Origin of the sequence: Streptomyces sp. NPDC051133 (assembly GCF_040682635.1) — a bacterium.
Classification (GTDB): Bacteria; Actinomycetota; Actinomycetes; order Streptomycetales; family Streptomycetaceae; genus Streptomyces.
In genome coordinates, this window is sequence record NZ_JBFBBK010000028.1 from 1 (window position 1) to 55778 (window position 55778).

Below are 55778 nucleotides of genomic sequence, written 5' to 3' on the forward strand. Positions count from 1 at the left end.
ACCTCGTCGGCGAACGCCGAGAGCGTGTCGACCATGGTGTTGATGACGTCAGCGAGGGCGGCGACCTCGCCCTTGGCCTCGACGGTGAAAGACACCTGCCTGGCTCGCCAGGTTCAGGAAGTACTGCGGCGCCACGCCGAGCACCACCGTCACCGCCACGCCCATGCCGATGGCGATCATGGTCATCGGCGACGGCACGGCCACGGTCGGTCCGTCGGGCCTCGGCTCGCTGAAGAACATGAGCACGATCACGCGGATGTAGAAGAACGCGGCGATCGCCGAGGAGATCACACCGATGACCACCAGCGGGACCGCGCCGCCGTCCGCCGCCGCCTTGAACACGGCGAACTTCCCGGCGAAGCCGGAGGTCAGCGGGATACCGGCGAAGGCCAGCAGGAACACCGCGAACACGGCCGCCACCAGCGGGGAGCGGCGGCCGAGCCCGGCCCACTTGGACAGGTGGGTCGCCTCGCCGCCCGCGTCGCGCACCAGCGTGACCACCGCGAAGGCGCCGATCGTCACGAACGAGTACCCGGCCAGGTAGAAGAGGACCGAGGAGACCCCGTCCTTCGAGGTGGCGATGACACCCGCGAGGATGAATCCGGCGTGCGCGATGGACGAGTACGCCAGCAGCCGCTTGATGTCGGTCTGCGTGATCGCGACGATCGCACCACCCAGCATCGTGATGATCGCCACCGCCCACATCACCGGCCGCCAGTCCCAGCGCATGCCCGGCAGGACGACGTACAGCAGCCGCAGCAGCGCTCCGAACGCCGCCACCTTCGTCGCCGCCGCCATGAAGCCGGTCACCGGGGTCGGTGCGCCCTGGTAGACGTCTGGCGTCCACATGTGGAACGGCACCGCGGCGACCTTGAACAGCAGGCCCATCACGATCATCGCGGCGCCGATCAGCAGCAGCGCGTCGTTGCCCATGGTGTTCGCCAGCGCCGGGTCGACGTTGGTGACCGTGCCGTCGACGACCTGCGCGATGCGCGCGTACGACACCGAGCCCGCGTAGCCGTACAGCAGGGCGATGCCGAACAGCGTGAACGCGGAGGCGAACGCGCCGAGCAGGAAGTACTTGACCGCGGCTTCCTGCGACATCAGCCGCTTGCGGCGGGCCAGCGCGCACAGCAGGTACAGCGGGAGGGAGAAGACCTCCAGGGCCACGAAGAGCGTCAGCAGATCGTTGGCCGAGGGGAACACCAGCATGCCGGCGACGGCGAAGAGGAGGAGCGGGAAGACCTCCGTGGTCGTGAACCCGGCCTTCACCGCCGCCTGCTCGCTGTCGCTGCCCGGCACGGAGGCGGCCTGCGCGGCGAAGGAGTCGACGCGGTTGCCGTGCGTCGCCGGGTCCAGGCGCCGTTCGGCGAACGTGAACAGACCGACCAGGCCGGCCAGCACGATCGTGCCCTGCAGGAAGAGGGCCGGGCCGTCGACCGCGATCGCGCCCATGGCCGCGATGTGCGCCTTCGTGGTGCCGTACCCGTCGGCCGCGAGGGCGACGACCGCGGCGAACGCGGCGCACAGGGCCACTGCGGAAACGAACACCTGCGCGTAGTAACGGGACTTGCGCGGGGCGAACGCCTCGATGAGCACCCCGACCAGCGCGGCACCGACGACGATCAGCGTCGGCGACAATTGTCCGTATTCGATCTTCGGTGCCGGGATCTTCGAGATCGGGTCGGCCGCGGTTGTCCACAGGCTGTGGACGGCTGTTGTGCTCACTTGGCCGCCTCCACCGAGGGCTTGGGGTCGGTCTTGTGTACGTCGGACATGGTCTGCTTGACCGCCGGATTGACGATGTCCGTGACGGGCTTGGGATAGACGCCCAGGAAGATCAGCAGCACGATCAGCGGGGCGACGACCACCAGCTCACGCACGCGCAGGTCGGGCATCGCCGACAGCTCGGGCTTCACCGGGCCCGTCATCGTGCGCTGGTACAGGACGAGGACGTACAGCGCGGCGAGGACGATGCCGAAGGTGGCGATGATGCCGATCGCCGGGTAGCGCGTGAACGTGCCGACCAGGACCAGGAACTCGCTCACGAACGGCGCCAGGCCGGGCAGCGAGAGGGTGGCGAGCCCGCCGATCAGGAAGGTGCCGGCGAGCACCGGGGCGACCTTCTGCACACCGCCGTAGTCGGCGATGAGCCGCGAGCCGCGCCGGGAGATCAGGAAGCCGGCGACCAGCATCAGCGCGGCCGTGGAGATGCCGTGGTTGACCATGTAGAGCGTCGCGCCGGACTGGCCCTGGCTGGTCATCGCGAAGATGCCCATGATGATGAAGCCGAAGTGCGAGATCGAGGCGTACGCCACCAGGCGTTTGATGTCCCGCTGGCCGACGGCGAGCAGTGCACCGTAGACGATGCTGATCAGCGCCAGGACGAGGATGACGGGTGTCGCCCACTTGCTGGCCTCCGGGAACAGCTGGAGGCAGAAGCGGAGCATCGCGAAGGTGCCCACCTTGTCGACGACCGCGGTGATGAGGACGGCGACCGGAGCGGTGGACTCCTGCATGGCGTTGGGCAGCCAGGTGTGCAGCGGCCACAGCGGCGCCTTCACCGCGAAGGCGAAGAAGAAGCCGAGGAACAGCCAGCGTTCGGTGCTCGTCGCCATGTGCAGCGAACCGTTCGCGCGGGCCTGGGCGATCTCCTGGAGGCTGAAGTTCCCGGCGACCACGTAGAGGCCGATCACCGCGGCCAGCATGAGCAGACCGCCGACCAGGTTGTACAGCAGGAACTTCACCGCCGCGTACGACCGCTGCGTCGAGGCCGCCTCCTCGCCCTGTGCGTGGGCGTGGTCCCCGAAGCCGCCGATGAGGAAGTACATCGGGATGAGCATGGCTTCGAAGAAGATGTAGAAGACGAAGACGTCGGTGGCCTCGAAGGAGATGACCACCATCGCCTCGACCGCGAGGATCAGGGCGAAGAAGCCCTGGGTGGGACGCCAGCGGCGGCTCCCTGTCTCCAGCGGGTCGGCGTCGTGCCAGCCGGCGAGGATGATGAACGGGATCAGCAGGGCGGTCAGCGCGATCAGCGCCACCGCGATGCCGTCGACGCCCAGTTCGTAGCGCACCCCGAAGTCCGCGATCCAGGCGCGGGACTCGGTGAGCTGGTAGCGGGCACCGTCCGGGTCGAAGCGGACCAGCACGATGATCGCCAGGGCGAGCGTGGCGAGGGAGACGACGAGCGCCAGCCATTTGGCGGCGGTGCGCCGCGCGGCCGGTACGGCGGCCGTGGCGACGGCCCCTACGGCCGGGAGCGCCGCCGTCGCTGTCAGCAGAGGAAAGGACATCGGTATCAGACCGCCCTCATCAGCAGGGTCGCGGCGACCAGGAGGGCCGCACCGCCGAACATCGAGACCGCGTAGGAGCGGGCGAAGCCGTTCTGCAGCCGGCGCAGCCGACCGGACAGGCCGCCGAAACCGGCCGCCGTGCCGTTGACGACACCATCGACCAGGGTGTGGTCGACGTAGACCAGGGAGCGTGTGAGGTGCTCGCCGCCGCGTACCAGGACGATGTGGTTGAAGTCGTCCTGGAGCAGGTCGCGGCGGGCCGCGCGGGTGAGCAGCGAGCCGCGCGGGGCGACGGCCGGGACGGGCTTGCGGCCGTACTGCGCCCAGGCGATGCCGACGCCGACGACCAGGCACACCATGGTCGCGCCCGTGACCACTCCGGCACTGATCGGCGAGTTGCCCTCGCTGTGTCCGGTGACCGGCTCCAGCCAGTGCAGGAAGCGATCGCCGAGGTTGAAGAAGAAGCCGCCGAAGACCGAGCCGACGGCCAGCACGATCATCGGAATCGTCATGACCTTCGGGGACTCGTGCGGGTGGGGCTCGGCGTGCTCGCCACGGTGCTCCGCTGCCGGCTCCGCGCTCGGCGCCTGAGGGGAGCGAGTGGGTTGGTTCTTCCAACGCTCCTCTCCGAAGAAGGTCATCAGCATCACGCGCGTCATGTAGAAGGCGGTGATGGCCGCGCCCAGCAGGGCCGCGCCGCCGAGGATCCAGCCCTCGGTGCCGCCCTTCGCGAACGCCGCCTCGATGATCTTGTCCTTGGAGAAGAAGCCGGACAGGCCCGGGAAGCCGATGATGGCGAGGTAGCCGAGGCCGAAGGTGATGAAGGTGACCGGCATGTACTTGCGCAGGCCGCCGTATCGGCGCATGTCCACCTCGTCGTTCATGCCGTGCATGACCGAGCCGGCGCCGAGGAACAGGCCGGCCTTGAAGAAGCCGTGCGTCACCAGGTGCATGATCGCGAAGACGTAGCCGATCGGGCCGAGGCCCGCCGCCAGAACCATGTAGCCGATCTGCGACATGGTCGAGCCGGCCAGCGCCTTCTTGATGTCGTCCTTCGCGCAACCGACGATCGCACCGAAGAGGAGCGTGACCGCGCCGACCACGGTGACGGCGAGCTGGGCGTCCGGGGCCGCGTTGAAGATGGTCGCGGAGCGGACGATGAGGTACACGCCCGCGGTCACCATCGTCGCCGCGTGGATGAGGGCCGAGACCGGGGTCGGGCCCTCCATGGCGTCGCCGAGCCAGGACTGCAGCGGCACCTGGGCGGACTTGCCGCAGGCGGCGAGCAGCAGCATCAGGCCGATCGCGGTGAGCTTGCCCTCGGAGGCGTCACCGGCGTGGCTGAGGACCGGTCCGAAGGCGAAGCTGCCGAAGGTGGTGAACATCAGCATGATCGCGATCGACAGGCCCATGTCGCCGACGCGGTTGACCAGGAAGGCCTTCTTCGCGGCCGTGGCGGCGCTGGGCTTGTGCTGCCAGAAGCCGATCAGGAGGTACGAGGCGAGGCCGACGCCCTCCCAGCCGACGTACAGCAGCAGGTAGTTGTCGGCGAGGACGAGGAGCAGCATCGCCGCGAGGAACAGGTTCAGGTAGCCGAAGAAGCGGCGCCGCCGCTCGTCGTGCTCCATGTACCCGATCGAGTACAGGTGGATCAGTGAGCCGACGCCCGTGATCAGCAGGACGAAGGTCATCGACAGCTGGTCGAGGCGGAAGGTGACGTCCGCGTGGAAGCTGCCGACCGAGATCCATGTCCACAGGTGCTGGGTCAGTGTGCGGTGTTCGGCGTTCCTGCCGAGCAGGTCGGCGAAGAGGATCACACCGAACACGAAGGAGGCGGTCGACAGCAGCGTGCCGATCCAGTGGCCGACGGCGTCGAGCCGTCGGCCGCCGACCAGGAGGACGGCCGCTCCGAGCAGGGGCGCCGCGATGAGCAGCGCGATCAGGTTCTCCACGATTCTTCCGACCCCTTACAGCTTCATCAGGCTGGCGTCGTCGACCGAGGCCGAGTGGCGGGTACGGAACAGCGACACGATGATCGCGAGGCCCACCACGACCTCCGCGGCGGCGACGACCATCGTGAAGAAGGCGATGATCTGGCCGTCGAGGTTGCCGTGCATCCGGGAGAAGGTGACGAACGCGAGGTTGCAGGCGTTCAGCATCAGCTCGATGCACATGAAGACCACGATGGCGTTGCGGCGGATCAGGACACCGGTCGCGCCGATCGTGAACAGCAGGGCGGCGAGGTAGAGGTAGTTGACCGGGTTCACTTCGACGCCTCCTCGGGCCGCTTGAACGTGGCCGGTTCGATCGCCGTACGCTCCAGGCGCTCCTCCGCACGCTGCTCCAGCGCCCGCAGGTCGTTGAGCGCCTCCGCGGACACGTCGCGGATCTGGCCGCGCTCGCGCAGCGTCTTGCTGACGGTCAGCTCGGACGGGGTGCCGTCGGGCAGCAGGCCCGCGATGTCGACGGCGTTGTGCCGGGCGTAGACACCGGGGGCGGGCAGCGGCGGGATGTGGGCGCCCTCGCGGATGCGCTGTTCGGACAGCTCGCGCTGGGTCCTGGCGCGCTCGGTGCGCTCGCGGTGAGTGAGCACCATGGCGCCGACGGCGGCCGTGATGAGCAGGGCGCCGGTGATTTCGAAGGCGAAGACGTACTTGGTGAAGATGAGGGAGGCGAGGCCCTCCACGTTGCCGTTCGCGTTCGCCTGGCCGGTGCCGGCGAACTGCTTCAGGGAGGCGTTGCCGATGCCGGCGAACAGCAGGACGCCGAAGCCGACTCCGCAGAGAAGGGCCAGCCAGCGCTGGCCCTTGATGGTCTCCTTCAGCGAGTCCGCGGCCGTCACGCCGACGAGCATCACCACGAACAGGAACAGCATCATGATCGCGCCCGTGTAGACGACGATCTGCACGATTCCCAGGAAGTAGGCGCCGTTGGCGAGGTAGAAGATCGCCAGAATGATCATGGTGCCGGCGAGGCAGAGCGCGCTGTGCACGGCCTTCTTCATGAAGACGGTGCACAGGGCGCCGATCACCGCGATCGTGCCCAGGACCCAGAACTGGAAGGCCTCACCCGTGGAGGTGGTGTAGGCGGCGAGGTGCTGCGCGGTCATCGGCCGATCACCTTCTCCGAGGCCGGCTCGTCCTCGCCGGAGGTGGAGGCGGCCTCCTGCGGGACCTCGCCCTTGGAGACGGCGACCTGGCGGACCGTGCCGGGGGCGGCCTGGGTCACCAGGCCCCGGTAGTAGTCCTGTTCGTCCGTCCCGGGGAAGATCGAGTGAGGCGTGTCGACCATGCCCTCTTCGAGGCCGGCGAGGAGCTGTTCCTTCGTGTAGATGAGGTTGGCCCGGCTGGAGTCGGCCAGCTCGAACTCGTTCGTCATCGTCAGCGCGCGCGTGGGGCACGCCTCGATGCACAGCCCGCACAGGATGCAGCGGGCGTAGTTGATCTGGTAGACGCGGCCGTAGCGCTCGCCCGGCGAGTAGCGCTCCTCGTCGGTGTTGTCGGCGCCTTCCACGTAGATGGCGTCGGCGGGGCAGGCCCAGGCGCACAGCTCGCAGCCGACGCACTTCTCCAGGCCGTCCGGATGGCGGTTGAGCTGGTGCCGTCCGTGGAACCGCGGAGCCGTGGTCTTCTTCTGCTCCGGGTACTGCTCGGTCAGCCGCTTCTTGAACATGGCCTTGAAGGTCACGCCGAAGCCGGCGACGGGGTTCTGGAAACCGGGCTTGGTGTCCTTGGGTTCCTCAGCCATCGGACGCCTCCTTTCCATCCGTAGGTCCGTCACTGACAGTGTCCGGCCCGCCACTGACAATCAGCTCCCGCTCGTGGTGCGAGCGGCGCCTCGGCACCGGCGGCAGCTCCTGGCCCGGCAGCGGCGGTACGGGGAATCCACCGGCCATCGGGTCGAATCCGGGCTGCTCGGCGGCGGGCTGTTCCGCCGTCTTCGCCTTCTCGCGGAACATGTCGACGAGGAAGGAGATCAGCAGCAGGGCGAGGACTCCGCCGCCGACGTAGAGGGCGATGTCGGCGAAGTCGTAGTGCTCGTTGCGCAGGGCCCGCACGGTCGCGACCAGCATCAGCCAGGTCACCGAAACCGGGATGAGGACCTTCCAGCCGAGCTTCATCAGCTGGTCGTAGCGGACGCGGGGCAGTGTGCCGCGCAGCCAGATGAAGAAGAACAGCAGCAACTGAACCTTGATCACGAACCAGAGCAGGGGCCACCAGCCGTGGTTCGCGCCCTCCCAGAAGGAGCTGATCGGCCAGGGGGCGCGCCAGCCGCCGAGGAACAGGGTGGTGGACACGGCCGAGACCGTCACCATGTTCACGTACTCGGCGAGCATGAACATCGCGAACTTGATGGACGAGTACTCGGTGTTGAAGCCGCCGACCAGGTCGCCCTCGGACTCCGGCATGTCGAAGGGGGCGCGGTTGGTCTCGCCGACCATCGTGACGATGTAGAGGATGAAGGAGACCGGCAGCAGCAGGATGTACCAGCGGTCGTGCTGCTGCTCGACGATCGTCGACGTCGACATCGACCCCGAGTAGAGGAACACCGAGGCGAACGCGGCGCCCATGGCGATCTCGTAGGAGATCATCTGCGCGCAGGAGCGCAGGCCTCCTAGGAGCGGGTAGGTGGATCCGGAACTCCAACCCGCGAGGACGATGCCGTAGATGCCGACGGAGGCGACCGCGAGGATGTAGAGCATCGCGATCGGCAGGTCGGTCAGCTGCATCGTGGTGCGCGTGCCGAAGATCGAGATCTCGTTGTCGGCCGGCCCGAAGGGGATCACCGCGATCGCCATGAAGGCCGGGATGGCCGCGACGATCGGCGCGAGGACGTACACCACCTTGTCCGCGCGGCGGACGATGAGGTCCTCCTTGAGCATCAGCTTCACGCCGTCGGCCAGCGACTGGAGCATGCCCCAGGGGCCGTGCCGGTTGGGGCCGATGCGCAGCTGCATCCAGGCGACGACCTTGCGCTCCCAGACGATGGAGAACAGCACGGTCACCATCAGGAAGGCGAAGCAGAAGACGGCCTTGACGACGACCAGCCACCAGGGGTCGCGGCCGAACATCGAGAGGTCTTCAGCGGCGAGGTACGGGCTCATGCCTCCACCTCCTTGGGGGCCTGTTCGGCGAGCGCCGCCGGGCCGATGCGGACGAGGGAGCCGGGGTGCGCCCCGGTGTCGGAGGCGACTCCGGCGCCCACGGAGTTCAGCGGGAGCCAGACCACCCGGTCGGGCATCTCGGTGATCTTCAGGGGCAGTTCGACGGAGCCGGCGGAACCGGTGACGGCGAGGAGGCCGCCGTCCTGCACGCCGGCCTCGGCGGCCGTCGCGGCGGACACGCGCGCGTGTGCGGCGTGCCGGGTGCCGGCGAGGGCTTCGTCGCCGTCCTGCAGGACGCCCTGGTCGAGCAGCAGCCGGTGCCCGGCCAGTACGGCCTCGCCGGCGGCCGGGCGGGGCAGCGCGCCCGCCGTCTCCAGCGGTTCGGTGGCACGCGGACCGTCCCAGGAGCCGAGCCGGTCGATCTCCGCGCGCGTGGTGCGCAGGTCCGGCAGGCCCAGGTGGACGTCCATGGCGTCGGCCAGCATCTGCAGCACCCGCGTGTCGGTCGGTGCGAGGCGGCGGGTCATCTGGTCGGGCTTGAGCGCGGTCTCGAAGAGGCGTACCCTGCCCTCCCAGTTGAGGAAGGTGCCTGCCTTCTCGGCGACCGCGGCGACCGGCAGGACGACGTCGGCGCGCTCGGTGACCTCGCTGGGCCGCAGCTCCAGCGACACCAGGAAGCCGACGCTGTCGAGCGCCTCACGCGCGCGTGCCGGGTCGGGCAGGTCGGCGACCTCCACGCCCGCGACCACCAGCGCCGACAGTTCACCCCGGGCTGCGGCCTCGACGATCTGGTGGGTGTCGCGGCCGTAGCGCAGCGGGAGTTCGGCGAGTCCCCAGGCGGCGGCGACCTCCTCCCGCGCGCGCGGGTCGGTCGCCGGGCGGCCGCCCGGCAGCAGCGAGGGCAGCGCGCCCGCCTCGATCGCCCCGCGCTCACCGGCCCGGCGCGGGATCCACACCAGGTGGGCGCCGGTCGCCGCGGCGGCGCGTACGGCGGCGGTGAGACCACCGGCGACCGCGGCGAGCCGCTCACCGGCGACGATGACCGCGCCCTCGGCACGCAGTGCCTCGGCGGCGAGCGTGCCGGGCTCCTCCAGGCCGACGCCGCTCGCGAGGGCGTCCAGCCACTCGGTCTCGGTGCCGGGGGCGGCCGGCAGCAGCGTGCCGCCCGCCTTCTCCAGGCCCCGGGTGGCGTGCGTGGACAGCGCGAACACCCGCTGCTTGTGCTTGCGCCAGGCCTTGCGCAGCCGCAGGAAGACGCCGGGCGCCTCCTCCTCCGACTCGAAGCCGACCAGCAGGACCGCGGGGGCCTTCTCCAGGGAGGTGTACGTGACGCCCGTACCGTCGAGGTCACGGCCACGGCCGGCGATCCGCGACGCCAGGAAGTCGGCCTCCTCGCCGCTGTGCACGCGCGCGCGGAAGTCGATGTCGTTGGTGTCGAGGGCCACGCGCGCGAACTTGCTGTAGGCGTAGGCGTCCTCGACGGTCAGCCGGCCGCCGGTGAGGACGCCGGCCCGGGAGCGGGCGGCGCTCAGGCCGCGCGCGGCGGCCTCCAGTGCCTCCGGCCAGGATGTGGGCTCCAGGACGCCGTCCGCGTTGCGTACGAGCGGGGTGTCGAGGCGGTCCTTCCCTTGCGCGTACCGGAACGCGAAGCGTCCCTTGTCGCAGATCCACTCCTCGTTGACCTCGGGGTCGTCGGCGGCGAGCCGCCGCATGACCTTGCCGCGCCGGTGGTCGGTGCGGGTGGCGCAGCCGCCGGAGCAGTGTTCGCAGACCGACGGAGAGGAGATGAGGTCGAAGGGGCGGGAGCGGAAACGATAGGCCGCCGAGGTGAGCGCGCCGACCGGGCAGATCTGGATCGTGTTGCCGGAGAAGTACGACTCGAACGGGTCGCCCTCGCCGGTGCCGACCTGCTGCAGCGCGCCCCGCTCCACCAGTTCGATCATCGGGTCGCCGGCGACCTGGTTGGAGAAGCGGGTGCAGCGGGCGCACAGTACGCACCGCTCGCGGTCGAGCAGCACCTGCGTGGAGATGGGGACGGGCTTCTCGTAGGTCCGCTTGCGGCCCTCGAAGCGGGACTCGGCGTTGCCGTGCGACATGGCCTGGTTCTGCAGCGGGCACTCGCCGCCCTTGTCGCAGACCGGGCAGTCGAGCGGGTGGTTGATGAGCAGCAGCTCCATCACGCCGTGCTGGGCCTTCTCGGCGACCGGCGAGGTGAGGTGCGTCTTGACGACCATGCCGTCGGTGCAGGTGATGGTGCAGGACGCCATCGGCTTGCGCTGGCCCTCGACCTCGACGATGCACTGCCGGCAGGCACCGGCCGGGTCCAGGAGGGGGTGGTCGCAGAACCGCGGGATCTCGATGCCGAGCTGCTCGGCGGCCCGGATGACGAGCGTGCCCTTGGGCACGCTGATCTCGACGCCGTCGATCGTCAGCGTGACGAGGTCTTCCGGCGGGACCGCCGCCTCTCCGCCACCCGCGGGAGCACTGGTGGTCACGGTCATGCGTTCACCTCCGGGCGGTCCGCCCAGGCCGTCGACTTGGCCGGGTCGAAGGGGCAGCCCCGGCCCGTGATGTGCTGCTCGTACTCCTCGCGGAAGTACTTCAGCGAGGAGAAGATCGGGGATGCCGCGCCGTCACCGAGGGCGCAGAAGGACTTGCCGTTGATGTTGTCGGCGATGTCGTTCAGTTTGTCGAGGTCGGACATGACGCCCTTGCCGGCCTCGATGTCGCGCAGCAACTGCACCAGCCAGTACGTCCCTTCACGGCATGGGGTGCACTTGCCGCAGGACTCGTGGGCGTAGAACTCGGTCCAGCGGGTCACCGCCCGCACCACGCAGGTCGTCTCGTCGAAGCACTGCAGCGCCTTGGTGCCGAGCATGGAGCCGGCGGCGCCGACCCCCTCGTAGTCGAGGGGGACGTCGAGGTGCTCGTCGGTGAACATCGGCGTCGAGGAGCCGCCCGGCGTCCAGAACTTCAGGCGGTGGCCGGTCCGCATGCCGCCGCTCATGTCGAGGAGCTGGCGGAGGGTGATGCCGAGCGGCGCCTCGTACTGGCCGGGGCTGGCGACGTGGCCGCTGAGGGAGTAGAGCGTGAAGCCCGGGGACTTCTCGCTGCCCATCGACCTGAACCAGTCTTTCCCGTTTTTCAGGATGGCGGGAACCGACGCGATCGACTCGACGTTGTTCACAACAGTCGGACAGGCGTAGAGGCCTTCCACCGCAGGGAAGGGGGGACGGAGCCGCGGTTGACCACGGCGGCCTTCGAGCGAGTCGAGCAGTGCGGTCTCCTCACCGCAGATGTACGCGCCGGCGCCCGCGTGCACGGTGAGTTCGAGGTCGAGTCCGCTGCCCAGGATGTTCTCGCCGAGGTAGCCCGCCGCGTAGGCCTCGCGCACGGCCTCGTGCAACCGCCGCAGAACGGGGACGACTTCACCACGCAGATAGATGAAGGCATGCGACGACCTGATGGCGTAACACGCGATCACAATGCCCTCGATGAGGCTGTGCGGGTTCGCGAAGAGGAGCGGGATGTCCTTGCAGGTGCCCGGCTCCGACTCGTCGGCGTTGACAACTAGATAGTGCGGTTTTCCATCACCCTGAGGAATGAACTGCCACTTCATTCCGGTCGGGAATCCCGCGCCGCCGCGCCCGCGCAGTCCGGACTCCTTGACGTACGCGATCAGGTCGTCCGGGGTCATGGCGAGCGCCTTGCGGAGCCCCTCGTACCCCTCATGCCTCCGGTAGACGTCCATGCTCCAGGACCGGTCCTCGTCCCAGAAGGCCGACAGCACGGGTGCGAGCAGCTTCTCGGGGCTCGAGTCCTTGAGTTCGGGTGCCACGGTCATCACTCCCCCTCCTCTGCGGTAGGCCCTGCGGGGTGAGCCGGGTCGGAGGCCGAGGTCTCCTGCGGCGCGTCATGGGAACTGAGGTGTTCGGCCGGCGACGGCTCGTGCACCCGGTCCTGCGGGTCATCATGTGGACCTCCGCGCGGATGGACCACGCGCGCGGGTGCGGCCTCTCCCCTTGCCAGGCGAAGGCCCACCAGCGACGCGGGTCCCGCACTGCCGCCCTCCTCGACGGCCCCTGGCCGCTCGTCGGGGAAGCCGGCCAGAATCCGCGCGGTCTCCTTGAAGGTGCACAGCCGCGCCCCGCGCGTGGGCTGGACGGGCCGGTCCGCCCGCAGGTCGTCGACCAGGCGCTTGGCGCTGCCGGGCGTCTGGTTGTCGAAGAACTCCCAGTTGACCATCACGACCGGCGCGTAGTCGCAGGCCGCGTTGCACTCGATGTGCTCCAGCGTGACCTTGCCGTCGTCGGTGGTCTCACCGTTGCCGACGCCCAGGTGCTCCTGGAGGGTCTCGAAGATGGCGTCGCCGCCCATCACCGCGCACAGCGTGTTGGTGCACACGCCCACCTGGTAGTCGCCGGAGGCCTTGCGCCGGTACATGGTGTAGAAGGTGGCGACGGCGGTGACCTCGGCCGTGGTCAGGTCGAGCATGTCCGCGCAGAACCGCATTCCGGTGCGCGTGACGTGGCCTTCCTCCGCCTGCACGAGGTGGAGGAGCGGCAGCAGGGCGGACCGGGAGTCCGGGTAGCGCGCGATCACCTCGCGCGCGTCCGCCTCCAGCCGGGCCCGGACGTCGTCCGGGTACGCGGGCGCGGGCAGTTCGGGCATGCCCAGGCTGACGCCCCGCTCCGAAGAAGAGGTGGTCACCGGTCGACGCCTCCCATCACGGGGTCGATGGACGCGACGGCGACGATGACGTCGGCGACCTGGCCGCCTTCGCACATCGCCGCCATGGCCTGCAGATTGGTGAAGGACGGGTCCCGGAAGTGGACCCGGTAGGGGCGGGTGCCGCCGTCGGAGACGACGTGCACGCCGAGTTCGCCCTTGGGGGACTCGACGGCCGCGTACGCCTGTCCCGGCGGTACGCGGAAGCCCTCGGTGACGAGCTTGAAGTGGTGGATCAGGGCCTCCATGGAGGTGCCCATGATCTTCTTGATGTGGTCGAGGGAGTTGCCGAGCCCGTCGGGTCCCAGGGCGAGCTGGGCGGGCCAGGCGATCTTCTTGTCGGCGACCATGACCGGCCCCGGCTGGAGCCGGTCCAGGCACTGCTCGATGATCCCGAGCGACTGGCGCATCTCCTCCAGGCGGACCAGGAAGCGGCCGTAGGCGTCGCAGCTGTCGGCGGTGGGGACGTCGAAGTCGTACGTCTCGTAGTCGCAGTACGGCTGGGCCTTGCGCAGGTCGTGCGGCAGGCCGGTGGAGCGCAGGATCGGGCCGGTGGCGCCGAGGGCCATGCAGCCGGCCAGGTCGAGGTAGCCGATGTCCTGCATGCGGGCCTTGAAGATGGGGTTCCCGGTGGCGAGCTTGTCGTACTCCGGGAGGTTCTTCTTCATCTTCTTCACGAACTCGCGGATCTGGTCCACCGCGCCCGGGGGCAGGTCCTGGGCGAGTCCGCCGGGGCGGATGTACGCGTGGTTCATCCGCAGGCCCGTGATGAGCTCGTAGAGGTCGAGAATCATTTCACGATCACGGAATCCGTAGATCATGATCGTGGTGGCGCCGAGCTCCATGCCGCCGGTGGCGATGCACACCAGGTGGGAGGACATCCGGTTCAGCTCCATCAGGAGCACCCGGATGATCTTTGCGCGCTCGGTGATGTCGTCCTCGATGCCGAGGAGCTTCTCGACGGCGAGACAGTAGGCGGTCTCGTTGAAGAAGGACGTCAGGTAGTCCATGCGCGTGACGAAGGTGGTGCCCTGCGTCCACGTGCGGAACTCAAGGTTCTTCTCGATGCCGGTGTGCAGATAGCCGATGCCGCAGCGGGCCTCGGTCACCGTCTCGCCCTCGATCTCCAGGATCAGACGGAGCACTCCATGGGTGGACGGATGCTGAGGACCCATGTTGACGACGATGCGTTCGTCGTCGGCGCGGGCCGCCGACTGGACGATCTCGTCCCAGTCGCCACCGGTGACCGTGTAGACGGTTCCCTCGGTGGTCTCGCGAGGGGAAGCCTGGGAAGTGCTCACGAGTACGACCTCCGCTGGTCCGGAGCAGGGATCTGGGCGCCCTTGTACTCGACGGGGATGCCGCCGAGGGGGTAGTCCTTGCGCTGCGGGTGGCCCTGCCAGTCGTCCGGCATCATGATCCGGGTCAGGGCCGGGTGACCGTCGAAGACGATGCCGAAGAAGTCGTACGTCTCACGCTCGTGCCAGTCGTTGGTCGGGTAGACGGAGACCAGCGACGGGATGCGCGGGTCGCTGTCGGGGGCGCTGACTTCGACGCGGATCAGCCGGTTGTGGGTGATCGAGCGCAGGTGGTAGACGGCGTGCAGCTCGCGGCCCTTGTCGTGCGGGTAGTGGACGCCGCTGACGCCGGTGCACAGTTCGAAGCGCAGGGCCGGGTCGTCGCGCAGGGTGCGGGCGACGCGGAGCAGGTGCTCGCGCTCGATGTGGAAGGTCAGCTCGCCGCGGTCGACGACCGTCTTCTCGATGGCGTTGTCCGGGAGGAGTCCCTGTTCCTCCAGGGCGCCCTCCAGCTCGTCGGCGACCTCGTCGAACCAGCCGCCGTAGGGGCGGGTCGCCGGTCCGGGGAGTCGGACCGAGCGGACCAGGCCGCCGTAGCCGGAGGTGTCGCCGCCGTTGTCGGCGCCGAACATGCCGCGCTGGACGCGGATCTCCTCCCCGCCCTGGCCGCGCTGGCCGGGCAGATTGGAGGCGGCGAGATCCTTCTCGGGGTTCACCCCGTTCGCGGAGCCGTTCACCCCGTTCGCGCCGTTGGTGCCGTTCGCGTCGCTCACCGCAGCAGCCCCTTCATCTCGATCGTGGGCAGGGCCTTGAGCGCCGCTTCCTCTGCCTCGCGGGCCGCTTCCTCGGCGTTGACGCCGAGCTTGGAGGACTGGATCTTCTGGTGGAGCTTGAGGATCGCGTCCATCAGCATCTCGGGGCGGGGCGGACATCCGGGGAGGTAGATGTCGACCGGGACGATGTGGTCGACGCCCTGGACGATCGCGTAGTTGTTGAACATGCCGCCCGAGGAGGCGCAGACGCCCATGGAGATCACCCATTTCGGGTTGGGCATCTGGTCGTAGACCTGCCTGAGGACGGGCGCCATCTTCTGGCTGACCCGGCCGGCGACGATCATCAGGTCCGCCTGGCGCGGCGAGCCGCGGAAGACCTCCATGCCGAAGCGCGCCAGGTCGTACCGGCCGGCGCCGGTGGTCATCATCTCGATGGCGCAGCAGGCGAGGCCGAAGGTGGCGGGGAAGACGGACGCCTTGCGCACCCAGCCCGCGGCCTGCTCGACGGTGGTCAGCAGGAAGCCGCTCGGCAGTTTTTCTTCGAGTCCCATGTCGTTAAAGGCCCCTCAGTCCCATTCCAGGCCGCCGCGCCGCCATACGTACGCGTACGCGACGAAGACGGTGAGCACGAAGAGCAGCATCTCCACGAGCCCGAAGATCCCCAGGGCGTCGAAGGTGACGGCCCAGGGGTAGAGGAAGACGATCTCGATGTCGAAGACGATGAAGAGCATCGCCGTCAGGTAGTACTTGATGGGGAAGCGCCCGCCGCCGGCCGGCGTGGGGGTCGGCTCGATGCCGCACTCGTAGGCCTCGAGCTTGGCGCGGTTGTACCGCTTCGGACCGATCAGCGTGGCCATGACCACGGAGAAGATCGCAAAGCCTGCCCCGAGGGCTCCCAGTACGAGGATGGGCGCATACGCGTTCACCGCTCCTCGCTCCTCTCAGTCGGCACTGACTGCTGGCGGTTGCACTGGGCTCACATCCGCCTCACCGGTCCCACGAACCCCGCTGGTCCCGGGCGAAGATCGAGAACATGTGAAGCAGGTCACAAGCCCAACTGCCTCGCATCTTATGCCCGCCGCTCTGTGATCTGCGACACGGGGTATTGCACGAGCTTTGTGATCTCCACCACCTGACGAAGGATCATGAAGTCGGATGATGAGTGATCTTCATACGCGAAGCGTTCAGTTGATCACCAGAAGTGACATTTTTGCTCGTCATCGCAGGCCGGAGGGGGCGTCTCCATATCAAGAGACTTCCGACGCATGCAAATTGGAGTTGGACGGCGGGGGCTGATAGAGGGCCGCGTTCACACATCAGAGGTAGGTGCCGGGCCGGATGTGGACGCGGGCCGGGATGCGTGCACGCGTTCACGAGCCTCTTGTGCGCGGACGCGGCGCTTCCGGTGACCGTTCCGTGACCTCCGCCACATCCATGAGAGGTCCATGAGAACCGGGCTTGGCCAACGACCCCAACCGATGGTAGGCGGGGGGCAATTCGGACGTAATGATCAAAGACCGTGATCAAGGGCTTGATCACAGGCGTCCGCAATGTCCGTTACGGCGTCAATAAAGAGCGACACGCCCGGGTTTCTGGGGCACCGGTGAACAACTGTGGCGCAGCACACGTTTCTTGAAGATATGAAGGAGCCCCTGGTACCGGTTATTCCCATGTCCCACACCGCTCACATACGCAGCCACCGGAAGCCCCGCCGCAGCGCGTCCACCCTCGCGATGCGGGCCGGAGTTGCCGGTGGCGTCCTCAGCACCCTGGCAGTCGCCGGGGCGTCCGGCTCGGCCAACGCGGCCGAGCCGGTGACGCAGACCCTCGAACTGCCCACCCTGACGGCCGACCTGGCCGCCCAGGCAGCCCAGTCCGCGGACGCCACGCAGCAGGCCGCCGCGAACTACCAGCTTCAGGCCGAGCGCGACGCGGCCGCCGCAAACGCCGCGAAGCAGGCCAAGGCGGACCTCGCGGACGCCAAGCAGAAGGCGGCCGCCGCCAAGAAGAAGGCCGAGGAGGCCGCCCGCAAGGAGGCCGCCGCGCGCGCCTCCCGCAGCGCGGAGCGGACGACGCTCTCCACCACGGCGAGCACCGGCTCCACCTCGACCTCCACGAGCACGTCCACGGCCACCGGTTCCGCCGCGGCCGTCGTCAGCTTCGTCAAGGCGCAGATCGGCAAGGCGTACGTCTCCGGCGCCACCGGCCCGTCCGCATACGACTGCTCCGGCCTCGTGCAGACGGCCTTCAAGCAGGTCGGCATCAGCCTGCCGCGTGTCTCCCAGGACCAGTCGACGGCCGGCACCCAGGTCTCGCTGAGCAACCTGCAGCCGGGCGACATCCTGTACTGGGGCAGCGCGGGCAGCGCGTACCACGTCGCGGTGTACGTGGGCGACGGTATGTTCGTCGGCGCGCAGAACCCGTCGAGCGGCGTCGGGGAGCACCCGCTGTCGTACGACCCGCCGACCGGCGCCGTGCGGGTGCTCTGAGCACCCCGCACCTCTCACGCGCGTAGGGCCGCAGCCGCTCGGGGGCAGCGGCCCTTGCGTCGTTCCCGCGGCATCTGACAGGTCGTCCTGACATGCTCGGACCGGGCCGCCGTCCGGCGGTCCGTCGCTGAGCGAAGGAGACCGCGCGATGCCACGCGTGTTCGTGCAAGGAAGCCCCGCAGACCACTACCCGCGCCACGCCCCCGAGGCCGGGCGCGGCAGGGTGCGCCGGATCACCGAGGTCGGTGAGGAGGTGCTGCACAAGCCGTGCCGGGACGTCACCGAGTTCGGGCCCGACCTCTCCGCGCTCGTCGACGACCTGTTCCTCACCATGTACGCCGCCGAGGGGGCGGGGCTGGCGGCGAATCAGGTGGGCGTGGATCTGCGCCTGTTCGTGTACGACTGCCCCGATGACGACGGTGTCCGACATGTCGGGCACGTCGTCAATCCGGTGCTGGAGACGCCGTCGCGCGGGCGGCGGCTGCTGGACGAGGGCGAGGGGTGCCTGTCGGTGCCCGGTGCCGTGATGGACGTCCCGCGGCCGGACCGGGCCGTCGTGCGGGGGCAGGACAGGGACGGCAACCCCGTCGTCGTCGAGGGCACGGGGTACTTCGCGCGCTGCCTGGCCCACGAGACCGACCACACCCAGGGGCACATCTACCTGGACCGGCTCTCGAAGCGGGAGAAAAAGGACGCGCTGCGGCAGATGGCGGACCGGCGGGACGAGGTGTACGCCCGCCGGGCCGCCAAGGCCGAGGCCCTGAGCCGGGCCTGGAGCGGGCTCACGCCTTCGGGGCCACCTTGCTCAGACCGTTGATGATGCGGTCCATCGCGTCGCCGCCCGTGGGGTCGGTGAGGTTCGCCAGCAGCTTCAGGGTGAACTTCATCAGCACCGGGTGGGTCAGGCCGCGCTGGGCGGCGATCTGCATGACCTTCGGGTTGCCGATGAGCTTCACGAAGGCGCGGCCGAGGGTGTAGTAGCCGCCGTAGGTGTCCTTGAGGACGCGCGGGTAGCGCTGCAGGGCGATCTCGCGCTGTGCGGGCGTGGCCCGCGCGTGGGCCTGGACGATGACGTCGGCGGCGATCTGGCCGGACTCCATGGCGTAGGCGATGCCCTCGCCGTTGAAGGGGTTCACCAGGCCGCCGGCGTCGCCGACGAGCAGCAGCCCGCGCGTGTAGTGCGGCTGGCGGTTGAAGGCCATGGGCAGGGCGGCGCCGCGGATGGGGCCGGTCATGTTCTCGGGGGTGTAGCCCCAGTCCTCGGGCATGGAGGCGCACCAGGCCTTGAGGATCTCGCGCCAGTCCAGCTCCTTGAAGGAGGCAGAGGTGTTCAGGACGCCGAGGCCGACGTTGGACGTGCCGTCGCCCATGCCGAAGATCCAGCCGTAGCCGGGCAGCAGGCGGTCCTGGGGGCCGCGGCGGTCCCACAGTTCCAGCCAGGACTCCAGGTAGTCGTCCTCGTGGCGGGGCGAGGTGAAGTAGGTGCGCACCGCGACGCCCATCGGGCGGTCCTCGCGGCGGTGCAGGCCCATCGCGAGGGAGAGCCGGGTGGAGTTGCCGTCGGCGGCGACGACGAGCGGCGCGCGGAAGGTGACCTCGCGCTTCTCCTCGCCGAGCTTGGCGGTGACGCCGGTGATGCGGCCGGTGCGGTCGTCGACGACCGGGCCGCTCACGTTGCAGCGCTCGAAGAGGCGGGCGCCGGCCTTCTGGGCGTTGCGGGCGAGCTGCTCGTCGAAGTCGTCGCGCTTGCGGACGAGTCCGTAGTTCGGGTAGGCGGCGAGATCCGGCCAGTCCAGCTGGAGGCGGGAGCCGCCGCCGATGATGCGCAGGCCCTTGTTGCGCAGCCAGCCGGCCTCTTCGGAGATGTCGATGCCCATGGCCACGAGCTGCTTGACCGCGCGCGGGGTGAGGCCGTCGCCGCAGACCTTCTCGCGCGGGAACTCGGTCTTCTCCAGGAGCAGGACGTCGAGACCGGCCTTGGCGAGGTGGTAGGCGGTCGTGGAGCCGGCCGGCCCCGCGCCGACGACGATCACGTCGGCGGTGTTTTCGGAGAGGGGCTCCTTCACGACGGTCACGGCGGGATCTCCCCAAGTTCGAAATCTGCGTGCCGACCGGCACTGGACATGGGCAGTCTATTCAGCAGAATTGATCACCCGGCTGAAGGGCTGCCCTGTGAACCCACCTCTCCCCGCGGTACGGCTGCGCGTTCCCACCCACGAGGACGCCGTCGCCTGGCATCGGGTCTTCGCCGACCCCGAGGTCATGGAGTTCTACGGCGGCAAGCCGGCCGCGCTCTCGGTCTACGAGGAACTCACCGCGCGCCAGCGGCGCCACGACGCCGAACTCGGCTTCTGCCTGTGGACGATGCTGGACGAGTCGGGGGAGGTCATCGGCTTCACCGGCGCCCAGCCCTGGCAGCCCGCCTGGGGCCCGGTGGGCGAGACGGAGATCGGCTGGCGGCTCGGCCGCAGGCACTGGGGCAAGGGGTACGTCACGGCGGCCGCGCGCGAGACCCTGGAGCGGGTGCGGGCGGCGGGGGTGCCGGGTGTGGTGGCGATGGTCCGGCCGGGCAACGAGCGGTCGATCGCGGTGACCCGGCGGCTCGGTATGACACCGGCGGAGACGTACCCCCATCCCACGCTGGACGAGAACGCGCTCTGCTTCCGACTCCCCCTCGGCAACGCTGAGTAGTCGTCTGCTACAGAAAGACACCGGCGCCTTCCGGCCGGGGCACCCCGGAGTTACCCTTCCAGTACCACTGGGGGTGACATCTGTGCGCATACCACCCAAAACACCCGAAGTGCGCGTGCCTCGTCTCGTCGGTCTGATGGCCATGGACGCGCGCGAGACCGCCCGGGCGCGGGGGCTGTTCCTCAACGCGCCGGACCGGCCGGACTTCCACCGCACCGTCGTCGACTACGTCGTCCGCCAGTACCCGCAGCCCGGCGCCGAGGTGCCGCCGGACTCCATGGTGTACGTGTGGTTCGACTTCGGTGAGGGAGAAGGCGGCGGGGGCGTGCGCGAGCCGCGCATCCCGAGGCCGCCCTCGGGCGGGCTCCAGCGGGAACTGGGCGAGCCCGGGGACGCCTTCGAGATGATCGACCGCTGAGACGGCCGCCCGTGCGGGTCAGCTCTCCTTGAAGCCCCGGTGCAGTGCGACGACCCCGCCGGTGAGGTTGCGCCACGCCACCCTCGACCAGCCCGCCTTGCGCAGCCGCTCGGCCAGGCCCGGCTGGTCGGGCCAGGCGCGGATGGACTCGGCGAGGTAGACGTAGGCGTCCGGGTTCGAGGACACCGCGCGCGCGACCGGGGGCAGGGCCCGCATCAGGTACTCGGTGTAGACCGTGCGGAAGGGCGCCCAGGTCGGGTGGGAGAACTCGCAGATCACCACGCGCCCGCCGGGCCGGGTCACCCGGTACATCTCCCGCAGGGCCGCGTCCGTGTCCTGCACGTTGCGCAGCCCGAAGGAGATCGTCACCGCGTCGAAGGTGTCGTCCTTGAACGGCAGCCTCGTCGCGTCGCCCGCCGTGAACGGCAGCCAGGCGTGCCGGCGCTTGCCGACCTGGAGCATCCCGAGGGAGAAGTCGCAGGGGACGACGTACGCGCCGGTCTGCGCGAAGGGCAGCGAGGAGGTGGCCGTACCGGCGGCGAGGTCGAGGACCTTCTGCGCGGGGCGCGCGTCGACCGCTCTCGCCACCTCCTTGCGCCAGCGCCGGTCCTGCCCCATCGACAGCACGTCGTTGGTCAGGTCGTACTTTTCCGCCACGTTGTCGAACATCGAGGCGACTTCGTGCGGCTGCTTGTCCAGGGATGCGCGGGTCACCCGCCCATTGTTGCAGTACGCCCACACGGCAGGAGGCGGGGCTTCTTGCGTGCCGCGACGTCCTCGACCCGGCCGCACAGCAGCGCGAAGACGGCGATCAGGATCCAGCCGGTGCCGAACACGAACCACTGGCTGTCGAGAGGGAGGTACGTCTCGAAGGCGGGCACGTCCCACAGCCGGTCGATCAGCGGGACGGCCAGGATCAGGGCGATCTCGTACCAGAGGTAGATCGTCACCGCGCGCGCGTTGAAGACGGTGACCGTCCGGTCCAGGCGCCGGAAGCGGGTGAGCCGGGCGAAGCCGATCCGGAAGTACGCCTTCGCCCACATCAGCGGCAGGACGAAACCGGCCGACCGGAAGGCCTGGGCGAGGGGGTTCTCGTCGAGGTCGTAGGTGCCGAAGCCGGCCCGGTGGGAGAAGGCGTACCAGGCGCCGTAGCCCAGCGCGGCACACGACAGGACACCGACGAGCGCCGGCTTCGTCCGCTGGAGCAGGCCGTCGCGGTGGGCGAAGCCGAGGATCCAGCAGAAGAGGTACGTCGACAGGTCCCACAGGGCGCTGCCGAGGCGGCCGTCCGGGCCCGGCCAGAGGAAGTTCAGGATGCTCCTCAGGACTTTCCGGGCGGGCCGTTCCAGGGACTTCGCCATCAGGGTGCCGGCCAGGGCGAACATGACGCCCATCGAGGGGAACACCATGCCGCACCAGGCCCAGCCGGTCGACGACGTGGGCGGGGAGACGTTCACGCTCTCCGACGCGGATCAGGTGCGGGCGTTCGCCGAGGAGAAGGAGATCGCCTGGGTGTCGATGTGGGCCGCCTTCCGCGACCGGCGGTGCCCGGACGGGAAGTCCGGGCAGGACGACGCGGCCACCGACTGCAGTGGGGTGAGCCAGAGTTCGGGGGCGTTCGCGCGGGCGTTCGCGGGCTGAGCCGTGATCAGCGGCCGCGGTACACCAGCCGTCCGCCGATCACGGTCGCCACACAGGTCCCGGCGCCGCGCCGGACCAGTTCGGCACGGTCCGCGACGTCGAACACGGCGAATCGGGCGGGGCCGCCCGGCACCAGCCCCGGCAGCAGGATCAGCGGCACCGGGGACAGTGCCGCCGGGCCCGGGAGCCGGTCCGGCCGCTGTCCCACCGCGAGTCCGGCCCGGCGCACCGCGTCGGCCACGGCCCGCGACCGCAGCTCCCCGGCCACCGCCACCGTGCCGTGCGCCAGCATCCGCTGCACCCCGCGCCGCGCGCTCGCGCCGAGCCGCGCGGGGTCGGTGCGGAAGATCTCCCGGGCCCGCTCCCCGCCGATGGGCTCGGTACCGAGAGCGTCGGCCTCGCGCGGGTCGGGATGGTAGGTGGCCTCCAGCAGCTCGGGACCGTACGGGTTCAGCAGTCCGGGGGTCAGGATGCCGGGCCAGCGCCGCACCCGCGCCCCCGGGTGGCCGTCGGCCAGCTCCTGGTACCGGCCGACGGCGGCGACGGACGCCCCGTCGACCAGGACCGCCGCCTCGGGCGACCGCTCGGCGACGTGAAGTGTGAGCACGGGAACCCTGGTTCGCTCTAGTTGGACGCCAGCAGCTTCAGCTCGGGGTGGGCCGTGCCGCCCTCGATGGCCGTGGAGGAGATGTGGGAGACCACGCGGTCGTCGGCGGGGTCGTTCGCCGGGTCGTCGTGGACGACGAGGTGCTCGTACGTCGTGGCGCGCTGCGCGGGGACGCGGCCCGCCCGGCGGATGAGATCGATGATCTCCAGCCGGTTGGAGCGGTGCTTGGCGCCGGCCGAGGAGACCACGTTCTCCTCCAGCATGATCGAGCCGAGGTCGTCCGCGCCGTAGTGCAGGGACAGCTGGCCGACCTCCTTGCCGGTGGTCAGCCAGGAGCCCTGGATGTGCTGGACGTTGTCCAGGAAGAGGCGGGCGATCGCGATCATCCGCAGGTACTCGAAGAGGGTGGCCTGCGTGCGGCCCTTCAGGTGGTTGTTCTCGGGCTGGTAGGTGTACGGGATGAAGGCCCGGAAGCCGCCCGTGCGGTCCTGCACGTCACGGATCATCCGCAGGTGCTCGATGCGCTCGGCGTTCGTCTCGCCGGTGCCCATCAGCATCGTGGACGTCGACTCCACGCCCAGCTCGTGCGCGGTCTCCATGATCTCCAGCCAGCGCTCGCCGCTCTCCTTCAGCGGGGCGATGGCCTTGCGCGGCCGCTCGGGGAGCAGCTCGGCACCGGCACCGGCGAAGGAGTCCAGGCCCGCCTCGTGGATGCGGGTGATGGCCTCCTCGACCGAGACTCCGCTGATCCGGGCCATGTGCTCGACCTCGGAGGCGCCCAGCGAGTGGATCACCAGCTGCGGGAAGGCGTCCTTGATGGCCTTGAAGTGCTTCTCGTAGTACTCGACGCCGTAGTCGGGGTGGTGGCCGCCCTGGAACATGATCTGGGTGCCGCCCAGCTCGACGGTCTCCGCGCAGCGGCGCAGGATGTCGTCGAGGTCGCGGGTCCAGCCCTTGGCCGTGTCCTTGGGGGCCGCGTAGAAGGCGCAGAACTTGCACGCCGTGACACACACGTTCGTGTAGTTGATGTTGCGCTCGATGATGTACGTGGCGATGTGCTCGATGCCGGCGTACTTGCGGCGGCGTACGGCGTCGGCGGCGGCGCCCAGTGCGTGCAGCGGGGCGCCGCGGTAGAGGTCGAGGGCCTCTTCCGGGGTGATCCGTCCGCCGGCCGCGGCACGGTCGAGGACGGACTGAAGCTCGGCCTTCTCGGTCACCGGGGCGTCCCTTTCGTCAAGGAAAATAAAAGGTGCGCGCGGAGCGCTCGGTGCAAGGGTGGTGGCGGGAGACGGGTGGGCGGACTGACTCAGCCTACGCCAGCCGATTTCCGCGGCGGACCTCAGGCCGCGTACGCGCCGATGAGCAGCCCCGCGAAGGCGCCGGCCATGAGGAAGGGGCCGAACGGGATCGCCGTCTTGCGGCCCGCCCGCCGGGCCACGACGAGCGCGCCGCCGTAGAGCGCGCCGAACAGGAACCCGGCGAAGCTGCCGAGCAGGACCGTGGACCAGCCGTACCAGCCGAGTACGGCGCCCATCCCCACGGCCAGCTTCACATCGCCGAAGCCCATGCCGGAGGGGTTGATGAGGTACAGCAGGTAGTAGCCGGCGCCGAGCGCGAGGGCGCCGTACAGCGCGGTGAGCCAGTGGCCGGCGTGCTCGGGCAGCAGGGCGGTCGGGCCGAGCAGGGCGAGGGCGGCGACGGCGAGCGGCAGGGTCAGCGGGTCGGGCAGCCGCCGCACCCGGAAGTCGACCACGGCCAGCAGCACGCCGACGGGGGCGAGCAGCAGCCAGACCGCCAGCTCGGGCCGGGTGCCGGTGGCGGCGGCGAGGGCCGCGCAGGTCAGGGCGGTCGCGGTGGCGAGGAGGAGGACGGAGGGGGTGTACGACGTCCCGGGGGCGTCGGCGTCACCGCGCGGGCACCGGCCGCAGCGCGCCGGGCCGAGCCAGCCCCGGAGGGCATGCCCCCGCGGGCACCGGTCCCGCCACTCCTCCCCCTCCGGGACGGCGAAGCGGAACGCGGCCCTGGGGAGCAGCACGCCCGCCGCCGCGCCCCACAGGGCGGCAACGGCCCACAGCAGCACGTCACTCATGGTGGGGAGAGCCTATCGAGCGCGGGGCCGGGCGGAGGGCCGAACCGGTGTCCGCACGTGCCGACTCCCGCCGTATCGTTACGGCGCATGTGGCCAGGAGAGCAGTCGCCGGGGGGCGGGCAGGACCCGCGGCAGCCCCCGGTCGGGCACCAGCCGAACCCGTACCAACAGCCCGGGTATCACCAGCCGAACCCCTACCAGCAGCCTCAGCCGTGGGCCGCGCCCACGCAGCGGACCGGCGCGCCCGTGCCGCCGCCGGCGGGTGGCCCGAACCGGACGAAGCTCGTCGCCGTCATCGCGGCGGCGGCGGTGGTGCTGGCGGCGGTGGTCACCGGGGTCGTCATGCTCGGCGACAACCGGCACGACGGGCCCGGGCCGAAGCCCACCGGCACCGCGTCCCCCTCTCCGAGTTCGGCCGACTCGCGGGGCTCCGGCACCGAGACGGCCACCATCAAGGGCTGGAAGGTCGTGGCGAACCCGGGCGAGGGCATCGAGTTCGACGTCCCGCCGGGGTGGGAGATCCAGTCCTCCAACTGGGTCACCTGGGTTTCGAAGAACGGGGACCCGGACGACAAGCCGCTCATCGCCATGCGCGCGCCCGCCTTCCTGAAGAAGACGTGGTGCGCCTCGGACGACGACAAGGACGGCACGCCGGAGTACTCTCCGCTGGCCGCGGTGGGCAGCAGGGGCAACGAGAGCGGCCTGAGCACCCGGGAGGTCGCCGGCGCCGATCCGAAGACCTGGGTGTACGGGCAGTACACCCAGCCGGACAAGGCCAAGGTGCGGACGGGCCCCGTCGAGTCGTTCACGTCGGCCTCCGGCCTCGAGGGCAGTCTGGGCAGCGCGTGGTCCGTGGGCGTGAGGAAGTCGGCGAAGTGCGCGTCGGACGGCAAGGCGTGGACGTTCGCCTTCGAGGGCACCGACGGGAAGGTGGCCTCCTGGTCGTTCTTCGGCGCCAAGAACGTGGCCGGGGAGGTGCCGGACGCGACGATACGGAAGATCGCGGGGACGGTACGGAAGTACAAGGTCCCGTCGGATTCCTGAGACCCGGCTCTTGAGACCGGCCTCCTGAGACCGGTCTCCTGAGACCGGACTCCTGAGACCCGACTTCTGAGACCGGCCTCCTGGGACGGACTCGCCGGGGCGGCCGCCCCTACTCGACCTTCGACATGCGCGCGACCGGGTTGCCCTCGTCGGAACTGTCCGACGTGAACGTCAGATCGTCGCCGGCCGGGGTCAACTCCACCTGGTGCGGGGTGGGTACGCAGTGCCCGGGGTTGTCCGCGGCGCCCACGGAGGTCGCGAGGATCCGGGTCTTCGTCACCTTCTTCAGGGTGAGGACGTCGGTGCAGACACCGCCGATCTGGTCGATCTGGCGGAGCCGCCCCAACTCCGCACCGACCGCGGCCTGGTGGACGGTGAGCCGGAAGGTGCCCATGGGCAGGTTGCCGCCGAGGCCGGTGGCTTGGCCCTGCCAGGTGCCGAGATAGCGCGCCGGGATCGCGCCGGGCCCGTCGCCGGTGCCGGTGGCGGAGCCGCCGGTCGCCGAGCCGGGCGCCGGGGAGTCGACCTTGGCGCCGCCTCCGCTGCCCGCGTCGCTCTGCCCGAACCAGGGCCGCAGCAGGACGCCGGCCCCCAGGGACACCGCGGCCAGTGCTCCGGCGACCGCCAGCACCACCGTGCAGCTCACCCGGCGCCCACGGCCGCCCTGGGCCGGTGCGGAGTCCGCCGCCACGCTCACGGAGACCCGGCCGGGCGCCGGCACGTCCCGCGGCGCGGGCACGACGGTCGGCGGCGCGGGCAGGACCGTCGGCGGCGCGGGCAGGTCGTTCGGGGTGCCGAGCGGTCCGGCGGGTGGGCCGGCGGACGGAGTCCGCGCCGGTGTCATCACGGGAGCCGGGCCGAACGCCCCGGCGCCGGGGGACGGGGTCGGCCGGGGCGGGACCGGCGGTCCGTCCACCGCAGGGCTGGTGAAGGGCACGGGGCCCGAGGGGGCCGTCTCTCCCGTGTCCAGGTTGAGCAGGCTCACGGCGCTGCGGCTGACCTGTTCCACCAGGGCGCCCGGCAGCCAGCCGCCGGCGACCAGGCGGGCGGCGCCGCCGGGGGCGAGCCGCCGGCCGGCCTCGGCGGGCGCGGGACGGGCCGCCGGGTCCTTGGCCAGGCAGGCCGCCGCCACCTCCCGCAGCTCACCCTCCAAAAAGCCCAGTTCGGGCTCCTCGTGGACGACCTTGTAGAGCAGGGCGGCCGAGGAGTCGCCGCGGAAGGGCGGTTCACCGGTGGCCGCGTGGACGAGGACGGCACCGAGCGAGAAGACGTCGGCGGCGCCCGTGACGCCCTTGCCGAGGATCTGCTCGGGCGACATGTAGCCCGGGGAGCCGATCGAGACACCGGTGGAGGTCAGGGACGCCGTGCCGTCCATGGCCCGGGCGATGCCGAAGTCGATCAGCAGCGGCCCGTCCAGGGTCAGCAGGACGTTGGACGGCTTCACGTCCCGGTGGACCAGGCCCCGTTCGTGCACGGCCGCCAGCGCCTCGGCGAGGCCCGCGCCCAGTGCCCGTACGGTGTGCGCGGGCAGCGGACCGCCGTCGGTGACGGCCGCCGCGAGGGACGGGCCGGCCGCGTATGCGGTGGCGACCCAGGGCACCCGGGCGTCCGGGTCCGCGTCCAGGACGGGGGCGGTCCAGGCGCCGCCGACCCGGCGGGCGGCCTCCACCTCACGCCGGAAGCGGGCGCGGAACTCCTCGTCCAGCGCGAAGTGCGGATGGACGATCTTCACGGCGACCGTACGGCCGCCCGTGCTGCGGCCGAGATAGACCCGGCCCATGCCACCCGAGCCGAGCCGGCCGAGCAGCCGGTAGGGCCCGACCGTGGCCGGCTCGTCGACTTCCAGCGGCTGCATGGCGCACTCTCCCCCCAACGCCTTCCGTGCAGCAGCGTAGTGAGGTGTGCCTACGGCTGCAGCAGGTCCACCCTCACGTCCGCGGCGAAGCCGGTCGTCGGGCCCACGCGGCGGGCGAACTCGGCGACGGCCGCCAGTTGCGGGGCGCCGAAGCTGAAGTCGAGGGTGGTGAAGTACTGCTCCAGGGTGGCCTCGTCGAAGGCCTCCCAGCGGGAGGCCTGTTCGGCGACCTTGCCGACCTCCTCCAGCGAGAGGTTGCGGGAGGCGAGGAAGGCCTCGTGGACCTGGCGGGTGAGGGACGGCTCGCGCTCGGCGTAGTCCCGGCGGGCGGCCCACACGGCGAAGACGAACGGCAGGCCGGTCCACTCCTTCCACAGGGCGCCGAGGTCGTGCACCTGGAGGCCGAAGCGCGGGCCGTCGAGGAGGTTGGCGCGCAGGGCCGCGTCACCGATGAGGACGGCGGCGTCCGCCTCCTGCATCATCAGGCTGAGGTCGGGGGGGCAGGTGTAGTAGTCGGGCCGTACGCCGTACCGCTCCTCCAGCAGGAGTTGGGCGAGCCGGACCGAGGTGCGTGAGGTGGAGCCGAGGGCGACCCGGGCGCCGTCGAGGTTCTCCAGCGGGACCTGCGAGACGATCACGCAGGACATCACCGGGCCGTCGCAGCCGACGGCGATGTCCGGGAAGGCGACCAGGTCGTCGGAGTTCTTCAGGAACTCGACGAGGGTGACGGGGCCGATGTCGAGGTCGCCGCGCACGATCTGCTCGCTGAGCTTCTCCGGGGTGTCCTTGGTCAGCTCGAAGTCGAGGAGCGTGCCGGTTCTCGCGAGCCCCCAGTAGAGGGGCAGGCAGTTCAGGAACTGGATGTGGCCGACGCGCGGCCGGGTGCGAGAATTGTCCACATCGCGAGACTAGACCCCGTCCTGTACGGTGCTGGGACCGGCCCCGCCGTCAAACGGGTTACAGACTTTCAAACATCCGAGTGAAGTGATCTTGCCCTCTATTGCTTTCGGCTGCCCGCGTGCTAGGCTCGCCGCAAGTTGCAGTTTGGTTTCCCTTGCAGTACAGAGCCTGCGGAGCATGTGACCGCGGGCTCTCGTCGTTTTCAGACGAATGCAGTTGTGCAGCACCGTTTCGCACGTGCAGGTTCTGGAGCAGGGCAACCCTTTTGAGCCCAAGGAGGGCTTATGGCTACCGGAACCGTGAAGTGGTTCAACGCCGAAAAGGGCTTTGGCTTCATCGCCCAGGAGGGCGGCGGCCCCGACGTCTTCGTTCACTACTCCGCGATCAACGCCTCCGGCTTCCGCTCCCTCGAGGAGAACCAGCAGGTGAGCTTCGACGTGACGCAGGGTCCGAAGGGCCCGCAGGCGGAGAACGTCACCCCCGTCTGATCTCTGCCTGATCGCAGAACCTGAGTGCAGTACCCAAGGAGCCCCGCGCCTTCCGGCAACGGGGCTCCTGCCTTTTTCGTTCATTTCCGGTTCACATGTGCTGCATGATGAGCACGAATTTCGTTCCGGCGGCGAGCGCCTCGTAGGCGTGCGGCACGTCCCCCCGGTACGACATGTAGTCCCCGGGTCCCAGCTCCACCTCTCCCCCCCGTGGCCCCGCCTTCACCGCGCCTTCCGCGACCACGATGTGTTCCACCGTCCCGGGAATGTGCGGTTCGGAATCCCGGACGGTCCCGGGCTCCAGCCAGACCTGGTAGACGTCCCGCCGCACGTTCGGCGGGCTCGCCGAGAGCAGCGCGGCCACATAGCTGGACCGGTCCGAGTGGACCGTGGGGCCCTCGCCGGCCCGGATGACCTGGACGGCCGGCGCGGGCGACTCGACCAGCGCACTGAAGGGCACGCCGAGCGCCACCGCGAGCGCCCAGATCGTCTCCATGCTCGGATTGCCGCTCGCCGCCTCCAGTTGGGACAGCGTCGACTTCGCGATCCCGGCGCGCTTGGCCAGCTCGGACAGGGACAGCCCGGCGCGGGCGCGTTCGCGCTTGAGGGACGCGGCGATCCACTCCATGGGGAGCCGGGCGGGGACGTCGGCCATGTCGTTCGCTCCATCGGTACGATCGTTCGCCTTGACGGACAGGGCGCTCGGTGGCCATTGTAGAGAACATGCGTTCGCCACAACGAACACCCCGTGTTTCCCCGTCCGCCGACCGCTCGCTCGTCCGGGACAGCTCCCTGGTCCGGGACAGCTCCCTCGTCTGGCTGGCCGGCGGGATCGTCGGCGTCTCCTTCGGCGCGGTCTCCGTGGCCGGGGGGCTGCCGATGTGGGTGCCGGTGGTGCTGTCCCTCGTGGTGTACGCGGGATCGGCCCAGTTCAGCGCGGTGGGCGTGCTGCTCGCCGGGGGCGGGCCGGTCGCCGCGGCGGCCACCGGGCTGCTCCTCAACACCCGCACGGCCGCCTTCAGCCTGGCCGTGGCCGAGATCATCGGCTCCGGGCGCGTGAGCCGCTTCCTCGGCGCGCATCTCGTCACGGACGAGACGGTGGCCTTCGCCGTCGCCCAGTCCGACCCGGTACGCCGGCGGCGGGCGTTCTGGATCTCCGGGCTCGGGCTGTTCGCCGCGTGGAACATCGGCGTGGCGGCCGGCGCGCTGGCCGGGAGCGCCCTGGTCGGCGCCGCACTCGCGCTCGCGGTCACGCCCGCCGTTCCGGCCGGGGTGCCGGTCCTGCTCGCCCTCGCCGGACTGTTCCTGCACCGCCGACCTGCCGGGACGGGAGCCGCGGCATGAACGCGACACTCGTCATGATCCTGGTCCTGGCCGTGGGCACGTACGCCTTCCGGCTGGTGGGGCCGGTACTGCACGGAAGGGTGACCGTCCCGCCGCGCGTGCAGGAGCTGGCGTCGGCCGGCGCGGTGGTGCTGCTCGTCGCGCTGCTGGCCACGGGCGCGCTGACCGAGTCGGGCGGCTTCGCGGGCTGGGCCCGCCCCGCCGGAGTCCTGGCCGGCGCCGTACTGGCCTGGCGCCGGGCCCCCTTCGCCGTGGTCGTCCTGGCCGCGGCGGCGACGACGGCGGTGCTGCGGCTGGCGGGGGTCGGCTAGGCGTTCCGTCCGGGGAGGTCGTCGACGGGCTGGATCCGGCTGCGCAGGAGGCAGAACTCGTTGCCCTCGGGGTCGGCCAGGACGCGCCAGCTCTCCTCGCCGGTCTGGCCGACGTCGGCGGTCCTGGCGCCGAGCGCGAACAGCCGCTCCAGCTCGGCGTCCTGGTCGCGGTCGGTGGCGTTCACGTCGAAGTGCAGCCGGAGCTTCCTGGGCCGCGGATCGGTCGTGGGACCGATGACGAGGATCGGCTGGGGGCCGCCGAAGCCGGCGCCGGGCGGTCCGATCGCGATGCTTCCGTCGGCCTCCCGTTCGAGTTCGACGTAGTCGAGGACCTCGCGCCAGAACGCGGCGAGCCGCTCGGGGTCGGCGGCGTCGATGACCAACTCACTGATGCGGCACGCCATGCCGGTCAGTCTACGGACCGGTCGGCCTTCCGCCAGACGGTCAGATCGCCGCTCAGGAAGGCGAGGTCCGCGATGGCGGTGGACTTCGTCTGGATCTGGTACAGCCCGATGTTCCCCTCCTTGTCCTTCATGCAGATCTCGGTGCCGGCCGCCGCCGCGGCCAGCGACCAACTGTGGTACTTGGGTTTCCTGAGGAAGAGACGGCACTCGTCGAGGGTGGTGCCGTGCGCGCCCATCATCTGCATGAAGACCGCGTCGTCGCTCCTCAGTTCGCAGCTGGGCTCCCGGCAGTCGAAGCGGATGTCGCCCTTGCCGTCCTCCCGCTGCGGGTTCTCGTCCTTGAGGCTCACCGAGGTCTTCGCGTCCAGGCGCACCTGGGGGAACCCCTCCGGCCGCGGGTCCCGGGGCGAGGCCGAGGGCACGCCGGTGCCGCTCCCGGAGCCGGCGTCCGACGCGTCCGGGGAACCAGACGCGGAGTCCGGCGCGGACGCCGGCGGGGAGGACCGCACGGCCGGTCCCGTCGAGGACGTGACGGAACCCGCCCTGCCCCGGGCACCGAACCGGTCCTTCGCGTCCATGACGGACCACGCCAGGGCCGTGACCAGCACCGCACCGCCCACCACGCCGGCGGCCGTGATCAGCGCGGTGCGCCGTCTTCGGACCGTGCGCTGCTCCGCCGTCGGCTGCGGCGGCCACCCGGCCGTCGGATACGCGATCAGCGGCTGCGGGACGACCGGGGTGGGGTCGGCAAGCGGCGCCGGCACCACGGGCTCCGGCCCGGTGATCTCCCGCCACACGGCCGGTCCCCCGCCCGCGTCGGCGTCCGTCCCCAGCCGCCGCCGGCACCACTCCACGACCTCCGCCGGAGTGGCCCGCTCCGCCGGATCGGCGGCCAGGCACCGGGCGAGCAGCGGACGCAGCGGCTCGGGCAGCGAGGGGAGATCGGGCGCGGAGTGCACGATCCGGTACAGCACGTTGAGGGCCGCGCCGTCGCCGTACAGCGGCCTGCCCAGCGCGGCGAAGGCCGCGGTCTGACCCAGTGCGAAGACATCGGTCGCCGCCGTGATCTCACCCCCGGACGCCTGCTCCGGCGCCATGAACGAAGGCGTGCCGATCGTGCCGCCCGTCGCCGTGTACGACGTCCCGTCGGCGGCCAGCGCGATACCGAAGTCGATCACCCGGGGCCCGTCCGCCGCCAGCAGCACGTTCGACGGCTTCAGGTCCCGGTGCACGATGCCCTCGGCGTGGATGGCCTGCAGCGCCTCGGCCACACCCGCCATCAGCCACAGCACCGCGGGCACCGGGAGCGGGCCGCGCCGGGCCACCGCCTCCGTCAGGGAGGGACCGGGCACGTACAGCGTGGCCAGCCAGGGCGGCATGCCGTCCGCGTCCGCGTCGATCAGCTCGGCGGTGTACGCGCCCCGCACCCGCCGGGCCGCCTTGATCTCCCGGCCGAACCGCCGCCGGAAGTCCGGGTCGTCGGCCAGCTCCGGCCGCACCACCTTGAGCGCGACCGGCCGGCCGCCCTGGGTGTGCGAGAGGTAGACCCGGCCCATGCCGCCCGCGCCCAGCCGGGCGGCGAGCCGGTAGCCCGCCACCACGGGTGGATCGTCCGCCTGGAGCGGCTGGAAGACCTCCGTCGCGTGGTTCATCGGCCACAACCCCCCGTGTACATGCATGGGCCAAAGGCAGCAGCCTAAAGGGGCGTTGTCGGTGCCGCCCGCTACGGTCCCTCCCCATGACCGACACCGAGGACTTCCTGACCGCCACCCGCACCTTCTACGACGCCATCGCCGAGGACTACGCCGACCGCTTCCGGGACCAGCTCGTCGACAGGCCGCTGGAGCGGGGGCTGTTGAGCGCCTACGCCGAGTCCGTCGGCCCCGGTGGCACGGTGGCCGACCTCGGCTGCGGCCCCGGCGTCGTCACCGCGCACCTCGCCTCCCTCGGCCTGTCCGTCTTCGGCCTCGACCTCTCCGCGTCCATGCTCGCCATCGCCCGCCGCGAGAACGCCGCGCTGCGCTTCGAGCAGGGCTCCATGCTGGACCTGGACCTGGCCGACGACTCCCTCGCGGGGGTCGTCTCCTGGTACTCCAGCATCCACACGCCCGTGGCCGAACTGCCCCGCCTGTTCGCCGAGTTCCACCGCGTCCTCGCTCCGGGCGGCCACCTCCTGCTCGCCTTCCAGGCCGGCGACGTGCCGCGGCGCCACGAGCATCCGTGGGGGCATGCGGTGACCCTGGACTTCCAGCGGCGCCGTCCCGGGTTCATGGCGGGGCTGCTGGCGGACGCCGGCTTCGTCCTCCGCTCCAGCACGGTGCGGGAACCGGTGGAGGAGCTGGCGGAGTCGGTGAGCCAGGCGTTCCTTCTCGCCCTGAAGAAAGGCTGACCGGGCGGCGGGGCGACGGTGCGGTGAGGAAGCCGCGGACGGCGGACGGCGGGCCGGTGGAGGAGGGCGGGCGCGGACTCGTGGTCGTACGGTGGCCTCGTCCCGCTGGGCCGTGACGCGGCGCACCGTCGGCAGGACCGTCCGGGCCGGACTCCCGCTCAGCCCGCGGCGGCGACCCTGCACTCCACGACCGTGCCCGCGAAGGCCCGGGCCGGAGGGCTGAGCGCGTCCCAGCGGCGGACGGCCCAGCCGACGGGGAGCGGGCGCAACCCGGGGACCGGGACCAGGCGCAGGCCGCCCTCGCCGGGCATGGGCAGGCCGGGCACGGCGGGGACGACGGCCCGGCCCACGCCCAGCTCGGCGAGGAGCAGGGCCGTGTCCCAGTCGGCGACGCTCGGCTCGTGGCGGAGGCGGACGCCCAGCTCGGTGCAGGCCGTGTCGAGGTGGACGGCGGAGGTGGAGTTCGGGGGGAGGCGGATGAGCGGGATGCCGGCCAGGTCGGCGGCGTCCAGGTGGGTGCGCGCGGCGAGCGGGTCGTCGGTGCGGACGGCGAGCAGCCAGGGCAGCTCCGCGACCGTCCGCTGCTCGATGCCCCGGACGGGCGGGCCGATGGTGATCCAGGCCAGGTCGAGGGTGCCGTCGGTGAGCGCGTCGAAGCTGCCGCGGCCCGAACTGACCGTGCGGAAATCGAGGTTGACCTTGGGGTGGCGACGCCGGAAGGTGACGACGGCGTCGGACATGAAATGGCGGACGGTGGTGGCGCCGGTGGCGACGCGGACCTGCCCGCTGTGGCCGTCGAGGAGGTCGTGGAGCCGCCGTACGGCGAGGTCCAGGCCGGAGATGCCCTCGGCCGCCGCCTCCTCCAGTATCCGGCCGGCCTGGGTGGGCACGACTCCGCGCGGCCGGCGCTCCAGCAGGGCGACACCGGTCTCCTTCTCCAGCCGTTTGACGTGCTGGCTGACGGCGGACTGGGTGCAGCCGAGGTCCCGGGCGACGGAGCTGAGGCTGCCCGCGCGGCACACGGCCACGAACACGCGGAGGTCTTCGAGCGTCATAACACCCAAGCTACTGCTTGGGGTTGGCGAGGAAACCCAAGGATTGACTCGTTCCCGCGCCGGTACGAGGATCGTGTGCGGGCCGCGACCGACCCAGGCGGCAACCCGCTCCCCGCCCCCGCCGAGTCCGGACGACGCGGGGCAGCACGGGAGCGGGTGCCGACCCCCTGTCACGCCTTGGCGTACAGGCCCTCCACCTCGCGGGCGAAGTCGCTCATGACCTGCTCGCGCCGCAGTTTCATGGACGGGGTCAGATGGCCCGCCTCCTCGGTGAAGTCCACCGGCAGGACGGCGAACCTGCGGATGGACTCGGGCCGGGACACCAGCCGGTTGGCCTCGTCGATCGCGCGCTGCAGGACGGCCGCCAACTCCGGGTCGTCGAGGAGGAGTTCCGGCGGCACCGGGTGCTTGCCGATCATCTGGCGCCAGTGGGTGATGCCGTCGGGGTCGAGGGTGATCAGGGCGGCGACGTAGGGGCGTGCGTCACCGACCAGCATCACCTGGGAGATCAGCGGGTGCTGGCGCAGCCAGTTCTCCAGCGGGGCCGGCGCCACCGACTTGCCGCCCGCCGTGATCAGCAGCTCCTTCTTGCGGCCGGTGATGGTCAGATAGCCCTCGTCGTCCAGTTCGCCGATGTCGCCGGTGGGCAGCCAGCCGTCCCGGGTCGCGGGGACGACCCCGCCGGCCTGCGGGTCCCAGTAGCCGCGCAGCACGTGATCGCCTGCGACGAGGATCTCGCCGTCGGCCGCGATCCGGACCCGGGTGCCGGGCAGCGGCCAGCCGACCGTGCCGAGGCGGGGCTGCAGGGGCGGGGTGACGGTGGAGGCGCCGGTCGTCTCCGTCAGGCCGTACCCCTCGAAGATCTCGATGCCGGCGCCGGCGTAGAACGCGGCGAGGCGCCGGCCGAGCGGGGAGCCGCCGCAGATGGCGTGCCGGACGCGCCCGCCCATGGCGGACCTGATCTTGCGGTAGACGAGCGGGTCGTAGAAGCTGCGGGCGGTCTTCAGGGCGCGGTTCGGGCCGCTGCCGGTGCCGGTCTGGCGGGCCTCGACGGCCTCGCCGTAGCGCCGGGCCACGGCCGCCGCCCGGTCGAAGACCGCCACCCGGCCGCCCGCCTCCGCCTTGGCCCGCGCGGAGTTGTAGATCTTCTCCAGCATGTAGGGGATGGTGAGCAGGGCGGTCGGCCGGAAGGCGGCCAGGTCCGGCAGGAGGTCGTCGGGCTTCAGGCTGGGGGCGTGACCGAGGCGCACCCGGGCGCGGACGCAGGCGATGGCCACCATGCGGCCGAAGACGTGGGACATCGGCAGGAAGAGGAGGACCGAGGGGTCCTCGTCCTTCGCCTTGAACACCGGGTAGAGCAGCTCGATGGCGTTGTCGACCTCGGCGAAGAAGTTGCCGTGCGAGAGGGCGCAGCCCTTGGGGCGGCCGGTGGTGCCCGAGGTGTAGATGAGGGTGGCGAGGGTGTCGGGGCCGAGCATGCCCCGGCGTACGGCGACCTCGCCGTCCGGCACCAGGGCGCCGGCCTCGGCGAGCCGGTCCACGTGCTCCTTCTCCATCACCCAGACGTGGCGCAGGTCGGGCAGGTGCTGGAGTTCCGGGCCGATCGCGGAGGCCTCGGCGGCGGTCTCGGTGATCAGGGCGACCGCGCCGGAGTCGTGCAGGATCCAGCGGGTCTGGAAGACCGACGAGGTCGGGTAGACGGGCACGGTGACCAGGCCGGCGGCCCAGGCGGCGAAGTCGAGCAGCGTCCACTCGTAGGTGGTGCGGGCCATGACGGCGACGCGGTCGCCCGGGGTCAGGCCCTCGGCGATCAGCCCCTTGGCCACGGCCAGTACCCGCTCGGCGAACCGGGTGGCCGTCAGGTCCGTCCAGCCGCCGTCGGGGAGCCTGCGGCTGAGCACGATCCGGTCGGGGACCGTCTCGGCGTTCTCGAACGGCAGGTCGGCCAGGGAGCCGTGCCGGACGGGCGGCGCGAAGGGGGGCACGGCCACCTCCCGCACGGCGCCGTCCAGTCGCTGGACGGCCGGTTCCACCAGGACGGGGCGGCCGTCGTAGTCGGTGGCGGAGACGGGGGCGCCCGAGGAGACGGGGGTCGGGTACGGGGTGGACACGGGCGACTCCTCTGGCGTTCGTGCACCTGCGGTGGGCCCCGGAAAGAGGGGTTACCGCTGGTTAGGCAGGTGATCGTACGGGTCCGCTGTGAGGGGGTTGTGCAAGTTCGGGGGGCGTTCGGGGCCAGGGATGTGCAGCCTCACGGGTTATGTGACAGAGCCTCACGTTACGAGGATCACGTGCGCTCCACGGGGCTCATCTCGACCTCTCCTCACCCGGTGCCGTAGCCTTACCACCGGTAACCTTACTCCAGAGTAAGCAGTGAGGGCAGAACATGGCAGACCGCTGTCCCAGTTCCACCGGCACCGTCACCCTCACCGGCCTGCCCGCGCTCGGGCCCCTGCTGGGCCGGGGCGCGCTGCTCTCCCCGTTCAAGCGGCCCGCCCCGGACGCGGACTTCCCGCGCACCCGGCTGGTGCTGCCCGGCCTCCGCGTCGACCTGGCGAGACTGGCCGCCTACGAGCGGGTGTGCGGGTTCCCCGGGGAGGCCGGCCTCCCCGTCACCTACCCGCACGTGCTCGGCTTCCCGCTGGCCATGCGCCTGATGAGCGGCCGGGACTTCCCGCTGCCGCTGCTGGGCCTGGTGCACACCTCGATCGAGATCGTCCGCCGCACCGGCCTGCCCGCCACCCGGGAGTACGAACTCTCCGTCCACATCGGAGGCCTGGCCGCGCACCGGCGCGGGACCGAGGCCACGGTGGTGACCGAGCTGCGGGCCGGCGACGCGCCGGTGTGGCAGTCGCGGAGCACGTATCTCGCGCGGCACCGGGTCGAGGGGGCGAGAGCGGCCCAGGCGGCCCGCGTTCCCGAGGGCGACCCGCTGCCCGTCGTCGACGAGTGGCGGCTCGCCGGGGACGTGGGCCGGCGGTACGGCGCCGCGTCCGGCGACCGCAACCCCATCCACCTGCACCCCCTCACCGCCCGCCTCTTCGGCTTCCCGCGCGCCATCGCCCACGGCATGTGGACCGTGGCCCGCTGCCTGGCCGCCCACGGCACGGGGGCCTGTACCGGGGTGCGGGCGGAGTTCCGGGCACCTGTGTTCCTGCCGGGGACGGTGACGTACGGGGCGGACGGCTCGGGCGGTTTCGAACTGCGGGGAGCGGACGGGAGGGTTCACCTGTCCGGGGTTGTGCGGCCCTAGGCAGGGTCCGTCGGCGGCGTCCATGAGGTGCCGCTCATCAGGTTGCCCAGGCCCGACCAGGCGAAGTTCATCAAGGTGGCCGCTGCCTGGCGGGCGGTGACGCCGGGGGTGGTGTTGGCCCACGCGGCGAGGGACTCCGCCGCGCCCACCAGCGCCTCCGCGAGCCCGGCGACCTCGTGTTCGGGGAGGTCCGGGTCGCGGTGCGCCTCACGCGCCGCGATCGCGACCAGGCGGGTGACGAAGGCGACGATCTCCTCGCGCATCGCGGCCACCTCGGCCGCGAAGGGGTCGCCGTGGGTGCGGGCCTGGAGGTGCAGGACGGACCAGGCGTCGGGGTGTTCGGCGGTGTGCGTGAAGAACGCCTGGAGGCCGGCCCAGAGCTGGCGGTCGGCGGGCAGGTCCGGGCGGACGGCGGCCCGGACCGCCGCCGTGAGGGCGGTGGCCTCACGGCGGATGCAGGCGGTGAAGAGGTCTTCCTTGGAGTTGAGGTACAGGTAGACCAACGGCTTGGAGACGCCCGCGAGTTCGGCTATCTCGTCCATGGAGGCGGCCATGTACCCGCGTTGGCCGAAGATCTGCACGGCGGCGTCGAGCATCTGCTGCTCACGGACCGCCCGCGGCATCCGTTTGGTCTTCACGGCACCCATGGGGCAAGCCTATGGCGCCCCGGGGCGGCCCCGGGTCAGGAAGGCTGGCCCTGCGCCCGCGCGGTCTCGTCGGCGCCGTCCTCCTGGCTGCGGTTCGCATCCAGGTTGGCCTTCATCCGGTCGACCTTGGTCACGATCTGCACCGAGGCGCGGTCCCGCTCCTTGCGCAGCACCACCCAGCTGATCGGGGCCGACAGCACCAGGGCGAGCAGCAGCACCCACAGGCCGTTGGAGTTGCCGAAGCCGCGGGGGAAGAGGCCGGAGTAGACGGCTCCCCAGACGACGGCGAGGCAGCCGACGAAGACGCCGAGGCGCATCAGCGTGTAGCGGAGCATCTCAATCCACTCGTCCGATTCCAAAAGGGGTCATCGTCCAGTGAAGCACGAGCGCGCAGAGATCTTGCACGGGGGTCAGGCGAGCGGCAGCAGCATGGTGATGTCGTCGCGCTCGTCGCCGGGGGCGACACGTATCGCGCCGGGCACCCGGCCGACCTCCTGGTAGCCGCAGGAGGCGTAGAACCGCTCCAGGCCTTGGCCGCCGCGGCAGCCGAGCCGTATGGCGTCGATGCCCTCGAAGGTGCGGGCCGCGTCCGCGGCGGCGGCCAGCAGGTCCCGGCCGTATCCCTTGCCCTGGTGCCGGGGGTGGACCATCACCGTGTAGAGCCAGAGCCAGTGGCGCTGCAGGCGGTGGGTGTTGAAGGAGAAGAAGGCGGTCGCGGCCACCTCGCCCGCCTCGTCGTACCCGACGAGCAGCCGGTGACGCCCCTCGGCCATGGCCACGAAGTGCCTCACCAGGTCCGGCCGGATCTCCTCGCGCGTCACCGGGGCCACGAAGCCGACGGCTCCGCCCGCGTTGGAGACGTCCGTCCAGAGGTCGAGGATGCCGTCGCGCAGGGCAGGGGTGAGGGCGGGGTCGAGCGTGAAGGTAAGGGGCATACGGGGATGGTATCTATTACCCGAGGGTGCGTGCGGCCACTTTCAGATCGGCGACGAGCCCCTCGTAGGCGGCCTTGCGGTCCGCGTCGTCGCGCGACCGCAGCACCGACGAGGGATGCACGGTCGGCACCAGCCGCTCGGGCCGCCCGTGGATCTCCCGCTCCAGCACCGTGCCACGCGCCTCGCCGACCCGGAACGACGAGCCGAGCAGGGCCTTGCCGGCCGTGGCACCGAGGATCACGATCAGCTCGGGCTCGACGATCGCCAGCTCGGCGGCGAGCCAGGGCCCGCACGCCGTCATCTCGCGCAGGCTCGGCGCCTTGTGGATCCGGCGCCCCCGGGGTTCGGCCTGCGTGAACTTGAAGTGCTTCACGGCGTTGGTGACGTAGGCCTCGCCGGGGTCGATGCCGGCCTCGGCGAGCGCCTTGTCCAGCAGCTTGCCGGCCGGGCCGACGAACGGCCTGCCCTGCCGGTCCTCCTGGTCGCCGGGCTGCTCACCCACGAGCATCACGCGCGCGTGCGCGTCTCCGGCGCCGAAGACGGTCTGCGTGGCGTCCCGGTGCAGCGGGCAGCCGCGGCAGCCGGCGGCGGCCTTCCGGAGGGCGGTGAGGTCGGCACCCTCCGGAACGAACGGCTCCGCGGTGTAGGCGTCCTCAGGGGCACGGGTCGTCGCCATGAAGTGCGAGTACCCGTCGTGCGACCTCGGACCCATGTCGTCCGCAGGTCGTGTGTGGCGTGTCGCGCCCACGCGGCGGAGCCGCACATCGACACAGCCCCGCGCCCCTTCAGGTCGGACCGGCGCAGCCTCGCTGGAACGTCAGACCCGCATCGCCTGCGGGGACTCCCTGCGGGCCGGGTCGGCGCCCTCGTACTCGCGGATGATCTCGTAGCGGGTGTTCCGCTCCACCGGGCGGAAGCCCGCGTCGCGGATCAGGTCGAGCAGGTCCTCGCGGGTCAGCTTGTTCGGCGTGCCGTAGTTGTCCGCGTCGTGCGTGATCTTGTACTCGACGACCGAGCCGTCCATGTCGTCCGCGCCGTGCTGGAGGGCCAGCTGGGCGGTCTGCACGCCGTGCATGACCCAGAAGACCTTCACGTGCGGGACGTTGTCGAACAGCAGGCGGGAGACAGCGAAGGTCTTCAGTGCCTCGGCGCCGGTCGCCATCTGGGTGCGGGCCTGAAGGCGGTTGCGGATCTTGCCGTCCTTCATGTCCACGAAGTCGTGCTGGTAGCGCAGCGGGATGAAGACCTGGAAGCCGTTCGTCTCATCCTGCAGCTCGCGCAGCCGGAGCACGTGGTCCACCCGGTGCCGCGGCTCCTCGATGTGGCCGTAGAGCATGGTGCACGGGGTCTTCAGACCCTTCTCGTGCGCCAGGCGGTGGATGCGGGACCAGTCCTCCCAGTGGGTCCTGTGGTCCACGATGTGCTGACGGACCTCCCAGTCGAAGATCTCCGCGCCGCCGCCGGTGAGCGACTCCAGGCCCGCGTCGATCAGCTCGTCCAGGATCTCCGAGGCCGACAGACCGCTGATCGTCTCGAAGTGGTGGATCTCCGTCGCCGTGAAGGCCTTCAGGGAGACGTCCGGCAGGGCCGCCTTCAGTTCCCTGAGCGACCGGGGGTAGTAGCGCCACGGCAGGTTCGGGTGCAGGCCGTTGACGATGTGCAGCTCGGTGAGGTTCTCCGACTCCATCGCCTTGGCCAGCTTCACGGCCTCCTCGATGCGCATCGTGTACGCGTCCTTCTCCCCCGGCTTGCGCTGGAAGGAGCAGTAGGCGCAGGACGCCGTGCACACGTTGGTCATGTTGAGGTGCCGGTTCACGTTGAAGTGGACGACGTCACCGTTCTTGCGGGTCCGCACCTCGTGCGCGAGGCCGCCCAGCCAGGCCAGGTCGTCCGACTCGTACAGCGCGATGCCGTCCTCGCGGGTCAGCCGCTCACCGGAGCGGACCTTCTCCTCCAGCTCGCGCTTGAGCCCGACGTCCATGCCAACACCTTTCTACGACAGCCCGACCAACGGTATCCCTAGACCTCTTCGGGCAGCTCTCCGACCCGGTTCTCCCACTTCGTGGACAGCACGATGGTGGTACGGGTGCGGGAGACGCCCTTGGTTCCGCTGAGCCGGCGGATGGTCCGCTCCAGCCCGTCGACGTCCGTCGAGCGCACCTTGAGCATGTACGAGTCGTCGCCGGCGATGAACCAGCAGTCCTCGATCTCCGGCAGGTCGCGCAGCCGCTGGGCGACGTCCTCGTGGTCGGCCGCGTCGGAGAGCGAGATGCCGATCAGCGCGGTGACGCCGAGGCCGAGGGAGGCCGCGTCCACCGTGGCGCGGTAGCCGGTGATGACACCGGCCGCCTCCAGCCGGTTGATGCGGTCGGTGACGCTGGGTCCCGACAGGCCGACGAGGCGCCCAAGCTCCGCGTAGGAGGCCCGGCCGTTCTCCCTCAGGGCCTGGATGAGCTGCCTGTCCACCGCGTCCATGCGATCGAAGCCTTCCGGTGAAAGTTCTCGAAGTGATGAGAGGTACTGCTGGTTGCCCACTAGTTGCCCGCGGTGCCGCCGCCCAGCTCACCCTGCCAGCGCCGGTACAGGCCGTGCCCGACGCCCGCCGCGTCCAGCACCCGCCCCGCCACGAAGTCGACCAGGTCCTGGATGTGGGTGGCACCGGCGTAGAAGGCGGGCGAGGCCGGGACGACGCTCGCGCCGGCGTCGTCCAGGGCGACCAGGTGCCGGAGCGTCTGGCCGTTCAGCGGGGTCTCCCGTACGGCCACCACCAGGGTGCGGCGCTCCTTGAGGGTGACGCTCGCCGTGCGCTGGAGCAGGTCCTTGGACAGGCCGAGCGCCACACCGGCCACGCAGGCCGTGGAGGCGGGCACGATGAGCATGCCCTTCGCCGGGTACGACCCCGAGGACGGCCCGGCGGCGAGGTCGCCCGCGCTCCAGTGCCGTACCCCGCTGATGTCCACGTCGAAGGTCCCGGGCTTGCCGTCGGCCCCCCGGGCCAGCCATTCCCGCAGGTCGTCCTGCCAGTGGGCGTCGCGGAACGAGATCCCGGTCTCGTCCAGCAGCGTCAGCCGCGAGGCCCGGCTGACCACCAGGTCGACCGCCTCCCCCGCCCCCAGCAGCGCCCGCAGCACAGCAGCCGCGTACGGCGTCCCGGAAGCTCCGGACACCCCCACGATCCAAGGCACGCGCTGCGTTTCTCCTGCGTTCACACCTTGAGCGTACCGGCGCGCGGCCCACAGCTCAGGCCGGGTGGCCTGCGGTTCGTCAGACCGTCAGACCGCGCACCAGGAGATCCAGCAGCGCACACACGAACAGGGCAATGCCGATGAAGCCGTTGACCGAGAAGAACGCCCTGTTCAGGCGGGACAGATCGTGGGGGCGGACGATGCGGTGCTCGTAGACGAAGGCACCGGCGACGACGACCAGGCCGAGCCAGAAGAAGGCGCCGGCGTGGGTCGCCAGGGCGTACCAGACGAACAGGGCCGTGGTGAGGGTGTGGCAGGCGCGGGCGCCCCAGATCGCTGCCGGGATGCCGAAGCGGGCCGGGACCGACATGACGCCGATCTCGCGGTCGGTCTCGACGTCCTGGCAGGCGTAGATCAGGTCGAAGCCGCCGATCCAGATGCCGACGGCGAGGCCGAGGACGACCGCCTTCCACGACCACTCGCCGCTGATCGCCAGCCAGCCGCCGACCGGGCCCATCGCCTGGGCGAGGCCCAGGATGGCCTGCGGGAAGTTCGTGAACCGCTTGCCGTAGGGGTAGACCACCATCGGGACCACCGCGACGGGGGCCAGGGCCAGGCACAGGGGGTTCAGCAGGGCCGCCGCGCCGAGGAAGACCACCAGGGCGATCACGGCGCCGGTCCAGGCGTGGCGCACGGACATCGCGCCGGTGACGAGTTCCCGGTGGGCGGTGCGCGGGTTCCGGGCGTCGATCTCGCGGTCGATGATCCGGTTCACCGCCATCGCGAAGGTGCGCAGGCCGACCATGCAGACCGTGACCAGCAGCAGCCGGCCCCAGTGGATGTTCTCGTCCCTCTCGTACATCGCGGTGAGGGAGGCGATGTAGGCGAAGGGGAGCGCGAAGACCGAGTGCTCGATCATCACCAGCCGGAGGAAGGCTTTGGTGCGTCCCGGCCGGGGGATCGCTGCGGACGCGCTGCTCACAGGCCGTACTCCTTCCAGCGGCGGTCCACCAGGGCCGCCGTATCGGGGTCGGAGAGGACCATGTCCGGCCAGCCCCCGTCCCGGGTGTAGCCCTCCTCGGGCCACTTCTTCGTGGCGTCGATGCCCGCCTTGCCGCCCCAGAACTGCTGGTAGGAGGCGTGGTCGAGGTGGTCGACGGGGCCTTCGACGACCGTGAGGTCACGGGCGTAGTCGGTGTTGCCGAGGGCGCGCCAGGCGACCTCGTGCAGGTCGTGGACGTCACAGTCGGCGTCCACGACCACGATCAGCTTGGTCAGGGACATCATGTGCGCCCCCCAGATCGCGTGCATCACCTTCTGCGCGTGCTTGGGGTACTTCTTGTCGATCGAGACGATCGCGCAGTTGTGGAAGCCGCCGGCCTCGGGCAGGTGGTAGTCCACGATGTCCGGGACGATGATCTTCAGGAGCGGGAGGAAGAACCGCTCCGTGGCGCGTCCCAGCGGGCCGTCCTCCGTCGGCGGGCGGCCGACGACGATCGACTGCAGCAGGGGGCGCTTGCGCATCGTCACGCAGTCGATCTTCAGCGCGGGGAACGGCTCCTGCGGGGTGTAGAAGCCGGTGTGGTCGCCGAAGGGGCCCTCGGGCAGCATCTCGCCGGGCTCCAGCCAGCCCTCCAGCACGACCTCGGCGTTGGCCGGCACCTGCAGCGGAACCGTCTTGCAGTCGACCATCTCGATCCGCTTGCCCGCGACGAACCCGGCGAAGAGGTACTCGTCGATGTCGCCGGGCAGGGGCGCGGTGGAGGCGTACGTCACGGCCGGGGGGCAGCCGAAGGCGATCGCCACGGGCAGCCGCTCACCCCGCCGCGCCGCGACCTGGTAGTGGTTGCGGCTGTCCTTGTGGATCTGCCAGTGCATGCCGATGGTGCGCCTGTCGTGGCGCTGGAGGCGGTACAGGCCGAGGTTGCGGATGCCGCTCTCGGGGTCCTTGGTGTGGGTCAGGCCCAGGTTGAAGAAGGAGCCGCCGTCCTGCGGCCAGGTGAACAGGGCGGGCAGCCGGTCGAGGTCGACCTCGTCGCCGTGCAGGACGACCTCCTGCACGGGCGCGCTGTCCGGCTTCACCTTCTTCGGCGGCACGTGCGCCATCGCGCCGAGCTTGCCGAAGGCCTCGCGCACGCCGACGAAGCCGTGCGGCAGCTCGGGCCGCAGCAGGCCGCCGATCTTCTCGGAGATCTCGCCGTACGACTTCAGGCCGAGCGCCTTCAGCAGCCGCCGGTCGGTGCCGAAGACGTTCATCGCGAGGGGCATGGCGGAGCCCTTCACGTTCTCGAAGAGCAGGGCGGGACCGCCGGACTTCTGCACCCGGTCGACGATCTCCCCGACTTCCAGACAGGGGTCGACCTCGGCCTTGATGCGCTTGAGGTCTCCCTCGCGCTCCAGCGCCCGCAGCAGGGAGCGAAGATCGTCATAAGCCATGCGTCCCAGTATCGGCCACCCGGGGGCCCGGCCCGGTCACCGGGGGCCACGCTGTCCACCCAGGGGGCGCGCCGGGGCACCGCCGACGCGACCGGCCGGCCCGGCTCCGGCAGCACGGTCCCGGGCTGCTGCCGCTACCCTGGCCGCGTCAGCGGGGCCTGCCACACCGATCGTGGGGAGATCGCACGACCATGCTCAGGTATCTGCCCTTCCTGCTGGTCCTGGCGCTGTGGGTCTACGCCTTCGTGGACTGCCTGAACACCCCCGAGCACGAGGTGCGCCACCTGCCGAAGGCGGTGTGGGCGATCATCATCCTGCTGTTCGGCGAGGTCCTGGTCGGGCCGCTCGCCTGGCTGATCACCGGCAGAACGCGGCACGCCCCGGCGGACGGGTCCACCCCGTCGCAGTGGCACCGGGGCGCGGCCGGGCGCTGGGTCGCCCCGGACGACAATCCCGAGTTCCTCAAGTCCCTCGATCGTGACGATGCGTGAGAACGGCAGCGTCGCGTGGCCCTGGGCGAGGACGACGATCGCGCAGAGCGCGGTGGCGGCCGCGACGACGCGCGGGATCAGCCTGCGCGCCCTGGACCGCGGCGGCGGTAGGACCGTCGGGGCGCCGACCCTCAGACGCGGCTCGCCGGCCTGACGGGGTCGGTCGGTCTCGGCTCTGTATGTGGCCACCCGTGTCTCCTGCGTCAGCGGGGGCCAGATCGTGCACGCCCGGGACGGCGCCGCAGGGAACGGCCGGCCACCGCCGCACCAACGGGATGTGAAGGTCCGTCAGCGAAAAGCGGAATACGGGATGCCCGGGGTCAGCGGTCCGTGCCGTCCTCGCGCAGCACCAGGGCGAGGAGGCCGGGGAAGCGGGTGTCGAACTCCGTCCGGCGCAGCCGGTTGACCCGCCGGGGCCCCTCGTCGCGCTGCTCCACCAGCCCGGCCGCGCGCAGCACCGAGAAATGATGGCTGAGGGCCGCCTTGCCGACGGGCACGTCGAAGCTGCCGCAGCTGCGTGCCCAGTCGGCACAGCCGGCCAGCTCGCGGACCAGGGTGAGGCGCACCGGGTCGGCGAGGGCGGCCAGGGCGGCCTCCACGGGCACGTCGTCGGGGTGGGTGTGGTCGGGGGCGGCACGGTGCCGGGGGCCGGTCACGCTGCCTCCTCGCTGAAGTGTTCCGCTTGCCGAGTGTTCGACGAAAACCATACACTCACGAGTGTTCGCTTTTGATTGAACACTCGATCCGAGCCGGAGGTGCGGCATGCGCACGGTGGAGTTCCAGCAGTACGGCGGGCCCGAGGTGCTGACGGTGGTGGCGGCCGAGGTGCCCGAGCCCGGGCCCGGGCAGGTGACCGTCGACGTGGCCTGGACGGGCGTGAACTTCGCCGACCTCAAGGCCCGCGCCGAGGGTTACCGGGTGCCCGCGCTGCCGTACGTCCCCGGGCTGGAGGTCTCCGGGCGCGTCCGGGCGCTCGGCGACGGGGTCACGGGCCTGACCGTCGGCCAGGAGGTCGTGGCGCTGACCGAGGGCGGCGCCTACGCGGAGGTGGTGGTGGCCGACGCGGCGACCGTCTTCCCGCTCCCCGCGGGTCTGGACCTGCGCACCGCGGCCACCCTGCCGACGGTCCTGCCCACGGCGTACGCGCTCGTCCACACCGTCGGCCGGCTCCAGCCCGGCGAGTCGGTCCTCGTGCAGGGCGCGGCGGGCGGTGTCGGCACCGCCGTCGGCCGGCTCGCCCGGGCGGCCGGTGCCGGGGCGGTGTACGGCGTGGTGTCCTCGGCCGCCAAGGCCGCCCACGCCAAGGAGCACGGCTACGACGAGGTGTTCGTCGGCGCCTTCCAGGAGCCGGTGCGGCAGGCGACCGGCGGGCGCGGGGTCGACCTGGTCCTGGACCCCGTCGGCGGTGACACCCTGCGCGCCGGGCTCGCCTCGCTGGCCGTCTTCGGGCGCCTGGTCTCCTTCGGCAACGCGAGCGGGGCCGGGCCGTGGAGCGTCGGCCAGCCCGAGCTGTACCCGCTCGGCGTCTCCGTCTCCGGCTTCTCCATCCTCACCCTGGCCGGCACCGCCCCGGACGCCCTGCGCCGGCTGACGGAGCAGGCGTTCGCGAAGGTGGCCGACGGGACGGTGACGCTGCCGGTGACGGCCGAGTTCGCCCTGGAGGACGCGGCGGAGGCCCACCGGCTGATGGGAGGGCGGACGAGCACGGGGAAGCTGCTGCTGCGCGTGTCGGAGTGAGCAGTCGTCAGTTCACCTTTCTCCGCCGGGACTTCACGTCCCCCTGACGACTTGCCATCTCCCGGCCGCGATGGGGTTAATGGTCGTCACTGAGCTTCGAGGGACACCTGACCTCTGGGGGACGGAGAACGATGCAGAACGGCCAGCCACCCGAGCACCCGGCCCAGGAACCGCCGGCCGCCCCGGCCGCCCCGCCGGCCGCGCCGGCCGGCCCACCGCCCGCGCCGGCCCCGGTGCCGTCCATGCCGGACGTCCCCGCGCCGCCGGCGCGCCCGGCGCCGGCCACGATCGAGATCCGGGTGAGCAAGCGGATCCTGTGGATCGGCGCGGCGGTCTACCCGCTGCACAACATCGCCCGTGTCTACAGCTTCGTCCTGCGCCCCAAGCGCAAGGAGGCGGTGCTGCGGTTCCTGCGGTACACCGCCGGAACGCTGGTCGTCGGGTTCATCGCGATGCTGCCGGGACTGCCGTCCCTGGCGCTGGGAGGCGCACAGGAGCACTCCGGTGCCGCCGGCTACGTCACGTTCGTCTGGCTCACGGCCGTCTGCGCCGAGATCTTCTTCCTCATCGACATGATCTCCGTCCTCGGGGCGGCTCCCCACCACGTCCTCGCCGTGGAGACCTCCGGTGCGTCCACCGCGCTGGTGACCAGCCAGGACCCGCGGTATCTGGACCAGCTCGTCGGCCAGATCTCCTACGCCATCGACCACCCGGACACCGAGTTCAAGGTGACGGTGGAGAGCCTCACCTTCTCCCCGAAGAACTACTACTTCGGCGACAACGTCAACATGTACGGCGGCAACGGAAACGTGGGGATCGCGGCATGAGCGGCAACAACTACTACTACGGCGACAACGTGAACATGTACGGCGGCCAGGGCAACCAGGGCATCGTCAAGAACCTGGGCGGCGCGGGCGCGGACCGGCAGGACCCGGCCCTGGTCGCGGCCCTCGCCGAACTGCAGCGGCTGGTCGCCGAGCTGCGCGCCCAGGTGCCGGCGCCCAGCGCCCAGCTCCTCGACGAGTCCCTGCCCGCCGTCAGCGCCGACGCGGCGGTCCCCCAGCAGGAGCGGCACCGCGCGCTGATGGCGATCGCCGGCATCGCCGCCACCGTCGGCGCGGTCGGCCAGCCGGTGGCCCAGGCGGTGCAGGCGATCATCGGCATGCTGGGCGGCTGACAGGCCGGTGGCGGCGCGCGGGCGCGCGCGAGCCGGCGCCCCGGGAGGCGCGGTGCCCCCGCCGGGCCACGACGCCCCCGGCGGGTCCGTTGCCCCGGGGGCGCCGGTGCCGCACAGTGAAGCCATGGATCAGCAGCAGGCCCGGGGCTGGCTCGGTACCGCGCTCGCCGAGGCCCGGACCGGCCTGGCCGAGGGCGGAGTGCCGATCGGTGCGGCCCTCTACGCTCCCGACGGCATCCTCCTGGGCCGCGGGCACAACCGCCGCGTCCAGGACGGCGACCCCTCGATGCACGCCGAGACGGCCGCGTTCCGGGCGGCGGGGCGGCAGCGGTCGTACCGGGGCACGACCATGGTCACCACGCTCTCCCCGTGCTGGTACTGCAGCGGCCTGGTCCGCCAGTTCGGCATCTCGCGGGTCGTGATCGGCGAGGCCACCACCTTCCACGGCGGCCACGACTGGCTCGCCGAACACGGTGTGGAGGTCGTGCTGCTGGACGATCCCGCGTGCGTGACCCTGATGAGCGGCTTCATCGCGGAGCACCCCGCCCTGTGGAACGAGGACATCGGTGAGTGAGCCGGAGACGCCCCGCGCGCCGCGTATCCCGGCCATCGACATGCGGGCCTGGACCGAGGGGGACGACGAGGCGCGCGCCACGCTGGCGCGCACCGTCGACCAGGCCCTGCAGCGGGCCGGGTTCCTGCTGGTCAGGGGGCACGGGGTGGACGCGGCACTGCGGGCCGGGATCCGGGCGGCCGCCCGGCGGTTCTTCCTGCTGCCCACCCCCGCCAAGCAGCCGTACGCGGCCAGGGTCGGAGGGCGGGGATGGCTCGGGCCGGGGGCCGAGGCCAACGGGTACGCCGAGGGCACCGAGACACCGCCGGACCTGAAGGAGTCGCTCACCTTCGCCACCCGGGAGCCCTTCGACGACCCGGCCGTCGACGCCGAGTGGTACGCGCCCAACGTGTGGCCCGCCGAAGTCCCCGGCCTGCGGCCTCTGTGCGAGGAGTACCTCGACCGGATGGCCCGGCTGACGGACGAGCTGCTGACCCTGCTGGGATACGCGCTGCGGGGCGAACCCGCCTTCTTCTCCCGGCACATGGGACATCCGACGTACGGCTTCAACATCAACTGGTACCCGGGCATTGAACGCGTCGGCCCACCCGAGCCGGGGCAGTTCCGGATCGGCCCGCACCGACTTCGGCACCGTCACCGTCCTCGACCGGCAGGCCGGGAAGGGCGGGTTGCAGGTGTGGACCGACGACGGCGGCTGGGAGGACGCGCCGTTCGACCCAGACGCCCTCACCGTCAACCTCGGTGACCTCATGGCCCGCTGGACCGGCGACCGCTGGCGGTCGGGCCGGCACCGGGTGCTGCCGCCGCCCGCCGACGCGCCCCACGAGGAGCTGATGTCGCTCGTCTACTTCGGCGAGTGCACCCCGGGCACCCGAGTGGAGTCCGTCCCGGCGCCGGTGGGCCGGGTGGCGTACCCGCCGGTCGACTCGCACGTCTACCTGCGCGCCAAGCTCGACTCGATCACCGTCGGTTAATCACTTCCGCGTTCGGCCCACCACCCGTTCCGACGAAATGAACGGCACGGGCATGTCCCGGCCGCGTCCCACGGCATTTGCGCTGAGGGGGCCCGCATCCAAGGGCCCCCTTCTGCGATGGGAGACGCGTGCGAATCACTGACATCCAGCGCTGCGAGGTCCGGCCGGGACGGCTCGTCGAGTGGACGCTGAGCCCCGCGACCGTCGCGGCGGCCACGGCACTGCCGGAGGACTCCCGGCCGCCCGCCTACATCCAGGAGTCGCACATCAGAACGGCCAGGTCCGTGCGCGACGACGGGCTGTTCGTGCCCACCTGGCTCGGCACCGCCTTCGACATCCCGGGGCCGGTCGACCTCGACGTGCTGCAGGAGGCGCTGCGCGCCTGGACCGTGCGGCACGAGACGCTGCGCAGCGGCTTCCGCTGGGCGGGCGCCTCGGGCGACGAACTGCGCCGCTTCACGCTGGACCCCGCCGACGTGTCCCTGCGCCGGGAGGTGGTCGGCGACTTCCCCGACGCCGACGCGCTCGTCCGGCACCTGCAGGACCGCTTCGACGCCGTCGCGGACGCCCTGCGCTGGCCCAACCTCATCTACACGGCGGTCGTCCGGGACGACGGCGCCAGCGTGTACCTGGCGTTCGACCACAGCAACGTCGACGCCTACTCCGTGCACCGGATCGCCGCCGAGGTGCACGAGCTGTACGCGGCCGGCCTCGCCGGGCGCCCGGCCGACTCCCGTACCCCGGCCGCCAGTTACGTCGACTTCTGCGAGATCGAGCGGGCGGACGCGGACGGCATCGACAGCGGGCACGAGATCGTCGCCCGCTGGCGGGAGTTCATCCGGCGCTGCGACGGCACCCTGCCCGGCTTCCCCGTCGACCTGGGGCTCCCGCCGGGCGGCCCGCTGCCCCCGCAGCGGATGTTGTGCGAGCCGCTCGCGGACGCGGCGGAGGCCGCCGCGTTCGAGGCGTACTGCAGGCCGTACGGCGGCAGCCTGGTCGGGCTGCTGGCCGCGACCGGGCTCATCGTCCACGAGCTCGGCGGGCAGCCCGTGTACCGGACGGTGGTGCCGTTCCACACCCGGGTGAAGTCGCGCTGGAGCGAGTCGGTGGGCTGGTACGTGGGCGGCGCCCCGATCGAGGTGCCCGTGGACCGCGCCCCCGGTTTCCGGGACGCCCTGCGGGCGGTGCGCGCCGAGCTGCAGGCCAACCGGTCGCTGGCCCGGATGCCGCTGGCCCGGGTGCTGCGGCTGCTGGGCGCGGAGTTCCGGCCGACCTCGCCCGACCTGTACTCGATCGTGTCGTACGTCGACACCCGGGACATCCCCGGCGCCGAGCGCTGGGCCGAGCTGCGGGCGCACGCGCTGCTGCGGGTGTCGTACGGCGACCAGGTGTGCGTGTGGGTGAACCGGATGCACGAGGGGCTGTGGCTGGCGAGCCGTCACCCGGACACGGACGCGGCGGCGAAGACCATGCGGCTGTACGTCGAACGGCTGCGGGACCGGATCGCCTCGGTGGCCCACGGCAGCCTCCCGGCGGTCTGCTGACGGGCCGCCGCATGCGGAACGCGGCCCCGCAGAATTCGTAACCCAACGGACATCACCGACCCTGGCCCGAATCAACTCGCCCTTCTTACACTGCTGTTGAGGGGGGCGATGCGGTGCACAGACGGTTGCACGGGCGCGGGGCACTGTTCGACGCCGATCCGGCCGGTCTCGCGCCGCGGCTCATCGGCCTGCGCCCCCACCACCACCGCGCCCATCCCTACGAGCACCCGCACGAGCCGCCGTTCGTGCTGCTGACCGGGGCCCGGGGGCTGGGCAAGAGCGCCGTCCTCGCCGAGCTGCTCGACGCCTACCGGGGACACACCCCGGTCGCGCTGATCGACTGCGCGGAGCGGCAGCTCGCCGGGCCGCCCCCGGACCGGCCCGCCGAGTCGTGGTCCCCCCTCGCGCAGGCGCTGCTGATGATCGCCGAGCGGCTCGCGGAACCGGTGACCGGAGCCGGCCGGATCACCTTCCCGCGGCTGATGTCCGGCCTGGTCGCGGTGGCCGCGGGCGGCTGGGGCGACGCCGACTCGGAGCGGATCCGCCGGGAGGTCGAGCGGATCCTGCTGCTGAACGAGAGCGGGTCGTGGATCAGCGGGCTCGCCGGGCGCTGGGCGGGGAAGGTGGCGGCCAAGGTGGTCGCCGCCGCCACCGGCACCGGACCGCTGGTGTCGGGCGCCATCGAGGCGACCCTGGAGTCGATCGCCGAGGGATTCTCCAGCCGCCGGCACCAGAAGGCGTCGGTGTGGTACCGGACGTACCCCAACGCGGGCGGGCACGCGCAGCGCGGGCTGATCCTGCTGTCCGGGCACTTCCGGGCGGGCGGCAGCTCCCGGGAGCACGCCGAGCGGTACCTGGTGCGGGCGCTGCTGGCCGACCTGACGGAGGCGTACGCGGGGGTGCTGCCCCGGATGCAGCGGCTCGGCCGGCCCCTGGTGCTGGTCGACAACGCGCAGTCCGCGCCAGGCCCGGGACTGGTGGCGGCGGTGCTGCGCGACCGGGCCGAGGGCCTGGCCGACCAGGTCGCGTTCGTCGCGGCCCGGCGCGGCGAGGCGCGCGACGAGCTGCGCAGCGCGGTGCGGCGGGAGCTGCCCGAGGTGGCCCGGCGCACCGACTGGGCGCCGGACGCGACCCCGTCCTCCAGGGCGCTGGTGGTCGCGCTGCCGCCACTGAGCCCGGACGACACCCTGCACATCGTCGGCGCGGTGTGCGCGGACACCGCCGTACCGCCCCCGCTGCCGCCCGCCGCCCACCGGCTGACCGGCGGCAACCCGCTGGGCGTCGAGCTGCTCGCCGAGTCGGCCGCGCAGCACCTGCCCGGGGTCTCCTCGCTGGGCGAGCTGCTCACCGCGCGGATACGGCCCGCCGAGGACCTGCCCGAACTGCCCGCCTACCAGGCGCTGCTGGACCGGCTGGTGCCGGCCGAGCGGCTGGACGAGCTGACCGTGCTGGCCGCCGCGCACGACCACGGCTCGGCCTGTGCGCTCGCCGCGCAGCTGCTCCCGGACACCTTCGGACCGGCGAGCGTACGGGCCCTGGAGTCGCAGCTCGTCGAGGAGGGACTGCCCGCGGTGCCGGGGCAGTTCGTCGGCGACCCGTTCGTACGCACCCTGCTGCTGCTCCGGCTGCACCTGCGCGACACCGACCACGCGTCGTGGCGTACCGCGCACGAGACGCTGGCCGCCCACTACCCGGCCCCCGAGGATGCCCGCTACCGGCTGCACCACGAACTCGCCCTCGGCGTCACCGGGGCGGCGGTCGCCCACCTCCGGGACACCTTCCTCACCACGGACACCCGTATCTGGCTGCGCACCCTGCGGTTCGTCGCCTCGGCGCCGTACTTCCACGCGCACGACGCCGAGGGCCGTGACTTCACCGGCCGCGGCGACGGGCGGACGGCCGTCGCGCTGGGCCGTGACGACGCCGGGCACCCGGTGCCGGAGGGCGCGGACACCGTGCTCCACCTGCGGATACGGCGACTGCTGCACGCGGTGTGGCTGCTGACGGATCCGCTGGTGCTGCCCGACCCGACGGTCTGCGACCGGGTCCGCTTCGAGCTGGAGCAGCTGTCCAACCTGCGGCCGGCGGGCAACGCGCTGCTGTGGGCGGCCTCCCGGGACTGGCCGGCGGCGGCGCTCGCCGGGCGCCCGCCGGCCGGCCCGGAGGACGCGGACGACGGCGCGGACGACGACCGGACCGGGGAGGCGTGATGGCGCGCAGGGGTGCGGGGACGTGGGTGCGCGAGCACGTGTGGGAGATCCCGCTGCGCCGGTATCTGTCCCTGCTGGTGGCGGCGGCCGTGGTGGCCGGGCTGGTGGTCGCGGTACGGGCCCTGACGCACGACGACCGCTCGTGCGCGCCCGGGGTGTCGCGGCCGCAGGGCAGCAGCGAGTGCGTGGGCGTGGCGACCGGCCCGTACGACTTCGGGCAGCCCCAGCTGCGCGACACGGTCCGGGCGATCGGCCGGGAGAACGACCGCCTGAAGCCGGGCAGCTATGTGACGGTGGCGCTGATGCTGCCGTACACCTCCACCACCCCGACCAACCTGAACGACATCCAGCACCAGCTGCAGGGCGCCTATCTGGCCCAGTACCAGGCCAACCACGACGCCAACGGGGAGTCGCCGCAGATCCGGCTGGTGCTCGCCAACCCGGGCGCGACCGGCGACCACTGGCGGCAGACCGTGGACCGGCTGACCGCGATGACGACGAGCGCGGACCGGCTGCGCGCGGTGGCGGGCATCGGGCAGAGCACCGACAACAACAAGAAGGCCGTCCAGGCGCTCACCGGCCGCCACATCCCGGTGATCGGCTCCTCCATCACCGCCGACGACCTCGCCAACGGCCTGCACGGCACGGACCCCTACCCGGGGCTCGCCCGGGTCTCGCCGACCAACACCGACGAGGCCCGCGCGCTGGCCTCCTTCGCCAAGGTGAGCGCGGGCAAGGCCCTGCTGGTGTACGACAAGCCCGGCGACCCGTACACGCGCACGCTCCAGGAGTCGTTCGCGGCGCTGATCAAGGGCTCGCCGTACGAGCCGCAGCCCTTCACCCCGCCCGCCGACCGCAGCCAGGAGGGAACGACCGCGAACACCTTCCGGCAGATCACCCACCTGGTGTGCGACACCTCCCGGGAGACCGACACCATCCTGTTCGCGGGCCGGCACACCCAGCTGCGGCAGTTCATCAACGCGCTCGGCGGGCGCGGCTGCCAGGACCGCAGGTTCACCGTGCTGACCGGCGACGAGGCCTCCTACCTGACCCACGAGAAGGAGCTCGACCGCAGCGCCCTGCGGCACGACCTGTCCGTGCGCTACACCTCGCTCGCCCACCCGGACGCGTTCACCCGGGATCCGGCGCGGACGGGGGGCTCGGCCGCGGACTTCCAGGCGCTGAGCCGGCTGCTGACGGCGGCCGCGCGGGGGCCGGTGGGCCCGGTCGGGCCGGCCGCCCTGGACGACGGACAGCTGATCATCGGCTACGACACCCTGCGCCTGGCGGTGCACGGCATCCGCGAGGCGGTGCCCGACGGGCGGAAGACCCCGGCGCTCGCGGACGTCGGACTGCAGTGGCCGCAGGTCAAGGGCTCACTGCGGGTGGACGGGGCGAGCGGCTGGATCTGCCTGGACGTGCACGGCAACCCGTACGACAAGGCCGTGCCGATCGTGGAGCTGACCCCGCAGGGCGGCTCGCGCTTCGTCCGGATCGCCTGGCCGGAGGGGAAGCCACCGGGCAAGGAGTGCCTGCCGCCGTCCTAGGCGGCCGGCCCAGGTGCGCCGGCCTAGGTGAGCTGGCCCGGGAGGGGCTCGACGGGCTCCGGGCCGCCGGCGCCGGAGGCGGGCCCCGCGGGCTCCTGCCCGGTCAGGGGCTCCCCCGACTCCAGGACCTCGATCAGGCGCTCG

The 55778-nt window shown here is 71.5% G+C and carries 55 protein-coding genes and 4 pseudogenes (1 of these 59 running past the window's edge); 21 read left to right on the plus strand and 38 right to left on the minus strand.

Annotated elements, in window-relative coordinates:
* Positions 1-48: 48 nt before the first annotated feature.
* Genes nuoN through AB0N17_RS26820 form a run of 14 tightly spaced genes read right to left on the minus strand, consistent with a single transcriptional unit; the run spans position 49 to position 16125 of the window.
* A complete protein-coding gene (nuoN, locus tag AB0N17_RS26755) occupies positions 49-1728 on the minus strand; it encodes an NADH-quinone oxidoreductase subunit NuoN (RefSeq protein ID WP_366014048.1) in 1680 nt (559 codons plus the stop codon).
* Positions 1725-3296 carry an NADH-quinone oxidoreductase subunit M gene (locus AB0N17_RS26760; RefSeq protein ID WP_366014049.1) on the minus strand — a complete coding sequence of 524 codons (1572 nt, stop codon included), beginning with the start codon at positions 3294-3296 and terminating at the stop codon, positions 1725-1727. The genes nuoN and AB0N17_RS26760 overlap by 4 nt, the downstream gene beginning before the upstream one ends.
* Before the next feature lie 5 nt (positions 3297-3301).
* A complete protein-coding gene (nuoL, locus tag AB0N17_RS26765; protein ID WP_366014050.1) occupies positions 3302-5248 on the minus strand; it encodes an NADH-quinone oxidoreductase subunit L in 1947 nt (648 codons plus the stop codon).
* A gap of 15 nt (positions 5249-5263) precedes the next feature.
* Positions 5264-5563 carry an NADH-quinone oxidoreductase subunit NuoK gene (gene nuoK, locus AB0N17_RS26770; protein ID WP_023547474.1) on the minus strand — a complete coding sequence of 100 codons (300 nt, stop codon included), beginning with the start codon at positions 5561-5563 and terminating at the stop codon, positions 5264-5266.
* Positions 5560-6405, minus strand: a complete 846-nt coding sequence (locus tag AB0N17_RS26775) for an NADH-quinone oxidoreductase subunit J (protein WP_366014051.1) — start codon at positions 6403-6405, stop codon at positions 5560-5562. Before AB0N17_RS26775 ends, nuoK begins: the two co-directional genes overlap by 4 nt.
* Positions 6402-7043: an NADH-quinone oxidoreductase subunit NuoI gene (nuoI, locus tag AB0N17_RS26780; protein WP_366014052.1), complete on the minus strand. Its 642-nt coding sequence runs from the start codon at positions 7041-7043 to the stop codon at positions 6402-6404. The genes AB0N17_RS26775 and nuoI overlap by 4 nt, the downstream gene beginning before the upstream one ends.
* Positions 7036-8400, minus strand: a complete 1365-nt coding sequence (nuoH, locus tag AB0N17_RS26785) for an NADH-quinone oxidoreductase subunit NuoH (protein WP_366014054.1) — start codon at positions 8398-8400, stop codon at positions 7036-7038. The genes nuoI and nuoH overlap by 8 nt, the downstream gene beginning before the upstream one ends.
* Positions 8397-10901, minus strand: a complete 2505-nt coding sequence (locus AB0N17_RS26790; protein WP_366014055.1) for an NADH-quinone oxidoreductase subunit G — start codon at positions 10899-10901, stop codon at positions 8397-8399. Before AB0N17_RS26790 ends, nuoH begins: the two co-directional genes overlap by 4 nt.
* Positions 10898-12247, minus strand: coding sequence for an NADH-quinone oxidoreductase subunit NuoF (gene nuoF / locus AB0N17_RS26795; RefSeq protein WP_366014056.1), 1350 nt, complete (start codon positions 12245-12247; stop codon positions 10898-10900). The genes AB0N17_RS26790 and nuoF overlap by 4 nt, the downstream gene beginning before the upstream one ends.
* Positions 12244-13110: an NADH-quinone oxidoreductase subunit NuoE gene (gene nuoE / locus AB0N17_RS26800; RefSeq protein WP_366014057.1), complete on the minus strand. Its 867-nt coding sequence runs from the start codon at positions 13108-13110 to the stop codon at positions 12244-12246. Before nuoE ends, nuoF begins: the two co-directional genes overlap by 4 nt.
* Positions 13107-14429, minus strand: coding sequence for an NADH-quinone oxidoreductase subunit D (locus tag AB0N17_RS26805; protein WP_366014058.1), 1323 nt, complete (start codon positions 14427-14429; stop codon positions 13107-13109). Before AB0N17_RS26805 ends, nuoE begins: the two co-directional genes overlap by 4 nt.
* Positions 14426-15199: an NADH-quinone oxidoreductase subunit C gene (locus AB0N17_RS26810; RefSeq protein WP_366014059.1), complete on the minus strand. Its 774-nt coding sequence runs from the start codon at positions 15197-15199 to the stop codon at positions 14426-14428. Before AB0N17_RS26810 ends, AB0N17_RS26805 begins: the two co-directional genes overlap by 4 nt.
* Positions 15196-15750: an NADH-quinone oxidoreductase subunit B family protein gene (locus tag AB0N17_RS26815; RefSeq protein ID WP_007383964.1), complete on the minus strand. Its 555-nt coding sequence runs from the start codon at positions 15748-15750 to the stop codon at positions 15196-15198. The genes AB0N17_RS26810 and AB0N17_RS26815 overlap by 4 nt, the downstream gene beginning before the upstream one ends.
* Before the next feature lie 15 nt (positions 15751-15765).
* Positions 15766-16125, minus strand: a complete 360-nt coding sequence (locus AB0N17_RS26820; protein WP_003992243.1) for an NADH-quinone oxidoreductase subunit A — start codon at positions 16123-16125, stop codon at positions 15766-15768.
* Positions 16126-16869: 744 nt separating this feature from the next.
* Between AB0N17_RS26820 and AB0N17_RS26825 the strand changes: the two genes are divergently transcribed.
* Both AB0N17_RS26825 and def read left to right on the plus strand, forming a co-directional pair.
* Positions 16870-17688: a C40 family peptidase gene (locus AB0N17_RS26825; RefSeq protein ID WP_366014060.1), complete on the plus strand. Its 819-nt coding sequence runs from the start codon at positions 16870-16872 to the stop codon at positions 17686-17688.
* Between the two features lie 148 nt (positions 17689-17836).
* On the plus strand, positions 17837-18505 hold the full coding sequence (gene def / locus AB0N17_RS26830) for a peptide deformylase (RefSeq protein ID WP_366014061.1): 669 nt from the start codon (positions 17837-17839) through the stop codon (positions 18503-18505).
* Here the strand turns inward: def and AB0N17_RS26835 are convergent.
* On the minus strand, positions 18471-19763 hold the full coding sequence (locus tag AB0N17_RS26835; RefSeq protein ID WP_366014062.1) for a geranylgeranyl reductase family protein: 1293 nt from the start codon (positions 19761-19763) through the stop codon (positions 18471-18473). The two genes, def and AB0N17_RS26835, sit on opposite strands and share 35 nt — an antisense overlap.
* 97 nt (positions 19764-19860) lie before the next feature.
* Here AB0N17_RS26835 and AB0N17_RS26840 point away from each other — a divergent pair, with 97 nt between their 5' ends.
* A complete protein-coding gene (locus tag AB0N17_RS26840) occupies positions 19861-20379 on the plus strand; it encodes a GNAT family N-acetyltransferase (protein ID WP_366014063.1) in 519 nt (172 codons plus the stop codon).
* Between the two features lie 109 nt (positions 20380-20488).
* Positions 20489-20797, plus strand: a complete 309-nt coding sequence (locus AB0N17_RS26845; protein ID WP_366014064.1) for a PASTA domain-containing protein — start codon at positions 20489-20491, stop codon at positions 20795-20797.
* Positions 20798-20815: 18 nt separating this feature from the next.
* Here AB0N17_RS26845 and AB0N17_RS26850 read toward each other — a convergent pair whose 3' ends face one another.
* Together AB0N17_RS26850 and AB0N17_RS26855 are read right to left on the minus strand one after the other, a co-directional pair.
* Positions 20816-21511: a demethylmenaquinone methyltransferase gene (locus tag AB0N17_RS26850; protein WP_366014065.1), complete on the minus strand. Its 696-nt coding sequence runs from the start codon at positions 21509-21511 to the stop codon at positions 20816-20818.
* Positions 21508-22230, minus strand: a pseudogene (locus tag AB0N17_RS26855) (acyltransferase); the annotation flags it as partial. The pseudogene AB0N17_RS26855 and the gene AB0N17_RS26850, both read right to left, overlap by 4 nt.
* Here AB0N17_RS26855 and AB0N17_RS26860 point away from each other — a divergent pair.
* Positions 22226-22438 (plus strand): annotated as a pseudogene (locus AB0N17_RS26860) (hydrolase); the annotation flags it as partial. The pseudogenes AB0N17_RS26855 and AB0N17_RS26860 overlap by 5 nt on opposite strands.
* A gap of 7 nt (positions 22439-22445) precedes the next feature.
* Here AB0N17_RS26860 and AB0N17_RS26865 read toward each other — a convergent pair.
* The 3 genes from AB0N17_RS26865 to AB0N17_RS26875 form a co-directional block, all read right to left on the minus strand.
* The gene (locus AB0N17_RS26865) at positions 22446-23045 is read right to left on the minus strand and encodes a hypothetical protein (protein ID WP_366014066.1); all 600 of its coding nucleotides are present in this window, start codon (positions 23043-23045) and stop codon (positions 22446-22448) included.
* Positions 23046-23062: 17 nt separating this feature from the next.
* Positions 23063-24262, minus strand: a complete 1200-nt coding sequence (gene mqnC, locus AB0N17_RS26870) for a cyclic dehypoxanthinyl futalosine synthase (RefSeq protein ID WP_366014067.1) — start codon at positions 24260-24262, stop codon at positions 23063-23065.
* Between the two features lie 122 nt (positions 24263-24384).
* Complete coding sequence (locus AB0N17_RS26875; RefSeq protein WP_366014068.1) at positions 24385-25134, minus strand: A24 family peptidase; 750 nt, start codon at positions 25132-25134, stop codon at positions 24385-24387.
* An 87-nt stretch (positions 25135-25221) separates the two neighbouring features.
* Between AB0N17_RS26875 and AB0N17_RS26880 the strand changes: the two genes are divergently transcribed.
* Entirely contained in the window at positions 25222-26178 is a 957-nt protein-coding gene (locus AB0N17_RS26880; RefSeq protein WP_366014069.1) for a hypothetical protein, read from the plus strand.
* A 109-nt stretch (positions 26179-26287) separates the two neighbouring features.
* On the opposite strand, the gene AB0N17_RS26885 is transcribed toward AB0N17_RS26880, so the two are convergent.
* Together AB0N17_RS26885 and AB0N17_RS26890 are read right to left on the minus strand one after the other, a co-directional pair.
* Positions 26288-28033: a serine/threonine-protein kinase gene (locus tag AB0N17_RS26885; protein WP_366014070.1), complete on the minus strand. Its 1746-nt coding sequence runs from the start codon at positions 28031-28033 to the stop codon at positions 26288-26290.
* Between the two features lie 50 nt (positions 28034-28083).
* Positions 28084-28932 (minus strand): menaquinone biosynthesis protein, encoded by an 849-nt coding sequence (locus tag AB0N17_RS26890; RefSeq protein WP_366014072.1) that lies wholly within the window; start codon positions 28930-28932, stop codon positions 28084-28086.
* A 285-nt stretch (positions 28933-29217) separates the two neighbouring features.
* On the opposite strand from AB0N17_RS26890, the gene AB0N17_RS26895 reads away from it, so the two are divergent.
* Positions 29218-29421, plus strand: coding sequence for a cold-shock protein (locus tag AB0N17_RS26895; RefSeq protein WP_003992177.1), 204 nt, complete (start codon positions 29218-29220; stop codon positions 29419-29421).
* Positions 29422-29512: 91 nt separating this feature from the next.
* On the opposite strand, the gene AB0N17_RS26900 is transcribed toward AB0N17_RS26895, so the two are convergent.
* Complete coding sequence (locus AB0N17_RS26900) at positions 29513-30076, minus strand: XRE family transcriptional regulator (protein WP_366014073.1); 564 nt, start codon at positions 30074-30076, stop codon at positions 29513-29515.
* Positions 30077-30144: 68 nt separating this feature from the next.
* On the opposite strand from AB0N17_RS26900, the gene AB0N17_RS26905 reads away from it, so the two are divergent.
* Positions 30145-30765, plus strand: coding sequence for an AzlC family ABC transporter permease (locus AB0N17_RS26905; RefSeq protein WP_366014074.1), 621 nt, complete (start codon positions 30145-30147; stop codon positions 30763-30765).
* The gene (locus tag AB0N17_RS26910; RefSeq protein WP_366014075.1) at positions 30762-31076 is read left to right on the plus strand and encodes an AzlD domain-containing protein; all 315 of its coding nucleotides are present in this window, start codon (positions 30762-30764) and stop codon (positions 31074-31076) included. Before AB0N17_RS26905 ends, AB0N17_RS26910 begins: the two co-directional genes overlap by 4 nt.
* On the opposite strand, the gene AB0N17_RS26915 is transcribed toward AB0N17_RS26910, so the two are convergent.
* On the minus strand, positions 31073-31480 hold the full coding sequence (locus tag AB0N17_RS26915) for a VOC family protein (protein WP_366014076.1): 408 nt from the start codon (positions 31478-31480) through the stop codon (positions 31073-31075). The two genes, AB0N17_RS26910 and AB0N17_RS26915, sit on opposite strands and share 4 nt — an antisense overlap.
* A gap of 5 nt (positions 31481-31485) precedes the next feature.
* A complete protein-coding gene (locus AB0N17_RS26920) occupies positions 31486-33132 on the minus strand; it encodes a protein kinase (RefSeq protein ID WP_366014077.1) in 1647 nt (548 codons plus the stop codon).
* 86 nt (positions 33133-33218) lie between these two features.
* On the opposite strand from AB0N17_RS26920, the gene AB0N17_RS26925 reads away from it, so the two are divergent.
* Positions 33219-33869, plus strand: a complete 651-nt coding sequence (locus tag AB0N17_RS26925; protein WP_366014078.1) for a methyltransferase domain-containing protein — start codon at positions 33219-33221, stop codon at positions 33867-33869.
* 158 nt (positions 33870-34027) lie between these two features.
* On the opposite strand, the gene AB0N17_RS26930 is transcribed toward AB0N17_RS26925, so the two are convergent.
* Both AB0N17_RS26930 and AB0N17_RS26935 read right to left on the minus strand, forming a co-directional pair.
* Positions 34028-34924: a LysR family transcriptional regulator gene (locus AB0N17_RS26930; protein ID WP_366014079.1), complete on the minus strand. Its 897-nt coding sequence runs from the start codon at positions 34922-34924 to the stop codon at positions 34028-34030.
* A gap of 170 nt (positions 34925-35094) precedes the next feature.
* Entirely contained in the window at positions 35095-37035 is a 1941-nt protein-coding gene (locus AB0N17_RS26935; RefSeq protein ID WP_366014080.1) for an AMP-dependent synthetase/ligase, read from the minus strand.
* 275 nt (positions 37036-37310) lie between these two features.
* Between AB0N17_RS26935 and AB0N17_RS26940 the strand changes: the two genes are divergently transcribed.
* Positions 37311-38177 carry a MaoC/PaaZ C-terminal domain-containing protein gene (locus tag AB0N17_RS26940; protein WP_366014081.1) on the plus strand — a complete coding sequence of 289 codons (867 nt, stop codon included), beginning with the start codon at positions 37311-37313 and terminating at the stop codon, positions 38175-38177.
* On the opposite strand, the gene AB0N17_RS26945 is transcribed toward AB0N17_RS26940, so the two are convergent.
* The 9 genes from AB0N17_RS26945 to AB0N17_RS26985 form a co-directional block, all read right to left on the minus strand.
* Complete coding sequence (locus AB0N17_RS26945) at positions 38174-38824, minus strand: TetR/AcrR family transcriptional regulator (protein WP_366014082.1); 651 nt, start codon at positions 38822-38824, stop codon at positions 38174-38176. The two genes, AB0N17_RS26940 and AB0N17_RS26945, sit on opposite strands and share 4 nt — an antisense overlap.
* Positions 38825-38859: 35 nt before the next feature.
* Positions 38860-39159 (minus strand): DUF4229 domain-containing protein, encoded by a 300-nt coding sequence (locus tag AB0N17_RS26950; protein ID WP_366014083.1) that lies wholly within the window; start codon positions 39157-39159, stop codon positions 38860-38862.
* Between the two features lie 75 nt (positions 39160-39234).
* Entirely contained in the window at positions 39235-39759 is a 525-nt protein-coding gene (locus AB0N17_RS26955) for a GNAT family N-acetyltransferase (RefSeq protein WP_366014084.1), read from the minus strand.
* 16 nt (positions 39760-39775) lie between these two features.
* Positions 39776-40435, minus strand: a complete 660-nt coding sequence (locus tag AB0N17_RS26960) for a UdgX family uracil-DNA binding protein (protein WP_366014085.1) — start codon at positions 40433-40435, stop codon at positions 39776-39778.
* 141 nt (positions 40436-40576) lie between these two features.
* Positions 40577-41740, minus strand: coding sequence for an aminofutalosine synthase MqnE (mqnE, locus tag AB0N17_RS26965; protein ID WP_366014086.1), 1164 nt, complete (start codon positions 41738-41740; stop codon positions 40577-40579).
* A 38-nt stretch (positions 41741-41778) separates the two neighbouring features.
* Entirely contained in the window at positions 41779-42234 is a 456-nt protein-coding gene (locus AB0N17_RS26970) for an Lrp/AsnC family transcriptional regulator (protein WP_225825931.1), read from the minus strand.
* 59 nt (positions 42235-42293) lie between these two features.
* The gene (locus AB0N17_RS26975; RefSeq protein ID WP_366014087.1) at positions 42294-42944 is read right to left on the minus strand and encodes a UbiX family flavin prenyltransferase; all 651 of its coding nucleotides are present in this window, start codon (positions 42942-42944) and stop codon (positions 42294-42296) included.
* Between the two features lie 79 nt (positions 42945-43023).
* Complete coding sequence (gene mqnP, locus AB0N17_RS26980; protein WP_366014088.1) at positions 43024-43926, minus strand: menaquinone biosynthesis prenyltransferase MqnP; 903 nt, start codon at positions 43924-43926, stop codon at positions 43024-43026.
* The gene (locus AB0N17_RS26985) at positions 43923-45380 is read right to left on the minus strand and encodes a menaquinone biosynthesis decarboxylase (RefSeq protein ID WP_366014089.1); all 1458 of its coding nucleotides are present in this window, start codon (positions 45378-45380) and stop codon (positions 43923-43925) included. Before AB0N17_RS26985 ends, mqnP begins: the two co-directional genes overlap by 4 nt.
* A gap of 191 nt (positions 45381-45571) precedes the next feature.
* Between AB0N17_RS26985 and AB0N17_RS26990 the strand changes: the two are divergent.
* A pseudogene (locus tag AB0N17_RS26990) lies at positions 45572-45853 on the plus strand (PLD nuclease N-terminal domain-containing protein); the annotation flags it as partial.
* Positions 45854-45863: 10 nt separating this feature from the next.
* A complete protein-coding gene (locus AB0N17_RS26995) occupies positions 45864-46025 on the plus strand; it encodes a hypothetical protein (protein ID WP_366014090.1) in 162 nt (53 codons plus the stop codon).
* A gap of 166 nt (positions 46026-46191) precedes the next feature.
* Here AB0N17_RS26995 and AB0N17_RS27000 read toward each other — a convergent pair whose 3' ends face one another.
* Entirely contained in the window at positions 46192-46527 is a 336-nt protein-coding gene (locus tag AB0N17_RS27000) for a transcriptional regulator (protein WP_366014091.1), read from the minus strand.
* 106 nt (positions 46528-46633) lie between these two features.
* Between AB0N17_RS27000 and AB0N17_RS27005 the strand changes: the two genes are divergently transcribed.
* The 8 genes and pseudogenes from AB0N17_RS27005 to AB0N17_RS27040 all read left to right on the plus strand — a co-directional run bounded on the left by AB0N17_RS27005 (position 46634) and on the right by AB0N17_RS27040 (position 55634).
* Positions 46634-47608, plus strand: coding sequence for a zinc-binding dehydrogenase (locus AB0N17_RS27005; RefSeq protein WP_366014092.1), 975 nt, complete (start codon positions 46634-46636; stop codon positions 47606-47608).
* Between the two features lie 131 nt (positions 47609-47739).
* Entirely contained in the window at positions 47740-48435 is a 696-nt protein-coding gene (locus tag AB0N17_RS27010; RefSeq protein WP_366014093.1) for a DUF6232 family protein, read from the plus strand.
* The gene (locus tag AB0N17_RS27015; protein ID WP_366014094.1) at positions 48432-48785 is read left to right on the plus strand and encodes a hypothetical protein; all 354 of its coding nucleotides are present in this window, start codon (positions 48432-48434) and stop codon (positions 48783-48785) included. Before AB0N17_RS27010 ends, AB0N17_RS27015 begins: the two co-directional genes overlap by 4 nt.
* Before the next feature lie 124 nt (positions 48786-48909).
* The gene (locus AB0N17_RS27020; protein WP_366014095.1) at positions 48910-49359 is read left to right on the plus strand and encodes a nucleoside deaminase; all 450 of its coding nucleotides are present in this window, start codon (positions 48910-48912) and stop codon (positions 49357-49359) included.
* A gap of 40 nt (positions 49360-49399) precedes the next feature.
* Positions 49400-50333 (plus strand): annotated as a pseudogene (locus tag AB0N17_RS27025) (2-oxoglutarate and iron-dependent oxygenase domain-containing protein).
* Between the two features lie 128 nt (positions 50334-50461).
* Positions 50462-51877, plus strand: a complete 1416-nt coding sequence (locus tag AB0N17_RS27030) for a condensation domain-containing protein (RefSeq protein ID WP_366014096.1) — start codon at positions 50462-50464, stop codon at positions 51875-51877.
* Positions 51878-51990: 113 nt separating this feature from the next.
* Positions 51991-54087, plus strand: a complete 2097-nt coding sequence (locus AB0N17_RS27035) for a hypothetical protein (RefSeq protein WP_366014097.1) — start codon at positions 51991-51993, stop codon at positions 54085-54087.
* Positions 54087-55634, plus strand: coding sequence for a hypothetical protein (locus AB0N17_RS27040; protein WP_366014098.1), 1548 nt, complete (start codon positions 54087-54089; stop codon positions 55632-55634). The genes AB0N17_RS27035 and AB0N17_RS27040 overlap by 1 nt, the downstream gene beginning before the upstream one ends.
* A 23-nt stretch (positions 55635-55657) precedes the next feature.
* Here AB0N17_RS27040 and AB0N17_RS27045 read toward each other — a convergent pair whose 3' ends face one another.
* A protein-coding gene (locus tag AB0N17_RS27045; protein WP_366014099.1) for a hypothetical protein crosses the window boundary here: on the minus strand, positions 55658-55778 show its final stretch. 368 nt of this gene lie beyond the right edge of the window; only the last 121 of its 489 coding nucleotides appear in the window; the start codon falls outside the window, past its right edge — the gene reads right to left on this strand; the stop codon is at positions 55658-55660.

Coding starts and splice junctions, on each gene's coding strand:
- AB0N17_RS26760 (WP_366014049.1), bottom strand. CDS start 3,296: ATGTCCTTTCCTCTGCTGACAGCGACGGCGGCGCTCCCGGCCGTAGGG.
- AB0N17_RS26775 (WP_366014051.1), bottom strand. CDS start 6,405: ATGACCGCGCAGCACCTCGCCGCCTACACCACCTCCACGGGTGAGGCC.
- nuoI (WP_366014052.1), bottom strand. CDS start 7,043: ATGGCTGAGGAACCCAAGGACACCAAGCCCGGTTTCCAGAACCCCGTC.
- nuoH (WP_366014054.1), bottom strand. CDS start 8,400: ATGAGCCCGTACCTCGCCGCTGAAGACCTCTCGATGTTCGGCCGCGAC.
- AB0N17_RS26790 (WP_366014055.1), bottom strand. CDS start 10,901: ATGACCGTGACCACCAGTGCTCCCGCGGGTGGCGGAGAGGCGGCGGTC.
- AB0N17_RS26815 (WP_007383964.1), bottom strand. CDS start 15,750: ATGGGACTCGAAGAAAAACTGCCGAGCGGCTTCCTGCTGACCACCGTC.
- AB0N17_RS26825 (WP_366014060.1), top strand. CDS start 16,870: ATGTCCCACACCGCTCACATACGCAGCCACCGGAAGCCCCGCCGCAGC.
- def (WP_366014061.1), top strand. CDS start 17,837: ATGCCACGCGTGTTCGTGCAAGGAAGCCCCGCAGACCACTACCCGCGC.
- AB0N17_RS26875 (WP_366014068.1), bottom strand. CDS start 25,134: ATGAGTGACGTGCTGCTGTGGGCCGTTGCCGCCCTGTGGGGCGCGGCG.
- AB0N17_RS26880 (WP_366014069.1), top strand. CDS start 25,222: ATGTGGCCAGGAGAGCAGTCGCCGGGGGGCGGGCAGGACCCGCGGCAG.
- AB0N17_RS26885 (WP_366014070.1), bottom strand. CDS start 28,033: ATGCAGCCGCTGGAAGTCGACGAGCCGGCCACGGTCGGGCCCTACCGG.
- AB0N17_RS26895 (WP_003992177.1), top strand. CDS start 29,218: ATGGCTACCGGAACCGTGAAGTGGTTCAACGCCGAAAAGGGCTTTGGC.
- AB0N17_RS26900 (WP_366014073.1), bottom strand. CDS start 30,076: ATGGCCGACGTCCCCGCCCGGCTCCCCATGGAGTGGATCGCCGCGTCC.
- AB0N17_RS26905 (WP_366014074.1), top strand. CDS start 30,145: ATGCGTTCGCCACAACGAACACCCCGTGTTTCCCCGTCCGCCGACCGC.
- AB0N17_RS26910 (WP_366014075.1), top strand. CDS start 30,762: ATGAACGCGACACTCGTCATGATCCTGGTCCTGGCCGTGGGCACGTAC.
- AB0N17_RS26915 (WP_366014076.1), bottom strand. CDS start 31,480: ATGGCGTGCCGCATCAGTGAGTTGGTCATCGACGCCGCCGACCCCGAG.
- AB0N17_RS26920 (WP_366014077.1), bottom strand. CDS start 33,132: ATGAACCACGCGACGGAGGTCTTCCAGCCGCTCCAGGCGGACGATCCA.
- AB0N17_RS26925 (WP_366014078.1), top strand. CDS start 33,219: ATGACCGACACCGAGGACTTCCTGACCGCCACCCGCACCTTCTACGAC.
- AB0N17_RS26930 (WP_366014079.1), bottom strand. CDS start 34,924: ATGACGCTCGAAGACCTCCGCGTGTTCGTGGCCGTGTGCCGCGCGGGC.
- AB0N17_RS26940 (WP_366014081.1), top strand. CDS start 37,311: ATGGCAGACCGCTGTCCCAGTTCCACCGGCACCGTCACCCTCACCGGC.
- AB0N17_RS26945 (WP_366014082.1), bottom strand. CDS start 38,824: ATGGGTGCCGTGAAGACCAAACGGATGCCGCGGGCGGTCCGTGAGCAG.
- AB0N17_RS26950 (WP_366014083.1), bottom strand. CDS start 39,159: ATGCTCCGCTACACGCTGATGCGCCTCGGCGTCTTCGTCGGCTGCCTC.
- AB0N17_RS26955 (WP_366014084.1), bottom strand. CDS start 39,759: ATGCCCCTTACCTTCACGCTCGACCCCGCCCTCACCCCTGCCCTGCGC.
- AB0N17_RS26960 (WP_366014085.1), bottom strand. CDS start 40,435: ATGGCGACGACCCGTGCCCCTGAGGACGCCTACACCGCGGAGCCGTTC.
- mqnE (WP_366014086.1), bottom strand. CDS start 41,740: ATGGACGTCGGGCTCAAGCGCGAGCTGGAGGAGAAGGTCCGCTCCGGT.
- AB0N17_RS26970 (WP_225825931.1), bottom strand. CDS start 42,234: ATGGACGCGGTGGACAGGCAGCTCATCCAGGCCCTGAGGGAGAACGGC.
- AB0N17_RS26985 (WP_366014089.1), bottom strand. CDS start 45,380: ATGGCTTATGACGATCTTCGCTCCCTGCTGCGGGCGCTGGAGCGCGAG.
- AB0N17_RS26995 (WP_366014090.1), top strand. CDS start 45,864: ATGCGTGAGAACGGCAGCGTCGCGTGGCCCTGGGCGAGGACGACGATC.
- AB0N17_RS27005 (WP_366014092.1), top strand. CDS start 46,634: ATGCGCACGGTGGAGTTCCAGCAGTACGGCGGGCCCGAGGTGCTGACG.
- AB0N17_RS27010 (WP_366014093.1), top strand. CDS start 47,740: ATGCAGAACGGCCAGCCACCCGAGCACCCGGCCCAGGAACCGCCGGCC.
- AB0N17_RS27015 (WP_366014094.1), top strand. CDS start 48,432: ATGAGCGGCAACAACTACTACTACGGCGACAACGTGAACATGTACGGC.
- AB0N17_RS27020 (WP_366014095.1), top strand. CDS start 48,910: ATGGATCAGCAGCAGGCCCGGGGCTGGCTCGGTACCGCGCTCGCCGAG.
- AB0N17_RS27040 (WP_366014098.1), top strand. CDS start 54,087: ATGGCGCGCAGGGGTGCGGGGACGTGGGTGCGCGAGCACGTGTGGGAG.